The 54,663-nt window shown below is 70.1% G+C and carries 53 protein-coding genes (2 of these 53 running past the window's edge); 24 read left to right on the top strand and 29 right to left on the bottom strand.

All coding sequences use genetic code 11. From position 1 onward, the window contains the following. A protein-coding gene (locus MTBUT4_RS14995) for a ribulose-bisphosphate carboxylase (protein ID WP_173980503.1) crosses the window boundary here: on the bottom strand, positions 1-1,299 show its 5' portion. Its footprint begins 87 nt before the window's first position; the window shows 1,299 of its 1,386 coding nt (coding positions 1-1,299); it begins with the start codon at positions 1,297-1,299; its stop codon lies off the left edge, out of view. A 240-nt stretch (positions 1,300-1,539) separates the two neighbouring features. Then, entirely contained in the window at positions 1,540-2,274 is a 735-nt protein-coding gene (locus MTBUT4_RS14990; protein WP_173980502.1) for a diguanylate cyclase domain-containing protein, read from the bottom strand. A gap of 100 nt (positions 2,275-2,374) precedes the next feature. Here MTBUT4_RS14990 and purE point away from each other — a divergent pair, with 100 nt between their 5' ends. From purE to MTBUT4_RS14975, 3 genes are all read left to right on the top strand, one after another. Then, entirely contained in the window at positions 2,375-2,890 is a 516-nt protein-coding gene (gene purE, locus MTBUT4_RS14985) for a 5-(carboxyamino)imidazole ribonucleotide mutase (protein WP_173980501.1), read from the top strand. 9 nt (positions 2,891-2,899) lie between these two features. Continuing rightward, positions 2,900-3,979 (top strand): 5-(carboxyamino)imidazole ribonucleotide synthase, encoded by a 1,080-nt coding sequence (locus tag MTBUT4_RS14980; protein WP_173980500.1) that lies wholly within the window; start codon positions 2,900-2,902, stop codon positions 3,977-3,979. Between the two features lie 110 nt (positions 3,980-4,089). Continuing rightward, a complete protein-coding gene (locus tag MTBUT4_RS14975; RefSeq protein WP_173980499.1) occupies positions 4,090-4,719 on the top strand; it encodes a DedA family protein in 630 nt (209 codons plus the stop codon). A gap of 37 nt (positions 4,720-4,756) precedes the next feature. Here MTBUT4_RS14975 and MTBUT4_RS14970 read toward each other — a convergent pair whose 3' ends face one another. From MTBUT4_RS14970 to MTBUT4_RS14955, 4 genes are all read right to left on the bottom strand, one after another. Continuing rightward, positions 4,757-5,632 (bottom strand): radical SAM protein, encoded by an 876-nt coding sequence (locus tag MTBUT4_RS14970; RefSeq protein ID WP_173980498.1) that lies wholly within the window; start codon positions 5,630-5,632, stop codon positions 4,757-4,759. Continuing rightward, positions 5,632-5,871 (bottom strand): hypothetical protein, encoded by a 240-nt coding sequence (locus tag MTBUT4_RS14965; RefSeq protein ID WP_173980497.1) that lies wholly within the window; start codon positions 5,869-5,871, stop codon positions 5,632-5,634. Before MTBUT4_RS14965 ends, MTBUT4_RS14970 begins: the two co-directional genes overlap by 1 nt. Next, positions 5,868-7,244 carry a glutathione-disulfide reductase gene (gene gor / locus MTBUT4_RS14960; RefSeq protein WP_173980496.1) on the bottom strand — a complete coding sequence of 459 codons (1,377 nt, stop codon included), beginning with the start codon at positions 7,242-7,244 and terminating at the stop codon, positions 5,868-5,870. The genes MTBUT4_RS14965 and gor overlap by 4 nt, the downstream gene beginning before the upstream one ends. 181 nt (positions 7,245-7,425) lie before the next feature. Next, a complete protein-coding gene (locus tag MTBUT4_RS14955; RefSeq protein WP_173980495.1) occupies positions 7,426-8,358 on the bottom strand; it encodes a histone deacetylase family protein in 933 nt (310 codons plus the stop codon). A 97-nt stretch (positions 8,359-8,455) separates the two neighbouring features. Between MTBUT4_RS14955 and MTBUT4_RS14950 the strand changes: the two genes are divergently transcribed. Genes MTBUT4_RS14950 through MTBUT4_RS14940 form a run of 3 tightly spaced genes read left to right on the top strand, consistent with a single transcriptional unit; the run spans position 8,456 to position 10,071 of the window. Next, positions 8,456-9,199 (top strand): TlyA family RNA methyltransferase, encoded by a 744-nt coding sequence (locus tag MTBUT4_RS14950; RefSeq protein ID WP_173980494.1) that lies wholly within the window; start codon positions 8,456-8,458, stop codon positions 9,197-9,199. A gap of 4 nt (positions 9,200-9,203) precedes the next feature. Continuing rightward, a complete protein-coding gene (locus MTBUT4_RS14945) occupies positions 9,204-9,791 on the top strand; it encodes an SOS response-associated peptidase (protein ID WP_173980493.1) in 588 nt (195 codons plus the stop codon). A 58-nt stretch (positions 9,792-9,849) separates the two neighbouring features. Further along, positions 9,850-10,071, top strand: coding sequence for an antitoxin MazE family protein (locus MTBUT4_RS14940; RefSeq protein WP_173980492.1), 222 nt, complete (start codon positions 9,850-9,852; stop codon positions 10,069-10,071). Positions 10,072-10,135: 64 nt separating this feature from the next. On the opposite strand, the gene MTBUT4_RS14935 is transcribed toward MTBUT4_RS14940, so the two are convergent. Next, entirely contained in the window at positions 10,136-11,233 is a 1,098-nt protein-coding gene (locus tag MTBUT4_RS14935) for a ParA family protein (protein ID WP_173980491.1), read from the bottom strand. Between the two features lie 148 nt (positions 11,234-11,381). On the opposite strand from MTBUT4_RS14935, the gene MTBUT4_RS14930 reads away from it, so the two are divergent. Beyond that, positions 11,382-11,846, top strand: a complete 465-nt coding sequence (locus tag MTBUT4_RS14930) for a MarR family winged helix-turn-helix transcriptional regulator (RefSeq protein ID WP_173980490.1) — start codon at positions 11,382-11,384, stop codon at positions 11,844-11,846. 32 nt (positions 11,847-11,878) lie between these two features. After that, the gene (gene purB / locus MTBUT4_RS14925; RefSeq protein ID WP_173980489.1) at positions 11,879-13,216 is read left to right on the top strand and encodes an adenylosuccinate lyase; all 1,338 of its coding nucleotides are present in this window, start codon (positions 11,879-11,881) and stop codon (positions 13,214-13,216) included. On the opposite strand, the gene MTBUT4_RS14920 is transcribed toward purB, so the two are convergent. The 3 genes from MTBUT4_RS14920 to MTBUT4_RS14910 form a co-directional block, all read right to left on the bottom strand. Further along, complete coding sequence (locus tag MTBUT4_RS14920) at positions 13,213-14,109, bottom strand: nucleotidyl transferase AbiEii/AbiGii toxin family protein (protein ID WP_173980488.1); 897 nt, start codon at positions 14,107-14,109, stop codon at positions 13,213-13,215. The genes purB and MTBUT4_RS14920 overlap by 4 nt on opposite strands. After that, positions 14,102-15,022: a hypothetical protein gene (locus MTBUT4_RS14915; RefSeq protein WP_173980487.1), complete on the bottom strand. Its 921-nt coding sequence runs from the start codon at positions 15,020-15,022 to the stop codon at positions 14,102-14,104. The genes MTBUT4_RS14920 and MTBUT4_RS14915 overlap by 8 nt, the downstream gene beginning before the upstream one ends. 203 nt (positions 15,023-15,225) lie before the next feature. Further along, positions 15,226-15,552: a DUF1476 domain-containing protein gene (locus tag MTBUT4_RS14910; RefSeq protein WP_173980486.1), complete on the bottom strand. Its 327-nt coding sequence runs from the start codon at positions 15,550-15,552 to the stop codon at positions 15,226-15,228. 116 nt (positions 15,553-15,668) lie between these two features. Here MTBUT4_RS14910 and MTBUT4_RS14905 point away from each other — a divergent pair, with 116 nt between their 5' ends. The 4 genes from MTBUT4_RS14905 (at position 15,669) to purS (ending at position 19,690) form a co-directional block, all read left to right on the top strand. After that, positions 15,669-16,424 carry an NRDE family protein gene (locus MTBUT4_RS14905; protein WP_173980485.1) on the top strand — a complete coding sequence of 252 codons (756 nt, stop codon included), beginning with the start codon at positions 15,669-15,671 and terminating at the stop codon, positions 16,422-16,424. Between the two features lie 78 nt (positions 16,425-16,502). Further along, positions 16,503-18,521 carry a methyl-accepting chemotaxis protein gene (locus tag MTBUT4_RS14900; protein ID WP_173980484.1) on the top strand — a complete coding sequence of 673 codons (2,019 nt, stop codon included), beginning with the start codon at positions 16,503-16,505 and terminating at the stop codon, positions 18,519-18,521. Positions 18,522-18,671: 150 nt separating this feature from the next. Next, positions 18,672-19,436 (top strand): phosphoribosylaminoimidazolesuccinocarboxamide synthase, encoded by a 765-nt coding sequence (purC, locus tag MTBUT4_RS14895; protein ID WP_173980483.1) that lies wholly within the window; start codon positions 18,672-18,674, stop codon positions 19,434-19,436. 14 nt (positions 19,437-19,450) lie between these two features. After that, positions 19,451-19,690: a phosphoribosylformylglycinamidine synthase subunit PurS gene (gene purS / locus MTBUT4_RS14890; protein WP_173980482.1), complete on the top strand. Its 240-nt coding sequence runs from the start codon at positions 19,451-19,453 to the stop codon at positions 19,688-19,690. Between the two features lie 72 nt (positions 19,691-19,762). Here the strand turns inward: purS and MTBUT4_RS14885 are convergent, their stop codons facing one another. Next, positions 19,763-20,131: a flagellar biosynthesis regulator FlaF gene (locus tag MTBUT4_RS14885; protein WP_173980481.1), complete on the bottom strand. Its 369-nt coding sequence runs from the start codon at positions 20,129-20,131 to the stop codon at positions 19,763-19,765. Between the two features lies 1 nt (position 20,132). After that, complete coding sequence (locus MTBUT4_RS14880) at positions 20,133-20,978, bottom strand: flagellin (RefSeq protein ID WP_173980480.1); 846 nt, start codon at positions 20,976-20,978, stop codon at positions 20,133-20,135. Positions 20,979-21,107: 129 nt separating this feature from the next. Here MTBUT4_RS14880 and MTBUT4_RS14875 point away from each other — a divergent pair, with 129 nt between their 5' ends. Then, the gene (locus MTBUT4_RS14875) at positions 21,108-21,581 is read left to right on the top strand and encodes a hypothetical protein (protein ID WP_173980479.1); all 474 of its coding nucleotides are present in this window, start codon (positions 21,108-21,110) and stop codon (positions 21,579-21,581) included. Positions 21,582-21,771: 190 nt separating this feature from the next. On the opposite strand, the gene aroC is transcribed toward MTBUT4_RS14875, so the two are convergent. Together aroC and fabI are read right to left on the bottom strand one after the other, a co-directional pair. Further along, positions 21,772-22,857, bottom strand: coding sequence for a chorismate synthase (gene aroC / locus MTBUT4_RS14870; protein ID WP_173980478.1), 1,086 nt, complete (start codon positions 22,855-22,857; stop codon positions 21,772-21,774). Between the two features lie 5 nt (positions 22,858-22,862). Next, on the bottom strand, positions 22,863-23,681 hold the full coding sequence (gene fabI, locus MTBUT4_RS14865) for an enoyl-ACP reductase FabI (RefSeq protein ID WP_173980477.1): 819 nt from the start codon (positions 23,679-23,681) through the stop codon (positions 22,863-22,865). Between the two features lie 114 nt (positions 23,682-23,795). On the opposite strand from fabI, the gene MTBUT4_RS14860 reads away from it, so the two are divergent. Next, the gene (locus MTBUT4_RS14860) at positions 23,796-25,070 is read left to right on the top strand and encodes a YihY family inner membrane protein (protein WP_173980476.1); all 1,275 of its coding nucleotides are present in this window, start codon (positions 23,796-23,798) and stop codon (positions 25,068-25,070) included. 153 nt (positions 25,071-25,223) lie between these two features. Here MTBUT4_RS14860 and MTBUT4_RS14855 read toward each other — a convergent pair whose 3' ends face one another. Further along, the gene (locus MTBUT4_RS14855) at positions 25,224-27,083 is read right to left on the bottom strand and encodes a YgiQ family radical SAM protein (RefSeq protein ID WP_173980537.1); all 1,860 of its coding nucleotides are present in this window, start codon (positions 27,081-27,083) and stop codon (positions 25,224-25,226) included. A 32-nt stretch (positions 27,084-27,115) separates the two neighbouring features. Further along, entirely contained in the window at positions 27,116-29,752 is a 2,637-nt protein-coding gene (locus MTBUT4_RS14850) for a response regulator (RefSeq protein WP_173980475.1), read from the bottom strand. Between the two features lie 71 nt (positions 29,753-29,823). Between MTBUT4_RS14850 and MTBUT4_RS14845 the strand changes: the two genes are divergently transcribed. Then, complete coding sequence (locus MTBUT4_RS14845; RefSeq protein WP_173980474.1) at positions 29,824-30,591, top strand: ABC transporter substrate-binding protein; 768 nt, start codon at positions 29,824-29,826, stop codon at positions 30,589-30,591. On the opposite strand, the gene MTBUT4_RS14840 is transcribed toward MTBUT4_RS14845, so the two are convergent. From MTBUT4_RS14840 to MTBUT4_RS14820, 5 genes are all read right to left on the bottom strand, one after another. Then, a complete protein-coding gene (locus tag MTBUT4_RS14840; protein WP_173980473.1) occupies positions 30,588-31,661 on the bottom strand; it encodes an HD-GYP domain-containing protein in 1,074 nt (357 codons plus the stop codon). The two genes, MTBUT4_RS14845 and MTBUT4_RS14840, sit on opposite strands and share 4 nt — an antisense overlap. Positions 31,662-31,669: 8 nt before the next feature. After that, on the bottom strand, positions 31,670-34,474 hold the full coding sequence (locus MTBUT4_RS14835) for a response regulator (protein WP_173980472.1): 2,805 nt from the start codon (positions 34,472-34,474) through the stop codon (positions 31,670-31,672). Position 34,475: 1 nt separating this feature from the next. Continuing rightward, the gene (locus MTBUT4_RS14830) at positions 34,476-35,627 is read right to left on the bottom strand and encodes an FIST signal transduction protein (protein ID WP_173980471.1); all 1,152 of its coding nucleotides are present in this window, start codon (positions 35,625-35,627) and stop codon (positions 34,476-34,478) included. Between the two features lie 116 nt (positions 35,628-35,743). Continuing rightward, positions 35,744-36,076, bottom strand: a complete 333-nt coding sequence (locus MTBUT4_RS14825; protein ID WP_173980470.1) for a DUF2934 domain-containing protein — start codon at positions 36,074-36,076, stop codon at positions 35,744-35,746. 14 nt (positions 36,077-36,090) lie between these two features. Continuing rightward, positions 36,091-36,273, bottom strand: coding sequence for a hypothetical protein (locus MTBUT4_RS14820; protein WP_173980469.1), 183 nt, complete (start codon positions 36,271-36,273; stop codon positions 36,091-36,093). Positions 36,274-36,486: 213 nt separating this feature from the next. Here MTBUT4_RS14820 and MTBUT4_RS14815 point away from each other — a divergent pair, with 213 nt between their 5' ends. After that, positions 36,487-37,110, top strand: coding sequence for a response regulator transcription factor (locus MTBUT4_RS14815; protein WP_173980468.1), 624 nt, complete (start codon positions 36,487-36,489; stop codon positions 37,108-37,110). Positions 37,111-37,114: 4 nt separating this feature from the next. Here MTBUT4_RS14815 and MTBUT4_RS14810 read toward each other — a convergent pair whose 3' ends face one another. Further along, positions 37,115-37,744 (bottom strand): response regulator transcription factor, encoded by a 630-nt coding sequence (locus tag MTBUT4_RS14810; protein ID WP_173980467.1) that lies wholly within the window; start codon positions 37,742-37,744, stop codon positions 37,115-37,117. Between the two features lie 169 nt (positions 37,745-37,913). Here MTBUT4_RS14810 and MTBUT4_RS14805 point away from each other — a divergent pair, with 169 nt between their 5' ends. Then, the gene (locus tag MTBUT4_RS14805) at positions 37,914-38,300 is read left to right on the top strand and encodes a NifB/NifX family molybdenum-iron cluster-binding protein (RefSeq protein ID WP_173980466.1); all 387 of its coding nucleotides are present in this window, start codon (positions 37,914-37,916) and stop codon (positions 38,298-38,300) included. A 554-nt stretch (positions 38,301-38,854) separates the two neighbouring features. On the opposite strand, the gene MTBUT4_RS19930 is transcribed toward MTBUT4_RS14805, so the two are convergent. Continuing rightward, complete coding sequence (locus tag MTBUT4_RS19930; RefSeq protein ID WP_371737978.1) at positions 38,855-39,391, bottom strand: ArsR/SmtB family transcription factor; 537 nt, start codon at positions 39,389-39,391, stop codon at positions 38,855-38,857. Positions 39,392-39,445: 54 nt separating this feature from the next. After that, a complete protein-coding gene (locus tag MTBUT4_RS14795) occupies positions 39,446-40,360 on the bottom strand; it encodes a hydrogen peroxide-inducible genes activator (RefSeq protein ID WP_173980465.1) in 915 nt (304 codons plus the stop codon). 111 nt (positions 40,361-40,471) lie between these two features. On the opposite strand from MTBUT4_RS14795, the gene MTBUT4_RS14790 reads away from it, so the two are divergent. The 3 genes from MTBUT4_RS14790 to MTBUT4_RS14780 all read left to right on the top strand — a co-directional run bounded on the left by MTBUT4_RS14790 (position 40,472) and on the right by MTBUT4_RS14780 (position 42,894). Next, positions 40,472-40,888: a rubrerythrin family protein gene (locus MTBUT4_RS14790; protein WP_173980464.1), complete on the top strand. Its 417-nt coding sequence runs from the start codon at positions 40,472-40,474 to the stop codon at positions 40,886-40,888. Positions 40,889-40,954: 66 nt separating this feature from the next. Further along, complete coding sequence (locus tag MTBUT4_RS14785; RefSeq protein ID WP_173980463.1) at positions 40,955-42,295, top strand: heterodisulfide reductase-related iron-sulfur binding cluster; 1,341 nt, start codon at positions 40,955-40,957, stop codon at positions 42,293-42,295. 11 nt (positions 42,296-42,306) lie between these two features. Then, entirely contained in the window at positions 42,307-42,894 is a 588-nt protein-coding gene (locus MTBUT4_RS14780; RefSeq protein WP_173980462.1) for a DUF3501 family protein, read from the top strand. A gap of 271 nt (positions 42,895-43,165) precedes the next feature. Here the strand turns inward: MTBUT4_RS14780 and MTBUT4_RS14775 are convergent, their stop codons facing one another. After that, positions 43,166-44,392, bottom strand: coding sequence for a GAF domain-containing sensor histidine kinase (locus MTBUT4_RS14775; RefSeq protein ID WP_173980461.1), 1,227 nt, complete (start codon positions 44,390-44,392; stop codon positions 43,166-43,168). Positions 44,393-44,640: 248 nt separating this feature from the next. On the opposite strand from MTBUT4_RS14775, the gene MTBUT4_RS14770 reads away from it, so the two are divergent. The 3 genes from MTBUT4_RS14770 to MTBUT4_RS14765 are packed head-to-tail and all read left to right on the top strand — an operon-like array spanning position 44,641 to position 46,929. Beyond that, on the top strand, positions 44,641-45,216 hold the full coding sequence (locus MTBUT4_RS14770; RefSeq protein WP_173980460.1) for an iron transporter: 576 nt from the start codon (positions 44,641-44,643) through the stop codon (positions 45,214-45,216). Position 45,217: 1 nt separating this feature from the next. Further along, on the top strand, positions 45,218-45,607 hold the full coding sequence (locus MTBUT4_RS19605) for a hypothetical protein (protein WP_254434877.1): 390 nt from the start codon (positions 45,218-45,220) through the stop codon (positions 45,605-45,607). Further along, entirely contained in the window at positions 45,562-46,929 is a 1,368-nt protein-coding gene (locus MTBUT4_RS14765) for a 4Fe-4S binding protein (RefSeq protein WP_254434876.1), read from the top strand. The genes MTBUT4_RS19605 and MTBUT4_RS14765 overlap by 46 nt, the downstream gene beginning before the upstream one ends. Positions 46,930-47,027: 98 nt before the next feature. Here MTBUT4_RS14765 and MTBUT4_RS14760 read toward each other — a convergent pair whose 3' ends face one another. Next, on the bottom strand, positions 47,028-48,959 hold the full coding sequence (locus MTBUT4_RS14760) for a glycosyltransferase (RefSeq protein ID WP_173980458.1): 1,932 nt from the start codon (positions 48,957-48,959) through the stop codon (positions 47,028-47,030). After that, positions 48,949-50,202 (bottom strand): HlyD family efflux transporter periplasmic adaptor subunit, encoded by a 1,254-nt coding sequence (locus MTBUT4_RS19840; RefSeq protein WP_173980457.1) that lies wholly within the window; start codon positions 50,200-50,202, stop codon positions 48,949-48,951. The genes MTBUT4_RS14760 and MTBUT4_RS19840 overlap by 11 nt, the downstream gene beginning before the upstream one ends. Positions 50,203-50,356: 154 nt before the next feature. Here MTBUT4_RS19840 and MTBUT4_RS14750 point away from each other — a divergent pair, with 154 nt between their 5' ends. After that, complete coding sequence (locus tag MTBUT4_RS14750; protein ID WP_173980456.1) at positions 50,357-52,159, top strand: ATP-binding protein; 1,803 nt, start codon at positions 50,357-50,359, stop codon at positions 52,157-52,159. Here MTBUT4_RS14750 and MTBUT4_RS14745 read toward each other — a convergent pair. After that, positions 52,143-54,047 carry an ATP-binding protein gene (locus MTBUT4_RS14745; RefSeq protein ID WP_173980455.1) on the bottom strand — a complete coding sequence of 635 codons (1,905 nt, stop codon included), beginning with the start codon at positions 54,045-54,047 and terminating at the stop codon, positions 52,143-52,145. The genes MTBUT4_RS14750 and MTBUT4_RS14745 overlap by 17 nt on opposite strands. Positions 54,048-54,064: 17 nt before the next feature. Continuing rightward, a protein-coding gene (locus MTBUT4_RS14740) for a substrate-binding domain-containing protein (RefSeq protein WP_173980454.1) crosses the window boundary here: on the bottom strand, positions 54,065-54,663 show its 3' portion. The gene runs 364 nt beyond the window's last position; the window shows 599 of its 963 coding nt (coding positions 365-963); its start codon lies off the right edge, out of view — the gene reads right to left on this strand; it ends in the stop codon at positions 54,065-54,067.

The following is a 54,663-nucleotide window of genomic DNA, read 5'->3' as shown; positions in this document are numbered from 1 at the left end:
ATGCTCCTGGGCGAAGTCGATCAGGTTGATGCCGCGCTGCCAGGCCTCGTGCGCCAGGCGGAGCGACTTCGCACCGACGGTGCCGCCGTCCTTGTGGCCGAAGGCGCCGCCGCCCGAGGTCTGGATCACGTTGGAATGGCCCAGATTGTCGAAGAAGCCGGGCAGGCGCAGCGCATTCATGCCGCCCGAGATGATCGGGGTGGTGGACTTCATGCCGTGCCATTCCTGGCGGAAGTAGTGGCCGTCGGCGACGTCGCGCTCCAGCATGTAGGCGACGATCTTCTCGTCCTTGTCGCCTTCCATCTTGCCGTAGCCCATGGTGCCGGTGTGGATGCCCGAGGCGCCCTGCAGGCGGGACATCTTCATGTGGGTCATCACCGAGTAGCCGCGCTTGGACTGCTTGGAGGTGACCGCACCGTGGCCGGCACGGTGGTAGTGCAGGAACTGGTTGGGGAAGTAGCGGCGGCAGGTGGTGATGGCGGTCGGGCCGCCGACGTAGCCGTCGACCAGGAAGGCGACATGGCTGGCGTTCTTGCCGAAGATCTCGAGGATCAGCTCGCCGCGGCGGATCATCTCGAAGGGATCGTCGGCGGTGATGTTGGCCGAGAAGATCTTGGCCTCGCCGGTCTCCTGCTGGGCCTTCTCCATGGCCTCGGCGACCAGGGTGATGGTCTCCTTCAGCGGGGCGAACACCTGGTTGCCCTGGGGCTCGTCGTTCTTGATGAAGTCGCCGCCCAGCCAGAACTGCAGGCAGGCATCGGCGAAGGGCTTGGGACGCAGGCCCAGCTTCGGCTTGATGATGGTGCCGACCACCATGCCGCCGTTGACCTGCGGGCGGCCGAGCACGCGCCACATGTCCTCGATGTTCATGGCCGGGCCGTCGAACAGCGTCAGCAGCTCGCGCGGGACGTAGAAGTCCCACATCTTGGCGTACTCGACGTCGCCCATGCCCTGGTTGTTGCCGATGGTCAGCGTCAGGAACGACACGATCATGGCGCGGCCGTCGATGACGTTGCGATCGAACAGCTCGTTCGGATAGGCGATCTTCATCAGATATTCGCCGTTGCCGATGTCCTTGACCTCGTAGACCAGCGCGTCGACGCCGCGGGTGAAGTCGTCGGTGGTGCAGACCTCGACATTGGTGCCGGTCGAAGACTCGGCGGCGAAGTGGGCGGCGGTGGAGACCGCCTCGTAGCCCGCCTTCGGCTTCATCACGTAGGCGCACAGGATGTGCTTGCCGCCCGCGATGAGGTCTTCTTCCTTGAGGTTCAGATTGGCATAGCGACTGGACTGGTCCATGGGATCGTTCCCCTATCTCGTCGGTGTTGGTTGGGCCTGTTGCCGCCGAACCATCGACCTCCCCACGGAAGCGCCCGGTTCGAATGCGGCGAGAATGCCCGAACCCGCCCCCACCCGAAACACCCGGGTGGGGTGGAGGGGAAAATTACATGGGTGGCAGTTGAACCACCCGTTGGGGGTGGCAATGGGCAGTGTGCAGATGCGATAATTGCGAGCGGGTGAGTCCGGACCTACCCACCCCTACTCCAGCCCCCGGCGCCTGCGATCGGCGGCGGCCAGCGCCTGTTCGGCGCCTTCGCCGCGGCGCAGCTGGTAAAGACCGGTCCCGGGCGTGAGCGGGATGCGCTGGCCCAGCCAGGTATAGGGTGGGTCGGCCAGGCGGGCGGTGATCTCGCCCAGCTTGGCCCCGGCCTGGGCGAGGTCGGTGCCGGGCAGCAGCACCGCGAAGTCGCTGCCGCCCAGGCAGCCGACCAGATCGGAGGCCCTGAGCGCGCCCAGGATGTTGGCGCAGACGTGGCGCAGCGCGCCGTCGCCGGCGGCCAGGCCGTAGATCTGGCGCACCGCCTCGATCCCGGCCACCTGCACCAGGGCCAGCGTGCCGTGGGCGTCGCCGCCGGCCAGCAGGAAGGATTCGAGTTCGCGCATGAAGGCGCGCCGGGTCAGGCAGGGGACCACCGAATGGCGGTCGGACTGGCGCTCCAGCCAGGCGAAGCGGCGCTCGGCCTGCTCGGACAGCAGGCGCAGGCGGTCCAGTTCGACCAGCACCGGCACCAGGGCCTCCAGCAGCTCGGCCGTCACCAGCTCGGCGGGCAGGCCCAGCACCGAGGCGATGTCGGCGGCGGAGCGGTGCTGCGGCCGGGCCGGCGCCTGATAGGCGTGGGGCGGCAGGTGGCGCCGCGCATTGTCGTGCTCGAGCGCGAATTCGTTGATCATCTGACTGCGCTGAACGCGCTCGGTGCGATACTCGTCGCCCATGGCCCCGGACCCGGTGGACAGCGCACAGTCTAGCATGACGCTTGCACGCGCGCCCGCGATTCCTATAATCCGCCCTTTCCCGTTCCAGGGACCGACGACGATGACGAAGAAGATTCCGCTGGTCGGCATCATCATGGGCAGCCAGTCCGATTGGGAGACCATGCGCCACGCCGCGTCGGTGCTGGCCGAACTGGGCGTCGCCTACGAGACCCGGGTGGTCTCGGCCCACCGCACGCCGAAGCGACTTTACGACTATGCCACCGGCGCCCGGGCGCGCGGGCTCAAGGTCATCGTCGCCGGGGCCGGCGGCGCCGCCCACCTGCCGGGCATGGCGGCGGCCATGACCACCCTGCCGGTGCTGGGCGTGCCGGTGGAAAGCCGCACCATGAAGGGCATCGATTCCCTGTATTCCATCGTCCAGATGCCGGGCGGCGTGCCGGTGGGCACCCTGGCCATCGGCAAGGCCGGGGCCACCAATGCCGGCCTGCTGGCGGCCTCGATCCTGGCTTTGGGCGACGAGGCCCTGGCCGGGCGGCTGGAAGCCTGGCGCGAGACGCAGACCGCCTCGGTGGCGGAGAAGCCGGTCGATCCCGACCATCCCGACCTGATCGTCTAGGCCCCGGACATGACCGCGCCCCTCGCTCCCGGCGGGACCATCGGCATCATCGGCGGCGGCCAGCTCGGGCGCATGGCGGCCCTGGCGGCGGCGCGGCTGGGCTACCGCGTCCACGTCTTCTGCCCCGAGGCCGACAGCCCGGCGCAGCAGGTCTCGGCCGCCGCCACCGTCGCCGACTACACCGATCTCGCCGCGCTGGAGGCCTTCGCCCGCTCGGTCGACGTGGTCACCTTCGAGTTCGAGAACATCCCCGCCGATTCGGTGCGGCTGCTGTCGTCGCTGGTGCCGGTGCGCCCCTCGTGGCGGGTGCTCGAGGTGGCGCAGGACCGCATCCACGAGAAGCGCTTCTTCAATTCCATCGGCATCGCCACCGCCCCCTGGGCCGAAATCGCCGGGCCGGAGCAGCTGCGCGAGGCGGTGGCCCGCATCGGCCGTCCGTCGATCCTGAAGACCACCCGGCTGGGCTATGACGGCAAGGGCCAGGTCAAGATCACCGAGTCCACCGACCTCGACCAGGCGTGGTCCTATATGGGCAATGCGGTCGGAGTCCTTGAGGGCTTCATCGACTTCGCCGGCGAGATTTCGGTAATCGTGGCGCGCGGCCTGGACGGCGCCATGGCCGCCTTCGACCCGGCGTGGAACGTGCACGCCAACCACATCCTCGACACCACCACCATCCCCGCCCCCATCTCCGACGCCACCGCCCGGGCGGCGCTGGAGGTGGCGCGCCGCGCGGCGGAGGCGCTGGATCTGGTCGGCCTGCTGGCGGTCGAGCTGTTCGTCACCAAGGACGGCGCCATCCTGGCCAACGAAATGGCGCCGCGGCCGCACAATTCCGGACACTGGACCATCGATGCCTGCGTCACCGACCAGTTCGAGCAATTCGTGCGCGCCGTCTGCGGCCTGCCCCTGGGCAGCCCGGCGCGCCATTCCGACGCGGTGATGAGGAATCTGATCGGCGACGACGTCAACGACTGGGCCGCGATTCTGGCCGATCCGGACGCCAAGCTGCACCTCTATGGCAAGGCCGAGGCGCGCTCGGGGCGCAAGATGGGCCACGTCACCCGCATCCGTCCGCGCAACTCGTAGGCAGGTCCGCCGGTCGCGGTCGACGGCGGCGCGGAGCCGTGCTATCCATCGCCTGACGCCCGCCCATACTTCGCCCGCCCACTTGGCCCACCGCGACCGGACAGGTTCCCTTGGACGATCTGCTTCAGACCATCCTTACGGATTACGGGTTCCTGCTCTACCCGCTGATCCTCGCCTGGACCTTCGTCGAAGGCGAGACGGTGGTGATCGTCACCGGCGCCATCGCCTCGGAGGGCAAGTACAACATCTCGGTGGAGATGCTGGCGCTGTTCGCCTTCTGCGGCAGCTTCCTCGGCGACCAGCTCTACTACTATATCGGACGCCGCTACGGCACGCCGCTGCTGGCGCGCTGGCCGACCCTGGGCAAGAAGATCGACTGGGCCTTCCACCTGGTGAAGACCCACCCCACCCTGTTCATCCTGTCGTTCCGCTTCATCTACGGCATCCGCAACGTCGCCCCCTTCGTCATCGGCATATCGGGCGTGCCGCGGCTGCGCTATGCCGCGCTGAACTTCATCGCCGCCATGGTCTGGGCCCACACCTTCGCCTGGGGCGGCTACTGGCTGGGCCGCGCGCTCGAGGAATGGCTGGGCGAGAACAAGTGGTACATGCTGGTCGGCTTCGTCCTGCTGGCCGGCCTGGTCGGCGCCTACGGTTATTTCGGGCAGAAGAAGCGGATGCGCGAGATCGAGGCCAAGGAAGCCGAGGCCGGCATCTGCGAGACGCGGCCGGACGTGTGAGCCGCCCCCCTCCCCTTCCATGGGGAGGGAGCCCATCTCACAACCCCCGCGCCCACTGGGGCCGCAGCCCCCGGTCCCCGGCCAGCGCCGCATCGATCTGGGCCAGAACCTTGTCCTTGTCCTTGGGCAGGGTGCCGGCCAGCGGCAGGGCGTTGCTGGCATGGTTGGAGCGGAAGATCACCGGGGCGGGCGGATCGAGGCGTTCCACCAGCCGTTTCAGCTCCAGCAACACACCGTGATCGTCCTGGCGCTCGAAGGTGCCCTCGAAGCGCTCGACGAAGCCCTGGGCCACGTCCTCGTCCAGGCCCAGCTGCAGGGTCGAGAGATATGTCGGCGGCACCCGGTTGACCATGTCGGCGGTGGCGTCGATGTGCTCCTGCCAGAAGCGCTTGCCGCCCAGGCCGGTGATCACCGTGGCCGAGACCTTGAGCCCGGCCTCGGCGGCGCGGGCCAGCCCGTTCTCCATGATTTTGGCGCTGCCCTTGCCGATGCGCTTCAGCAGCATGTCCGAGCCGGTCTCGATCCCGAGATAGACCAGCGACAGCTTCAGCGTCCTGAGGTGCCGGATCTCCTCGGCCGGCTTGGCCAGCAGGTTGAACGGCGTGGCATAGGCCGAGACCCGCTGCAGGTCGGGCAGGCGCTCGGCCAGGCGCCGGCAGATGGCGTCCAGGGTCTCGGTGGGCAGGGTGTAGGCGTCGCCGTCGGCCAGGAACACCCGGTGGGCGTCGGGCCACCGCGCCGCCGCCAGGTCGATGTCGGCGAACACCTCGTCCAGGCCGCGGGCGCGGTAGCGCTTGCCCTTGTACATGGAACAGAAGGTGCAGCCGTTGAAGCGGCAGCCGATGGTGGCCTGGATGATCAGGTTGTCGCCTTCGCTGGGCGGCCGCCACAGCGGGAAATCGTAGTCGAGCATCACGCCGCCTCGAATTCGGCATGGGCCAGCGCGACGATGGCCGCCGCCGCACTCTCGAAATCGGGCCAGTCGCGGCCGCCGCGGGCCGGCGCGCCGCAGCCGCATCCCTCTTCCCGCCGCCACCAGAAATCCATCCACTGGCCGGGGCCGACTTCCACCAGGCGGAAGGTGCCGGTGCGGTCCTCGGCGGTCCAGCCGTCGCCGTCCTCGCGCCAGTCCAGCCCTGCCGCCACCCTCATTGCTCGTCCTCCGGACAGGGATCGGGGCGCCGGTCGCGCAGGGTGACCAGTTCCTCGGCGGCGGTGGGGTGGATGCCGATGGTGGCGTCGAACTGGGCCTTGGTGGCGCCGCACTTCATCGCCACGGCGAAGCCCTGGACCATTTCGGGAGCGTCGGGGCCGACCACGTGCAGCCCGACCACACGATCGGAGGCCGCGTCCACCACCAGCTTCATCAGGGTGCGTTCATCCCGCCCGGCCAGGGTGTTGCGCATGGGCTTGAAGCGCGAGAGGTAGACGTGGATGTCGCCGCAGCGCCGCCGCGCCGCCGCCTCGGACAGGCCCACCGTGCCCACCGGCGGGTTGGAGAACACGGCGGTGGGGATGTTGTCGTAATCCACGCTGGTCGGGCGGTCCTCGAACAGGGTGGCGACCAGGGCGTTGGCCTCGGCCAGCGCCACCGGCGTCAGGTTCAGGCGGTCGGTGACGTCGCCGATGGCGTAGACCGAGTCCAAGGCGGTGCGCGACCATTGGTCCACCTTCACCGCGCCGTGGTCGTCGAGGCCGATGCCGGCCTCCTCCAGCCCCAGGCCCTCGGTGTTGGGGCGCCGCCCGGTGGCGTAGAGGACCAGGTCGGTCTCGATGGTCTCGTCGCCCGACAGGCGCAGGGAATAGGCCTTGCCGGCCCTCTCAATGGAGCGCACCACCGTCTCGCAGCGCACCTCGACGCCCTTGCCCGCCATCTCGGTGGTCAGCGCCGCCCGAACGTCCTGGTCGAAGCCGCGCAGCAGGGTGTCGCCGCGCAGGATCTGGGTCACCTTGACCCCCAGGGCGGCGAAGATGCCGGCGAATTCCACCGCGATGTAGCCGCCGCCGACGATGACCATACGGGCCGGCAGCTGCATCAGGTCGAGGGCCTCGTTGGAGGTGATGGCGTGCTCGATGCCCGGCACCTGCGGCAGCCACGGCCGGCCGCCGGTGGCGATCAGGACGCGTTCGGCCGAGAGGGTGCGCCCCGCCACCGCCACCGCATGCGGCCCGGCCAGACCCCCCCGCCCCTCGACCAGATCGACGCCGCTGTCGCGCAGCATGCGCAGATACACCGATTCCAGGCGGTTCAGTTCGGCGTTCTTGGCCGCCACCAGGCGTGCCCAGTCGAACGACACGGCGCCGATGTCCCAGCCGAAGCCGGCGGCGTCGGCGATGTCCTCGGCGAAGCGCGAGCCCATCACCAGCAGCTTCTTGGGCACGCAGCCGCGCATGACGCAGGTGCCGCCGACCCGCGACGATTCCACCACCGCCACCCGCGCCCCGGCCTTGGCCGCCAGACGCGACGCCCGCACCCCGCCGGAACCGGCGCCCAGCACCACCAGATCGTAGTCGAAGGCAGTCATCGGACTCTCCCGTCCTCACAACGTGGCAATCGCCGCGGCGCGAAACCACCCCCACCGGATGATGAGACGCTGACATCCACCACCCCGTCGTCCCCGCGCAGGCGGGGACCCAGGGGGTGCACCGCCAGCCCGTCCGCGACTCCTGGGTTCCCGCCTGCGCGGGAACGACGGGTTTAGTTGGTCAATGCCCCAACAGGGCGCGCACGTGCTCGCGCACCGAGGCGGCCAGGGCGGGCAGGTCGTAGCCGCCCTCCAGCACCGACACCACCCGGTTGCCGGCGCTCGCCGCGGCGACGTCGAGGAGCCTTTCGGTGGCCCACTTGAAGTCCGAGGTCTTGAGCCGCAGATGGGCAAGGGGATCGGCGGCATGGGCGTCGAACCCGGCCGAGATGATGATGAAATCGGGGGCGAACTCCTTGAGCCGGTGCACGATGATGTCGTCGAACACCTGGCGGAACTCGTCCGAGCCGGAGCCCGCCGGCAGCGGCACGTTGACCATGCGGCCCTTGCCGCCGGTCTCCTCGGCCAGGCCGGTGTTGGGGTAGGCATGCTCCTGGTGGGTCGATCCGTAGAAGGTGCCGGGTTCGTCCCACAGGATGTGCTGCGAGCCGTTGCCGTGATGGACGTCGAAGTCGATCACCGCCACCCGCTGGAAGCCGTGCGCGTCGCGGGCGTGCAGGGCGCCGATGGCGGCGTTGTTGAACAGGCAGAAGCCCATGGCGGCGTCGCGCTCGGCATGGTGGCCGGGCGGACGGACGGCACAGAAAGCGTTGCGGGCCTGGCCGGCGGCCACCGCATCGACGGCGGCCACCACCGCCCCGGCGGCCCGCAGCGCCGCTTCGCCCGATTGCGCCGACATCACCGTGTCGGGGTCGATGTGATGGTGCTCGCCCGACGGGGGCACGGCATCGAGGACATGGTCCAGGTGGTGGGCGGTGTGGGCGCGCAGCAGCTGCTCGCGCGATGCCAGCGGCGCCTCCTCGCGCAGCAGGGCCATGAATTCCTCGCCCTCCAGCGCCGCCAGGATCGTGCTCAGGCGTTCGGCGCATTCGGGGTGGTATTCGCCGGTGTCGTGCTGCAGGCAGGCCGGGTGCGTGTAGAGCAGGGTGGCCATTTTCTTTCTTCTGACGGTCGTCGGATGATGTTTCATTTATTCTCAATGAACGCCGAGGCAATTTCCATAGCCGTTTTTCGCAGGGAGCCGTAGACCGATGGGAACCCGCATGCGCATCGACCAGCTGCTGGTGGATCGCGGCCTGGCCGAAAGCCGCGCCCGCGCCCAGGCGCTGGTCATGGCCGGCCTGGTCCTGGCCGGCGGCCGGCGGGTCGACAAGCCCGGCGCCCAGGTGGCGGCCGATGCCGCGGTCGAGCTGAAGGGCCAGACCCATCCCTGGGTATCGCGCGGCGGCCTGAAGCTGGTCGAGGCGCTGGACCGCTTCGCCATCGACCCGGCCGGCATGGTGGCCATCGACGTCGGCGCCTCGACCGGCGGCTTCACCGACGTGCTGCTGAGCCGGGGCGCGGCCAGGGTCTACGCCGTCGATGTCGGCCACGGCCAGCTGGCGTGGAAGCTGCGCACCGATCCGCGGGTGGTGGTGCTGGAACGCACCAACGCCCGCCACCTGACGCCCGAGCAGATCCCCGAGCCGGCCGCCATGGTGGTGTGCGACGCCAGCTTCATCGGGCTGGAGACGGTGCTGCCGGCGGCGCTGGCGCTGACCCGCCCGGGGGCGCTGCTGGTGGCGCTGATCAAGCCGCAATTCGAGGTCGGCAAGGGCCGGGTCGGCAAGGGCGGGGTGGTGCGCGAGCCCGAGCTGCACGCCGAGGTGTGCGACCGCATCGCCGCCTGGCTGGCCGACCTGCCGGGCTGGTCGGTTCTCGGCCTGTGCGAAAGCCCGATCACCGGGCCCGAGGGCAACAAGGAATTCCTAATCGTCGGGCGGCGGGAGGGCTGATCCCATGTGTTCGCGGTTCGAGCTGAATCATTCCGCCCGCGAGGTCGCCGCCCGCTTCGGGCTGGTCGAGCCGCCGCCGCTGCCCAATCAGGCCGAGGTGCGCCCCACCGACCGCGCCCTGGTCATCGCCGCCGGCGGGCGGACCTGGCTGCTGGCCTGGGGCCTGGCGGTGGAGTGGGACAAGCGCCCGCTGATCAACGCCCGCGCCGAGACCCTGGCCGAGCGCCCGACCTTCCGCCGCCTGCTCGGGCACCGGGTGCTGGTGCCGGCCTCGTGCTGGTTCGAGTGGATGCCGCGACCCGGCGCCAAGGCCAAGACCCGCATGCGCATCCGCCCCGCCGACCATGGCCCCTTCGCCCTGGCCGGGCTGGTGGACAACGGCCGTTTCACCATCGTCACCTGCGCCGCCCGCCCCGACCTCGCCCACATCCACAGCCGAATGCCGGTGGCGCTGCCCCCGGACAAGGAAGCGCTCTGGCTCGACCCGGCGACCCCAATCGCCGACCTCGGCGCGGTCCTGGCGCCCACCGACGCGCCGCTCGAGGCGACCGCCGACGACACCTCGCCGACGGCGCAGGGGCTGTTTGACTAGACCGGCGTCGGTGCCGTCTGGTATGGTTACATGTAACCGATCCCTGGCGAGGTGACCCATGCCGGCACTGAACGGCGACCGCTCCCGCTCGAAGATGCGCGCATACCGCGAACGCATGCGCGCCAAGGGGTTGCGCCCGGTCCAGGTCTGGGTGCCCGACACCCGCTCGGCGGCCTTCCGCCAGGAGGCCCACCGCCAGTCGGCGGCGGTGGCGGCCAGCGCCTTGGCCGCCGAGGATCAGGCGTTCATCGACGCGGTTTCGGACCTCGGCGCCCCATGAAGCGGGGCGACGTCTGGACGGTGTCGACCGGGCGATGCTGACCTTCCTCGGCCTCGCCTGACGGTCAGACCGGCATCGGCGCCATCGGCCAGACGTTGATGGCCAGGGCCAGGACGTAGCCCAGCACGCCGCCCAGCAGGATCAGCATCATGCCCACCGCCGCCTTCCAGCCCAGGCCGGGGCCCGCCACTTCGTCGAAACCGGCATGCAGATCGGACCAGCCGGGCAGCGGCGGGTCGCCGGGCGGCGGGGCGGCCGGCATCTCGTTGTCGCGGTGGCGATCGCCGCTCTCGGCCCGCCATACGTCGAGCAGGGCCGAGGCCGCCACCCGGTGGCTCCGTTCGGCCTCGTCGTCCTCGCCGGCGGCGGCGACGTGGGCGGCGCGGTTGAGCAGCAGTTCGGCCAGACGGACATAGGCCCGGGCCGGCGGCGAATGCGGTGCGAACACCGTCACCGGGGTGTCGCGGGCGGCGGCGTCGATGACCACGTGGTCGCGCGGCACCATCACCGGCATCACCCGGGCGCCGAATTCGGCGACGATGTCCTCGGCCAGGCGGCGGGTCAGGTCGCCCTCCTCGGTCATGGTCAGCAGGATGTTGATGGTGTGCAGGTCGTGGTTGAAGCGGGTGCGCACCCGGTTGACGTTGAACCAGGCCTTGTGCAGGCCGTCCAGGGAATGGGGGTTGGGGCTGACCGGCATCACCACCATGTCGGCGGCGACCAGGGCGTTGACCGAGACGATGCCGGGGGCCGGCGGACAATCGACGACGATCACCTCGACGCCGTCGGGGACCTTGGCGAAGGCCCGCACCATGGCCGCCTGGCAGTCGTCGTGGGTGGCCAGCTCGATATCGGCCCAGGCCAGCTCGTCCGAGCCGGGAACCATGCGCAGATTGTCGTAGGGCGTCGGCTTCAGGCACTCGTCGAAGGGGGCGCGGGCGGTGATCAGGTGGTAGGCGCCGGTGGGCTGCTGCGGCGCCACGCCGACATTGGTGGTGGCGTTGCTCTGGCTGTCCAGATCGACCAGCACGACGTTGCGTCCCATGGCCGCCATCGCCACCGCCAGATTGACGCTGGTGGTGGTCTTGGCGACGCCGCCCTTCTGGTTGAAGACGGTGATGACAAGGGCGCGGCGGGCCGGCACCTGATCTTCCTCGGACATCCGTACTCCCGCCTGCTGGCGTTGGCGTTATTCTGGCACAATACAGTCCCCGCCCCGGTCCAGACAATCCCGGCAATGCCGACCGGCTTGGAATACCAATGAAATTCCTTGTTGTTGCGCACCGACCCGGGTCATATAATCGCCGCCCATGACCCAGCCCTACTTCGACATCATCCGACTGGTGGAGCGTCTTCACCGCCACTTCCTCGATGTGCTGCGGACCGAGCTGCGCAAGCTCGGCATCGAGGACATCAACGCGGTCCAGGCCCTGCTGCTCTACAATATCGGCGAGAACGAGGTGGTGATCCGCGACCTCAAGGACCGCGGCTACTACCAGGGCTCCAACGTGTCCTACAACATCAAGGCGCTGACCGAGTACGGCTACCTGACGCAGGAGCGCTCGCCCCACGACCGCCGCTCGGTGCGCCTGCGGCTGACCGACAAGGGCCTCGCCCTGTGCACCGACGTGCGCCGCCTGCAGAACGATCTGGCCGCCGCCCTGGGCGCCGGCGACGAGGTGGCCCAGGCCCTGGCGGCGACGGTCGGCACCATGCAGCGCATCGAGCGCACCTGGACCGACTTCATCCATTACGGCCGCACCCGGCCGCTCTGATCCCCGCCCCTCACCCGCCCGAAGGCCGAGCCATGTCCATCGCCCGCTATTCCCGTCCCCAGATGACCGCCATCTGGGACGCCGCCAACAAGTTCCGCGTCTGGTTCGAGATCGAGGCCCATGCCTGCGACGCGCTGGCGGAGCTGGGGGTGATCCCGAAGGACGCGGCGGCGGCGGTGTGGGCCAAGGGCGACCTGCCCTACACGCCCGAGCGCATCGCCCGCATCGACGCCATCGAGGCCGAGACCCGGCACGACGTCATCGCCTTCCTGACCGAGCTGGCCGAGCATGTGGGCGAGCCGGCCCGCTTCATCCACCAGGGCATGACCTCGTCGGACGTGCTCGACACCTGCCTCGCCGTGCAGATGACCCAGGCCGCCGACATCCTGCTGGCCGACATCGACGGCCTGCTGGCGGCGCTGGAAACCCGCGCCTTCGAGTTCAAGGACCTGGTCTGCATGGGCCGCAGCCACGGCATCCATGCCGAGCCGGTGACCATCGGCCTGAAATTCGCCGGCTTCCACGCCGAGTTCCAGCGCGCCAGGATGCGCCTGCTGGCGGCCCGCGCCGACATCGCCACCTGCGCCATCTCGGGCGCCGTCGGCACCTTCGCCAACATCGACCCCCGGGTCGAGGAGCACGTCGCCGCCAAGCTGGGCCTGACCCCCGAGCCGGTCTCGACCCAGGTCATCCCGCGCGACCGCCACGCCCAGTTCTTCGCCACGCTGGGCACCATCGCCAGCTCCATCGAGCGGGTGGCGGTGGAGATCCGCCACATGCAGCGGACCGAGGTGCGCGAGGCCGAGGAATACTTCTCGCCCGGGCAGAAGGGCAGCTCGGCCATGCCGCACAAGCGCAACCCGGTGCTGACCGAGAACCTGACCGGCCTCGCCCGCATGGTGCGCGGCTACGCCGTGCCGGCCTACGAGAACGTGGCGCTGTGGCACGAGCGCGACATCTCGCATTCCTCGGTGGAGCGCTATATCGGCCCCGACGCCACCATCACCCTGGACTTCGCCCTCGCCCGCCTGACCAACGTGGTGGCCAGGCTGGTGGTCTATCCCGACGTGGTCGAGCGCAACCTCAACCAGCTGGGCGGCCTGATCTTCTCGCAGCGCATCCTGCTGGCGCTGACCCAGGCCGGCACCAGCCGCGAGGACGCCTACCGCCTGGTCCAGCGCAACGCCATGCAGGTGTGGGACGCCGCCGGCCAGGGCCGCGAGACCAAGGGCATGTTCCTCGCTTTGCTGAAGGCCGATCCCGAAGTGTCGAAGGCCCTGTCCGCCGCCCAGATCGACGAGATGTTCGACCTCGGCTACCACACCAAGCACGTCGATACCATCTTCAAGCGGGTGTTCGGGCGGGCCTAGGATTCCTTCCACGGAAGCGACCGGTAGAAGGCCTCGACGATTCGGAAGCGGTCGTCGAAATCGGGAAGCTCGCCGATTTCCAGGGCGAGCGAGGCCCATTCCCGCCGCGCTCGCTCCTTCACCTCCTGGGCCGACATCGAGGCGGGCGTCGGTTCGATGGACCGCGCCCGGCATTTCCGGCGCAGCGCTTCGAGGATGCCGGCGCGCAGGGATGCATCCTCGGGCAGCGCCTCGACCAGCAGGGCAATGTCGTAGACGTCCTGGCGCCGCCCCCGGTCGCGGCGCCCGCCGTTGCGCACTTCCTGCTGCAAAAGGGCGCGCATCTTCTCGGCGATCATGTCGATCAGCGAGTAGGCCATGACGGTGGTACCATCAGGGACCAGCCTGAGCACCTGCGCGGAAAAGACCGGCTCGTTGAAGCTGATATCGACTTGGACCGCATCCGCGCACTGCCCCCGCTGCAGATGCGCCTCCTGCGGCGATCCCCGGCGGGCGTAGCCGATCCTCATCTGCAGGGCCGGCGCCTGCATGGCGGCGAAGCCGTCCTTGCGCGGCCTGTATTTCACCGACTGGACCTTCAGCACCAGGTCGGCATAGCCCAGGCGCGCGGCGGCACGCGGCAGGGTTCGGTCGAAGCTGTTCCGCAGCCGGCCGGCGACGTCGTCCGCGGCTGCGAAGGTCACGCTGAAATCCATGTCGGCGGTCTGCCGCGGGCTGTCGAAGGCCATCCCCATGAGGGTTCCCCCCTTCAGCAGCATGGACTCCTGAAGCTCCGGCGCCAAGGCGATGGCGTTCAGAATGATCTCCGCCGCCTGTCGTTCCAGGAACAGGACGGGATCAGGCTCCGCCCTCCCGACCCAGCCGGCGATGTCGATGTCCCGGGTCTCAGACATTGGTCGAAATCATCCAGCGGGCGGAGTAGCTGGGCGCGTAGGGCTTCGAGGGATCGAGCAGGCGCGAGCCGCCGCGCTGGGCTAGTTTCGCCCAGGTGTCCACCCTCGGGTCGGCAATGCCCAGGAGGTCCTCGATCACGTAGCCGGCCCTGACCTTGACGATCGCCAGCGGATGGCGGTCGACGGCCGAGATGATCTCGTCGAGATAGATGGCGGCATGCTGCCCCCAAATCTCCAGCACATGGGCCATGCCGCCGCACAGATCGGGCTCCGCCAGGGTATCGGCGAAGGTCTGGCCGATGGTGGTGATGCGGGCATGACAACCGCGCAGAGCGACCGATTCCACCGGATGGGACGGCTGCGACAGGTGCAGCTTGCGGCGGCGCACCACCTTGGGGTGGCTGACCAGCGGCAGCGGCATGGCGAAGGCCTGCGGCGGCAGGGGCTCCGAAGCATCCAGACGCATACGCTCGGCCAGCAACGGCCGCGCGATGGCCGCCGCCGGCCGTGACAGCAGCAGCGCCTGCGGCCGGCGGTCAGTCAGGCCATAGCGCTGCAAGGCCGAGAGATGCGAGACGCAAACCAACGGATCGACAAGGCAGCAGACCTCATCGGCCGGTGGGTCAGCCAGATCCAGCAGCCGATAGGCGCGATGCCCGTAATTGACGTCGGGACCAAGTACCCGCGCATCAAGAAGATTGCGGCGCAGACGGTTGTAGGAATCGGGATCGGGGGCGTCGGAGCGCAGATACAGCCGCTGCCCGGAGGCATAGACGCGGCGCATCTCGAGCAGCAGGCCATACGGCGTGACGACGGGAAGGCCGGACGCGCGCAGCCGATCCGCCAACGCCTCGCCGGCCCGCGTCAGGTGCTCCGATCGTCCATACGCCGCCGGGAAAAGCCGCTCCGCCATGCCGTTCGTGTCACCCGTGGTGTAACCGTCCTAAGGACGGTTACACCACGGGTGACATTGATGTCAAGCACGCCACTCAATGGCCTTCAGCGGCTGCCTTCGCCTGCGTCTCAATGTTAAACGTCCTTAGGACGTTTAACATTGAGACGCAGTTTGGTCAAGATGGCCATGCGCGTCACGCCGCTCGGCTGTGCCCGCCCCGCCTATTTCCGGTATTCGGCGACGATCTGCTCGCGCGCCACTTCGTGAAGGAGCTGCAATTCGCGCTGGACGGTCTTTTCGTCCACCGCCACGCCCTGGGCGGCGAAGTCGCGCACAACCTTGTGGCTGGCGTCGTGGTCGGGCTCGGTGAATTCGGCGTCCACAACCGACAGCGCATAGGCCTTGGCAGCGTCGCCCTCGAGACCCAGTTTCTCGGCAGCCCACAGGCCCAGCAGCTTGTCGCGCCGCACGTTGATCTTGAACTGGGTTTCCTGGTCCATCCGGTACTTCGCCTCGAACGCTTTCTCGCGGTCGTCGAAGATCGTCATGGCACCCTTCCTCACCTTTAGTTCCACTGATGCAAAGTGGTTGTCGTTGAACCGGCCCGCCAATGCGGCGATGGTGTTATAGCCGCCCGGAGCCATCGCCGAAACGGATTTCTTGCATGTGCACCTTCCTCATCCTGCGTCGCCCCGGCCATGCCTGGCCGGTGCTGATCGCCGCCAACCGCGACGAGATGGCCGGGCGCCCGTGGCTGCCCCCCGGACGCCACTGGCCGGACCGCGCCGAGGTGGTGGCCGGGCGCGATGTGCTGGCCGGCGGGTCGTGGCTGGGGCTGAACGATCATGGCATGGCGGCCGCCATCCTCAACCGCGTCGGCACGCTGGGTCCGGCCGCCGGCAAGCGCTCGCGCGGGGAACTGGTGCTCGAGGCGCTCGACCACGCCGACGCCGCCGATGCCGCGGCGGCGCTGTCCGGGCTGGACGGGCGCGCGTACCGGCCGTTCAACCTGGTGATCGCCGACAACCGCGACGCCTTCTGGATCCGCGCCGATGGCGGCGCCCGGGTGACCGCGGCTCCGGTCCCCGCGGGCCTGCACATGCTGACCGCGCTGGATCTGGACGATCCGGCCAGCGCCCGGGTGGCGGCCTACCTGCCGCGCTTCGCCGCCGCGCGGGTGCCCGATCCGGCGGCGGCGGACTGGGCCGAATGGGCGGCGCTGATGGCCGATGGCGGGCCGGCCGCAAGCGATGGCGGCGAGGAGAAGGCGGCCATGTGCTTCACCCGTGCCGACGGCTTCGGAACGGTGTCGTCGTCGCTGATCGCCCTGCCCGCCCCCGGCCCCGATTCCGCCCCAACATGGCTGTTCGCGGCCGCCCGGCCGGACCGGGCCAGCCATGCCCCCGTTGCATTGCAATAGGGCCACCGAACGGGATTGGCAGCTTCCCCCTTTGCCCCTACGATGCGCCGGTCAATTCGGTTTCGGAGGGAGAGACCCATGTCGCTGCGCGGTCTCATTCTTGGCGGGTTTGCAGGAAGCATCGCTGTCATCCTGGCCCTGGCGGCACTGACCGTCCTGTCCATCCAGCGCCAGGCGGAGCCGCTTGCCGACGTCTCCAGCCGGGCCGACCACGTGGCCAATTACAGCATCCCGCTGCTGATCGCCCTGCGCGACGTCCGCGACGACATCATCCAGGTCCAACAGTTCCTGTCCGACGCCGCCGCCACCGGCGACGCCGATGCGGTGGCCGAGGCCGAGGAACGGGCCAAGAGCTTCGTCAACCACATCGACACCGCCAAGAGCCTGGCCGAGCAGATGAAGCTGGAGGAGGCCTTCAACCTGCTGGAACGCATCGAGGGCGTGTTCCCGCCCTATCTGCGCGCCGGCAAGGCCATGGTCGAGGCCTACAATGCCGGCGGCCGCGCCGCCGGCAATCCCCGCATGGTGAATTTCGACGAGCTGGCGACCATCCTCTACGACCGCCTCGAGGAACTGAACGTCCAGATCAACGACCTGACCTGGGCCGAGATGGGCGAATTGCTGGGCCGGGTCTCCGACGTGCGCTCGGCCAACGACGCCCTGCGCACCACCATGATCCTCGCCACCACCCTTGCCGCCCTGAGCGCCCTGGCCATCGCCGGCGCCATCGGCTGGCATGTCAGCCGCAGCCTGACCGCCCTGCGCAGGGACGTCGACGACACCATGGCCGAGCGCCACCACGTGCCGCTTCGGGTATCGCCCGAACGCAAAGACGAGCTTGGCCCCATCGCCAGCGCGCTGGTGGTGTTCCGCCGCCACGCCGCCGAGGTCGTCACCATGGCGGCCGAGCGCGAGCGCATGGCCGCCGAGGCCGAGAAGCACCGCCTGGCGGCCCTGCTGGCCATGGCCGATTCGGTCGAGATCGAGACCGCCGCGGCGGTCGAGAAGGTGGGCGCCGAGGGCCAGCGCATCGCCGCCACCGCCGCCGCCATGGCCACCTCGGCGGTCAGTGTCGGCGAGTATTCGCGCACCGTCGCCGGCGCCGCCGAGCAGGCGCTGGCCAATGCCCAGACGGTAGCCGGCGCCGCCGAGGAACTGTCGGCCTCGATCCGCGAGATCGCCTCGCGGGTGGATTCGTCCACCCACATGGTCGAGACGGTGGTCGGCATGGGCAGCCGCACCGGCGCCACCGTCGACGAACTGACCCAGGCCATGTCCCGCATCGGCGATGTCGCCGAGTTGATCGCCGACATCGCGCGGCGCACCCACATGCTGGCGCTCAACGCCACCATCGAGGCGCAGCGCGCCGGCGTGGCCGGCCGCGGCTTCGCCGTGGTTGCCGAGGAGGTCAAGCACCTGGCCGAGCAGACCGGGAAGTCCACCGAGGAGATCACCCGCCAGATCCAGCAGCTGCGCCACGTCGGCAACCAGGTGGCGGCCGAGATCGACGAGATGCTGCGCTCGTTCACCGAGGTATCGGCGGTGTCCAGCTCCATCGCCGCGGCGGTGCAGGAGCAGGAGGCGGCGACCCAGGAGATCGTGCGCAACGTGGTCGAGACCAGCGACGCCGCCCGCGAGGTCTCGGAGCGCATCGCCTCGGTGGCCGAGGAAGCCGCATCGACCGGCCAGCGCGCCACCGAGGTCAACAGCCTGCTCGAATCCATGGCGCACGAGGTCGCCGGCCTGCGCCGGGTGCTCAACGCCGCCGTGCGCACTGCCACGCCCGAGGTCAACCGCCGCCGCAACCCGCGCATCCCGCTCGATGCCGGGGCCAGCATCAATGCCGGCAACGACACCATCGCCGCCCGCATGGTCGACATCTCGCTGTGCGGCGGCCAGCTCGAGCTGTCCGACGACGAGGAGGTGGCACCCAACGGCCGGCTGCACGTGGATGGCCTGGCGGTCGCCGTGCCCTTCCACGTGGTGGAGATGGCCGACAACCGCGCCCGCCTGCGGTTCGACGAATCGGCGGTGGACGCCGCCGCCCTGGCGCGCTTCATCGCCGACCGCGAGCGCGGCCGCCGCGCCGCGGCGTGATGCTCTTCCCCACAATCGGGGCGGGCGAATAGGACGGGGGATATGCCTTCCCCCGTCACCCCAATTGTATGGCCGGCCCGTCCCTGCTATATGAACCGACACTTCTCTCCCGGCGCGCGGGATGCGCGCGCCCCATCCGGATGTTTCCCCATGGCCAGACGCAGACAGATTTACGAGGGCAAGGCCAAGGTCCTGTTCGAGGGCCCAGAGCCCGGCACCCTTGTCCAGTACTTCAAGGACGACGCCACGGCCTTCAACAACAAGAAGAAGGGCACCATCACCGGCAAGGGCGTGCTGAACAACCGGATCAGCGAATACCTGATGCTGAAGCTGGGCGAGATCGGCATCCCGACCCATTTCGTGCGCCGCCTCAACATGCGCGAGCAGCTGGTGCGCGAGGTCGAGATCATCCCGCTGGAAGTGGTGGTGCGCAACATCTCGGCCGGCTCGCTGGCCCAGCGCTTCGGCCTGTCGGAAGGCACGCCGCTGCCGCGCTCCATCGTCGAGTACTACTTCAAGTCCGACGCCCTGGGCGACCCCATGGTGTCGGAAGAGCACATCACCGCCTTCGGCTGGGCCACCACCCAGGACCTGGACGAGATCATGAGCCTGTCGCTGCGGGTCAACGACTTCCTGTCCGGCCTGTTCCTCGGCATCGGCATCCGGGTGGTCGATTTCAAGCTGGAATTCGGCCGCCTCTACAACGGCGACGACATGCAGATCGTGCTGGCCGACGAGATCAGCCCCGACAATTGCCGCCTGTGGGACCTCAAGACCGGCGAGAAGATGGACAAGGACCGCTTCCGCCGCGATCTCGGCAATGTCGAGGAAGCCTACCAGGAAGTGGCCCGCCGCCTCGGCATCCTGCCCGAGGGCGGCCCGCGGGACCTGAAGGGTCCCGCCACCATGCAGTAGACGGGAGAGACGACGTGAAGGCCAAGGTTCATATCACCCTCAAGACCGGCGTCCTCGACCCCCAGGGCAAGGCGGTGCAGCACGCTTTGGGTTCGCTCGGCTTCGACGGCGTGCGCGACGTGCGCCAGGGCAAGTTCATCGAGCTGGACATCGCCGAGCCCGACAAGGCGAAGGCCCGCGAGGTTGTCGAGCAGATGTGCCGCCAGCTGCTGGCCAACACGGTGATCGAGAACTATTCCATCGAACTGGAATAGCGCCTCCCCCACCGCCACGACGAAAGGGCCGGCCCATGCCGGCCCTTTTTTCGTTGGGCCGCCCGAGTTGCCCTATTCCATCAGCCCCGCCGCCACCTGGCGGTCGATGTCGATGAGCGGGCGGAGGTCGGCCGGGGCGCCGCTGGCCATGGCGCGCAGGGTCAGGTGCTCGACGCTGCGGGCCAGCCTGGCCAGGTTGGCCTTCAGCGCCTCGGGCAGGCGGTTGTCGGTCAGCGCGATTTCGCCCTCCACCACCGTCCACAGGGTCTGGTTGCGCCTGAGCACCGCTTCCAGGCGGCGGCGATCCACCGGTTCGCGGCAGCATTCCTCCAACGCGTTGGCGACCCGGGTGAAGGCCAGCGCCTCGGCCTGGCGCGGCGGCAACGCCGAACGCTGGCTGCGGTCATAGGCGAGGTAGGGCGAGACCGGCCGGCGGGGCACGTCAGAACAGCGCCAGCACCGAGCCTTCACCGCGTTGCGAGATGGCGTGCGCGGTGGTGGCGAGTTGCTGGCGGGTCTGCAGGGCGATCAGCCCCACCGCCTCCTGGTTGACGTCGGCGGTGCTGATGGTGGCGGCGCCCTCGAGGGCGACGGACGACAGGTCCTCGTTGTACTCCGCCCGCGCCGTCAGGATCGAGATGTTGCTCCCCAACGACGCCTGCACCGACGCCACCTGCGCCTTAGCCGAATCGACCTCGGCGATCAGGGTGTTCAGCGCGTTGGCGGCCACCGCCTCGTTGGCGTCGGTAATTCCGGTGCCGTTGGTCGCCGCCGCTGCCACCCCCAGCCCGGTGGAGCCGAGATCCTGGGGCGCCACCGTCAGCCCGGCGGTGCCGCTGCCCTGGTACGGCACCGAAAGGGTCGAGCCGTTGGCCGACAGCAGGTTGACGCCGTTGTAGCTGGTGTCGGCGGCCAGCAGGTCGATCTGCTGGCGCAGGGCGTTGATCTGCGCCGCCGCCTCGCCGCGGGCGGTGGGGTCGGAATTGGCCAGCGCCGACACCGCCACGCCCTTGATCCGGTCCAGCAGCTTGTCGATGCCGGCCGCGCCGGCCACGGCGGCATTGATGGCCGAGACGCCCTGGTTGACCTGGTCGCGCGCCGAGGCCAGATCGCTGGCCTTGGCGACCAGCGAGGTGCTGGAGAAATAGGCCACCGGCCCGTCCAGCGCCTGGTTCACCCGCTTGCCGGTGGCGAGCGCGCGCTGCCGCGCCGCCACCGAGGTGGCGGTCTGCTGCAGCGCCGTCAGGTTGGTCCGGGCCAGCGCCGAAAGGGTGATCTCATCCGCCATGGCGAACGACCTGCGTTCGGATGTTCCGGCCAATCATAGCATGATCGGCCGGCCACGCACAATTTGCCGGGAGTTGACGCCCGCCCGCCCGCTGCCTATGCTCCGCCGCCTCGCGCTACCGGTGGGACCATGCCTCCACTTGCCCGACTTCTGGCCGCCCTGCTGTTGTCCATCGCCCTTCCGGCGGCGGCCGCCGACGCGCCGCGCCAGATCGCCCAACTGCCGCTGCTGCCGCTGCCGCCGGGAACCCACAACGACATCCTGGCGCTGGTGCGGGTGCACTGGCGGCCCTATTTCGAGACCGCCGACGCCAATGCCTTCGACCGCTCGGCGCTGCGGGTCGGGCGCCTCGACCTCAACGGCGACGGCCGCGCCGAGCTGGCGGTGATGATCGCCAAGCCGGAATGGGAGGCCGAGCAGGGCCAGCCCTTCGTGCTCGCCACCTGGACCGCCAGGGGCTGGCTGGCGGTCGGCTGGGGCTGGGGCGACGAGGACACGGTGTTCGCCACCGAGGAAAGCGCGAGGGGCTGGCTCACCGTCGATACCGGCACCCAGCTGCTGCGCTGGGACGGCAAGGAATACCGGCGCTACGGCAAGGAGTGAATGACTCCCCCCCCCCTTGCGGGCGAAGCCCGCCCTCTAACAATGCGTGCTTCGCACGCGGGGGAGGGTCGGGGTGGGGGGCGAACCGCGTCGGCATTGTCGCGGAACTCACCCCACCCCCAACCCCTCCCCATCAAGGGGAGGGGAGAAAAGCTGGACGCCCTCCCCCCTCGCGGGGGAGGGGCTAAAGTCAGCCGCACTGCCCGCGGTGGCGCAGCAGGTGGTCGGCCAGGGTCACCGCCATCATCGCCTCGGCCACCGGGACGGCGCGGATGGCGACGCAGGGGTCGTGGCGGCCCTTGGTCGCCACCTCGACGTCGTTGCCGGCGCGATCGACGCTCTTGCGCGGGATCAGAATCGAGCTGGTGGGCTTGACCGCCAGGCGCACCACGATGTCCTGCCCGGTGGACAGCCCACCCAGGATGCCGCCGGCATTGTTGGACAGGAACCGCACATGCCCGCCCTCGCCCATGCGCATCTCGTCGGCGTTGTCCTCGCCCGAGAGCTGGGCGGCGAGGAAGCCGGCGCCGATCTCGACGCCCTTGACCGCGTTGATGCCCATCATCGCCTTGGCCAGATCGGCGTCCAGCTTGTCGTAGACCGGCGCCCCCAGCCCCGGCGGCACGCCGGCGGCCACCACCTCGACGATGCCCCCCGTCGACGAGCCGGCCTTGCGCACGCCGTCGAGGAACGCCTCCCACCGCGGCACCGAGCCGGCATCGGGGCACCAGAACGGATTGGCGAGGGTCTGGTCCCAGTCCCACATGGCCGGGTCGATGGCGTTGGGACCCATCTGCACCATGGCGCCGCGGATCACCACGCCGCCGGGGACAAGGTGATTGAGCACCACCCGGGCGACGGCACCGGCCGCCACCCGCATGGCGGTCTCGCGCGCCGAGGACCGCCCGCCGCCGCGATGGTCGCGGATGCCGTATTTCTGCTCGTAGACCCAGTCGGCGTGGCCGGGCCGGTAGGTGTTTTGGATGTCGCCGTAATCCTTCGAGCGCTGGTCGGCGTTCTCGATCAGCAGGCCGATGGGCGTGCCGGTGGTGCGGCCCTCGAACACCCCCGACAGGATGCGCACCTCGTCGGCCTCGCGGCGCTGGGTGACGAAGCGGTTCTGCCCGGGCTTGCGCCGGTCGAGGAAGGGCTGGATGTCGGCTTCCGACAGCGGCAGCCGCGGCGGCACCCCGTCGATGACGCAGCCGATGGCCGGCCCGTGGCTCTCGCCGAAGGTGGTGAAGCGGAACAGCTGCCCGAAGCCGTTGCCGGACACCGGCGTCAGTCCTTGGCGACGGTGATGTCGGGGGCGTCCACCGCCTTCATGCCGACCACATGGTAGCCGGAATCCACATGGTGGCACTCGCCGGTGACGCCCGAGGAGAGATCCGACAGCAGATAGAGGCCGGAGCCGCCGACGTCGTCCAGGCTGGTGTTGCGCTTCAGCGGGCTGTTGTACTCGTTCCACTTGAGGATGTAGCGGAAGTCGCCGATGCCCGAGGCCGCCAGGGTCTTCATCGGCCCCGCCGACATGGCGTTGACGCGGATGCCCTGGCCGCCCAGGTCCACCGCCAGATAGCGCACGCTGGCCTCCAGCGCCGCCTTGGCGACGCCCATGACGTTGTAGTGGGGCATCACCCGCTCGGCGCCCAGATAGGTGAGGGTCAGCAGCGAGCCGCCGTCGGGCATCATGGCCGAGGCCAGCTTCGCCACCTGGGTGAAGGAGAAGACCGAGATGTGCATGGTCTTCAGGAAATTGTCCAGGGTGGTGTCGGCGTAGCGGCCGCGCAGCTGTTCCTTGTCGGAATAGCCGATGGCGTGGACCACGAAGTCCAACTTGCCCCAGGTCTCGCGCAGCACGTCGAACACCTTTTCGGTCGAGGCCTCGTCCGAGACGTCGCAGGGCAGCACGATGCTGGAGCCGGCCTCGGCGGCCAGCGGCCGCACCCGCTTCTCCAGCGCCTCGCCCTGGTAGGTGAAGGCCAGCTCGGCGCCCTGGGCGCGCACCGCCTTGGCGATGCCCCAGGCGATGGAGCGGTCGTTGGCGACGCCCATGATCAGGCCCTTCTTGCCGGCCATCAGGGGGGTGGGGGCTGTCATGCGTTGCTCTCCGGAAGTATGAACACTCTTGGCCGCATCGCGGGCGGGCGGCATCCTACACGATGTGGCGCACGGGGCAAAGGCGGTGACGCCGGATTGTTACAGGAGGGGGCGATGAATCACGGGGCGGTGTTGCGGGCCAGGGCGCGGCGGCTGGGCGGCCTGATGCGCTACGTGGCGCGGCGGTACAAGTCCGACGGCGCCTCGCGCATGGCGGCCTCGCTGTCCTATACCTCGCTGCTGTCGCTGGTGCCCCTGATGGCCATCGCGCTGGCCATGCTGGCCGCCTTCCCGGTCTTCGACGGCATCCGCGGCCAGCTGACCAGTTGGGTGTTCGCCAATTTCGTGCCGGCGGTGGGCGAGGCGGTGCAGACCCAGGTGGCCCGCTTCATCGCCAATGCCGGCAAGCTGACGGCGGCCGGCATCGTCGGCCTGGCCTTCACCGCCATCATGCTGCTGGTCACCATCGAGGGCGCCTTCAACGCCGTCTTCCGGGTGGCGCGGGCGCGGTCGGTGATGTCCAAGCTGCTGGTCTACTGGACGGTGCTGACCCTGGGGCCGCTGCTGATCGGCGCCTCGCTGTCGCTGCATGGCTATTTCACCGCCATGGCCAAGCTGCAGATTGGAAGCTCCACCTCCGCCCTGCTGGCGACGCCGCTGCCCACCGTGCTGGCCATCGCCGCCTTCACCGTGCTGTTCGCCGCGATCCCCAACCGCCAGGTGCGCATCAAGGACGCGCTGGCCGGCGCGGTGGTGGCGGGGGTGCTGTTCGCGGTGCTGCGCTGGGGCTTCACCGTCTACGTCACCAGTTCGGGCGCCTATGCCAGCCTGTACGGCGCCGTCGCGGTGGTGCCGATCTTCCTGTTGTGGATGTTCCTGTCCTGGGCGGTGGTGCTGATGGGGGCCGAGGTCACCGCCGCCCTGCCGGAATGGCGGGCGGGCTATCACGAGGCCGGGACCCGGGCGTCGGGGGCGCGGCGGCTGACCCTGGCGCTGGAGGTGCTGGCGCTGCTGCTGGCGGCGGCCAGGGACGGGCGCCCGGGCCTGGGCCGGCGCGACCTGCTGGCCGCCTGCGCGGTGCCCGAGCGCGACCTCCAGGCGGTGCTGCGCCGCCTCACCACCACCGGATTCGTCGCCCCCACCTCGGGCAAGAGCCACCTGCTGGCCCGGGACCTGGACTCGGTCACCCTGCACGATCTGGCGGCGGCGCTGGACCTGGACCTGGCCCTCGACGACGCCGTCGCCACCACCGCCCGCTGGCGGCCCAAGGCCGAGACCCTGATCGGCGATGCCCGCAGGGCCGCCACCGAGGCGCTGGCGATGCCGCTGAAGGAGGTGCTGGCGGTGGACGAATTGAACGGATCGGCTCCATCGGTAACCTCATCCTGAGGAGAGCGCGCGGCACTCGTCTCGAAGGATGGGGCGGGCCAAGGATTTGCGACGGCGGGGGTGCGACGGACCTCGCCCTTCGAGACGGCCGCTGGCGCGGCCTCCTCAGGGTGAGGCCCGAATGATGCCGGGCGACCGTGGGTGTTGCGGGTTTCAGCCGCGCCGCATTCCTCCCGCCGGGACCAACTGGTGCTTGCCCGGGCCGATCAGGTCGGCGCGCCCCATGCGTTTCAGCGCCTCGCGCAGGATGGGCCAGTTCTCGGGGTCGTGCCAGCGCAGGAAGGCCTTGTGCAGGCGGCGCCGGCGCTCGCCCTTGGGCACCTCCACCCGGGGTCCGGCGCGGCGCACCGGGCGGACCGGGTCGAGGCCGGAATGATACATGGCGGTGGCCAGCGACATGGGCGACGGCAGGAAGGTCTGCACCTGGTCCGGCTTGAAGCCGTTGCGCTTCAGCCACAGCGCCAGGTTCAGCATGTCCTGATCGCTGGTGCCGGGATGGGCGGCGATGAAATAGGGGATCAGGTAGAGCTGCTTGCCGGCCGCCGCCGCCGCCGCGTCGAACATGGCGCGGAAGCGCTCGAAGCTGGCGATGCCGGGCTTGAGCATGTGCGACAGCGGCCCCGGTTCGGTATGCTCGGGGGCGATTTTCAGATAGCCGCCGACATGGTGGCTGACCAGCTCGCGCACGTAGTCGGGCGAGCGCACCGCCAGGTCGTAGCGCACCCCCGAGCCGATGGCCACCCGCTTGACCCCCGGCACCGCCCGGGCCTTGCGGTAGAGGGCGACCAGCGGGCCGTGGTCGGTCTCCAGGGTCTTGCAGATGTCGGGATAGACGCAGGAGGGGCGGCGGCACACCCGCTGCACCTCGGGCTCGCGGCAGTTCAGCCGCCACATGTTGGCGGTGGGACCGCCGAGGTCGGAGATGGTGCCGGTGAAGCCCTTGGTGCGGTCGCGCACCGCCTCGATCTCGCGCAGGATCGAGGCCTCCGAGCGGCTCTGGATCACCCGCCCCTCGTGCTCGGTGATGGAGCAGAAGGAACAGCCGCCGAAGCAGCCGCGCATGATCGAGATGGAGAAGCGGATCATCTCCCAGGCCGGGATGCGGGCCTCGCCATAGCTGGGATGCGGGGCGCGGGCATAGGGCAGCTCGTAGACGGCGTCCAGTTCGGGGGTGGTCAGCGGCTCGGGCGGCGGGTTCAGCCACAGCTCGCGGTCGCCGTGGCGCTGCACCAGCGGGCGGGCGTTGCCGGGATTGCTCTCCTGGTGCAGCACCCGGCTGGCCTGGGCGTAGAGCACCGGATCGGCCGCCACCTGCTCGTAGGACGGCAGCCGCACCACCTGGCGGGCGGCACGCGGGCGGTGGCCCGGCGAGGACTCGTCCACGGCGGACAGATCGACCTCGTCCCAGTGCTCGGGCAGGCGCGGCAGCATCAGGGCGGTGCCGCGGATGTCGGCCATGGCCTTCGGGGCCTGGCCGGCGGCGGCGCGCCGCGCGATCTCCACCACCGCCCGCTCGGCGTTGCCGTAGACCAGCAGATCGGCCTTGGCATCGGGCAGCACCGAGCGGCGCACCTTGTCCGACCAGTAATCGTAATGGGCGATGCGGCGCAAGGATGCCTCGATGCCGCCGAGGACCACCGGAACGTCCTTGAACGCCTCGCGGCAGCGCTGGGCGTAGACCAGCAGCGCCCGGTCCGGCCGCCGTCCGCCCTCGCCGCCGGGGGTGTAGGAATCGTCCGAGCGGATGCGCCGCTCCGAGGTGTAGCGGTTGACCATGGAATCCATGTTGCCGCCGGTGACCCCGAAGAACAGGCGCGGGCGGCCCAGGGCGGCGAAGGCGGCGGCGGAGGTCCAGTCGGGCTGGGCGATGATGCCGACGCGGAAACCCTCGGCCTCCAGCACCCGGCCGATGACCGCCATGCCGAAGCTGGGATGGTCCACATAGGCGTCGCCGGTGACCAGCACCACGTCGCAGGCGTCCCACCCCAGCGCCGCCATCTCGGCCGGCGACATGGGCAGAAACGGGGCCGCCGTCCCTCCGGCGCTCACGCCTCGGCCTCGGCCGGAGCCCAGCGGGCCAGGGCGGCGGCCAGGGTCTGGCGGCGCACCGGCTTGGCCAGGTAATCGTCCATGCCTGCCGACAGGCAGCGCTCGCGGTCGCCCTCCATGGCGTTGGCGGTCATGGCGATGATCGGCACCTTCGCCACCGCGCCCGGCAGCGAGCGGATCAGCGAGGTCGCCTCGTAGCCGTCCATGTCCGGCAGCTGAACGTCCATCAGCACGATGTCGTAGCCGCCGCGGCAGGCCATGGCGACGCCGTCGGCGGCGTCGCCGGCGACGTCGGTGCGATGCCCCAGCGCGGTCAGGATGCCCACCGCCACCTCCTGGTTCACCGGATTGTCCTCGACCAGCAGGATGGTCAGCGGGCGCACCGGTGCAATCTCCTCGTCGGCCTTGGCCGGGCGCGCCGACGCGCCCTCCATGCGGCCGGCGAGGCGGCGGGCGAGCTCGCGCGGGTGCACCGGCTTGGGCACCGTATCCACCCCCGGCAGGCGGGCCAGCGCCTCCTTGGCCCAGGCCTCCGAGGTCCCTTCCAGCAGCACCGCGCGGACGTCGCGCAAGGTCGGGTCGGCCTTGGCCATCACCACCAGATCGAGGCCGCTGACCAGCTGCAACCCCTGATCGGCGACCAGGGCGGTGAACACCCCCTCGCCCTTGGCGGCGCCGCGCAGCGCCTCCAGCGCCGTGGTGGCGGAAAGGGCGGTGGCGGTGGCGGCGCCGAAGCGGGCCAGACCGTCGGCCAGCCACTCGGCCACCCGGGGATCGTCATGGACCACCAGCACGCGGCGGCCGGTCAGGAGGGCGGGCGGCGGCGGCACCACGTCGTCGGTGGCGGCCAGCTTCAGGCGGAACCAGAACGCGCTGCCTTCGCCCTCGCGGCTGGAGAAGCCGATCTCGCCGCCCATGGCCTCGACCAGGTGGCGCGAGATGGCCAGGCCCAGGCCGGTGCCGCCGAAGCGGCGCGAGGTCGAGGAATCGGCCTGGCTGAACTTCTGGAACAGGCGGGCCTGGGCGTCGGGCGAGATGCCGATGCCGGTGTCCTCGACCGTCACCACCAGTTGGCCGTCCTCCATCCCGGCGGTCAGCGTCACGGCGCCCAGCTCGGTGAACTTCACCGCGTTGCCCAGCAGGTTGAGCAGGATCTGGCGGATGCGCACGGAATCGCCGACGAACACCCGGTCGGCCTCGGGAGCCACCCGGTAGATGAGATCGACGTCCTTGCCGCGCAGGCGCGGCCCGACGATGTCCACCGCGCCCTCGACCAGGGATTCGAGGCCGAACGGAGCGGGGTGGATGTCCAGGTGGCCCGCCTCCATCTTCGAATAGTCGAGGATGTCGTTGATGATGGTGAGCAGCGAATCGGCCGAGGCGCGGATGGTGTCGCACATGCGCCGCTGCTCGCCGTCCAGATGGGTGTCGAGCAGCAGGTCGGTCATGCCGACGATGCCGTTCATGGGCGTGCGGATCTCGTGGCTCATGGTGGCCAGGAATTCCGACTTCATGCGGGTGGCCGATTCCGCCTCGTCCTTGGCGGCCACCAGCATTTCCTGGGCGCGGTGGCGCTCGGTGACGTCGCTGATGCCGACCAGCAGCACGTCCTGGCGATCGAGTGACACCGCCGAGGCCGACACCATGCCCCAGAAGGTGGTGCCGTCGCCGCGGCGGAACAGCATCTCGTGGTCGCGGACATGGCCCGCCGCCGCCGCCGCCAGGAAGGCGCCGGCATCGGCCTCGTTTTCGGCCACCAGCGCGGTGAAGGCGCAGCCCACCGGGTCGGCGAAGACGGTCTCGCGCAGCAGCAGGTTGGCATAGGCCAGAGCGTTGTCGGGCCGGTGCACGATGGCGATCATCACCGGCATGGCCTCGATGATGGCGCGCAGGCGCTCCTCGCTGTCGCGCACCGCCCGCTCGGCGGCCTTCTCCGTCTCCAGCCGGCGGACCTGCTCGGCGTTGTCGTGGAAAACCGACAGGGCACGGGCCATGTCGCCGATCTCGTCGCGACGGTGAAGCCCCGGGATTTCCGCGATGGCCTCGCCGCGGGCCAGGCGCAGCATGGTGCCGGTGATGGCCGACAGCGGCCGGGTCAGGCTGCGGAAGGTGATGGCGATGACCACCGTCAGCAGGCTGAAGACGACGGCCAGGAGCACGGAGCCGGCGATGATGCTGCGGCGGGTCTCCGCCTCGACCTTGGTGGACACCGCCGCCACCATGATGCGCCCGACCTGGACCTCGTCGCCGCCACCGCGATGGATGATGGTGCGCTCGGCGATGATGCTCGGGTCCGCCAGGGCGGTCCGATCGGCCTGGAAGCCGGCCACCCGCACGTCCTCGGAATCGACCACCAGCACCGCCGAGATGTCTGGGTCGGCCTCCAGCGCCCCGATCTGGCTGGCGACAAGTTCGAAATCGTAGTCGAACAGCGGCCGCGCCAGCCCGGCCGCCATCAGGTCGGCAATGCGCTCGACCCGGCTCTGCAATTCGTCCAGGCGTTTTGCCCGGGCATCGACCAGAAGGGCTCCGCCCAGCGCCAGCGCGGCGATGAAGATGAACCCCAGCAGGGCCAGCAGGACCCGGCTGGCCAAGGGCAGCAGGCGGTCGGGACGGATGGAGGCGTCGGTCATGTCGCACCCTTGCCTTGAACGGCCCCTGCCGGATGATAGTATGGCAATCCCCCCCTGTGCACGAGGACCGCATGCGACGCCTGCTCATGATCCTCGGCCTGATGGCGACGCTGGCGGTCCCGGCGCGGGCCGAAACCACCCTGGTGCTGGCCGCCGACCCCTGGTGCCCGCACACCTGCGAGCCGGATTCGCCGCAGCCCGGCTACATGATCGAGCTTGCCCGCAAGGCCTTCGCGCTGCGCGGCGTGCGCGTCGTCTACAAATCGATGCCGTGGTCGCGGGCCATGGCCGACGTGCGCGCCGGGCGCATCGACGGCGCCGTCGGCGCCCTGGCCGGCGAAGCCGATGGGCTGATCCTGCATCGCCACGCGTTGGGCAAGCAGGTCAACGCCTTCGCCACCCGTCCCGACGAGTCCTGGAGCTTCGCCGGCCTGGACAGCTTGCGCGGCCGCGTGGTCGGCATCACCCAGGATTACAGCTATTCGCCCGAGATCGATTCCTGGCTGGCGGGCGGCCATACCCAGGTCCAGCCCCTGGCCGGCGAGAACGCGCTGGGCCGCAACCTGCGCAAGCTGGCAGCCCGGCGCGTCGACGTGGTGGTCGAGGACGAGGCGGTGCTGCGCCACACCCAGCGCCACTCCAACGGCGGCGTCCAGGTGCGCATCGCCGGGCGCATGGCCGGCGGCGACCTGTTCGTCGCCTTCACGCCCAAGCCCGAGCGCCGTGGCGCCGACTATGCCGAAATGCTGGATCAAGGACTCAAAGACCTCCGCACCTCCGGGGAGTTCCAGCGCGTTCTGGCCGAATACGGCCTGCCCGACTGGAACGGCCAGCGCTAAACCATTCCGGCAAGACCCGCATCCTCGGGCAACTCGGGATCGGCGAACCGCTCCCTGATCGCCAGCACCTCGCTCCAGGCGCCGAAGAAGGCGTCGATGCAGGCCGGCTCGAAATGGGTTCCGGAATTCTCGGCCAGCAGATCGCGGGCGCGCTCCACCGCCCACGACCGCTTGTAGGGGCGGTCGCTGGTCAGCGCGTCGAAGACGTCGGCGACGGCGACGATGCGGCCGGGCAGCGCGATGGCCTCGCCTTTGAGGCCGTGGGGATAGCCCAGCCCGTCCCAGCGCTCGTGGTGCGACAGGGCGATCTCGGCGCCCAGTTGGATCAGCTGCGAGGTCGAGCCGGACAGGATGGCATGGCCGATGACCGGATGGCGCTTCATCACCACCAGCTCCTCCTCGTCGAGCCGGCCGGGCTTCAGCAGGATGCCGTCGGGCGTGCCCAGCTTGCCGATGTCGTGCATGGGCGCCGCCTTCAGGATCAGCTCGCAGGTGTCCTTGGGCAGATTCAAGTTGCGGGCGATCAGCAGCGAATAATGGGCCATGCGGTGGATGTGGCCGCCGGTCTCGGGATCGCGGAATTCGGCCGCCCGGGCCAGGCGGACGATCAGCTCCTCCTCGCGCTCCAGGAGGGCACCGGTGGCCTTGGCCACCTCGTCGGCCAGCCAGCGGTTCTGGTTCTTGAGCTTGAGGTGGGACTTCCGCAGCGCCAGCAGGTTGTTGAGGCGCACCCGCACCTCGCTGGGATCGACCGGCTTGGCCAGGAAGTCGGTGACCCCCAGTTCCAGGGCCTTCTGGCGCACCGAACGCTCGGCGGCGGCGGTGACCATGACGATGGGAACGTCGCGGCCGCCCGGCATGGCGCGCACGCGGGCGACGTATTCATGCCCGTCCATGTTCGGCATCATGTAGTCGACCAGGACCAGATCCGGCATCTCCGCCTCGCAGGCGGCGATTCCGGCCAGCGGATCGGCGTGGCATGCGACCTCGACCTCGGGTCCCAGCCGCCGCGCAATCTGCTCGAACAGCATCAAGTTGGTTTCGTTGTCATCGACGATCTGCAGCAGCATCGCGGCACCTAGGGACAGGCGATCTCGGGGAAGGACAGGCGGGTGGCCGACACCACGGCCGGATAATACTTCTCGAGGTCGGCCTCGCCGGCCTTGGCGGCGGCCTCCATGGCCCCGGTGGCTCGGGCCAGGCGCAGATAGCCGAGATTGGCCGCCGCCCCCTTCAGCGAATGGGCAGCGGCGGCGACGGCGGCGGCATTTCCGGCGTCGAGGGCGACCCGGATGTCGCGCAGGCGGTTGGGCAGCGAGGTCTGGAACGACGCCACCAGCGCGGCGAAGGACTCCTCGCCCAGGGTGTCGGCCAGGTCCGCCTGGGCCTCGGCATCCACCAGGGGGCCGTCGGCCTCGCCGCCATCGGCGACGGCATCGTGATCGATGCAAGGAGCTGCGGCGGCAGGTCCCGTTTCCTCGGCGATTGTGGACGGCGCGACATCCCGGTCCTGGCGGCCGGCCAGCAGGGATTCGGCCCAGCGGTCGAGGACCGAGCGCAGGCGGTGGCGGTCGATGGGCTTGGCGATGTAGTCGTCCATGCCCGCCTCGAGGCAGATCTCGCGGTCGCCGGTCATGGCGTTGGCGGTCATGGCGATGATCACCACCTTGGCCTTGTCGCCCGGCAGCGCGCGGATCATGCGGGTGGCGGCCAGGCCGTCCATGTGGGGCATCTGCATGTCCATCAGGACCAAGTCGTAATCGCCCTGCTCGACCAGCGACACCGCCTCGCCGCCATCGTCGGCGACGTCGGCGCGATGGCCCAGCTTGGCCAGCAGGCCGACCGCCACCTGCTGGTTGATGGCGTTGTCCTCGGCCACCAGCACCTTGAGTGACAACAGCGGCCCCTTCATCTCGTCGTCCTCGGGCCGGGTATGGACGGTGCGCTCGATGCCGCGCCCCAGCAGCAGCATCAGGTGGTCGAGCAAGGCGCTCTGGCGGATCGGCTTGACCAGGATCTGGTCGATGCGCAGCGCGGTGGTGAGCTCGCGCACCTGCGACAGGTCCTCGGAGGTGGCGAGCAGCAGGCGCAGCGCCGCCAGGTTGGGGTCGGCGCGCAGCACCGCGGCAAGGTCGAGGCCGCTCATGCCCGGCATCAGGTGGTCGAGCAGCACCACCTCGAAGGGCAGGCCGCGCATGGCCGCGCCGCGCACCGCCATCAGGCCGGCGGCGGCGGAATCGGCCAGTTCCACCGTCGCCCCCCAGCTTTCCAGCTGGTGCTGGAAGATTTCGCGGTTGGTGACGTTGTCGTCCACCACCAGGATGCGGGTGCCCAGCAGCGGGTTCTCCGGCAGATCGTCGGTGGGGGCCTCGGACGAACGGATCAGCGGCACCTCGAACCAGAAGGTGCTGCCCAGTCCCTCGCGGCTTTCGAAGCCGATGGTGCCGCCCAGCATGTCGACGATGCGCTTCGAGATGGCCAGGCCGAGCCCGCTGCCGCCGAAGCGCCGCGCCGTCGAGGCGTCGGCCTGCGAGAACATGCTGAACAGGCGTTCCCGGGCGGCATCGGGGATGCCGACGCCGGTGTCGGTGACCTTGACCCGGAGCGTCGCCCGATCGCCATCGACCGCCTTCAGCGAGACGATGATCGAAACCGCCCCCTTCTCGGTGAACTTCACCGCATTGCCGGCCAGGTTCAGCAGCACCTGGCGCAGCCGTCCGGGATCGCCGCGGAACACGCCGCGGGCCTCCTGCGGGATCAGATAGGACAGGTCGATGCTGCGGCCCTTGAGGCGCGGCCCCAGGATATCGACCACCCCTTCCACCAGCGGCCGGATCTCGAAGGCGGTTTCCTCGAACTCCAGCTTGCCCGCCTCCATCTTCGAGAAATCGAGGATGTCGTTGATGATGGACAGCAGCGCCTCGGCCGAGGTGCGCACGGTGGTGGCGAAATGGCGCTGGTCGCGGGACAGCTCGGTGTCCAGCAGCAGGCTGGTCATGCCGATGATGCCGTTCATGGGCGTGCGGATCTCGTGGCTCATGGTGGCCAGGAAATCGCTTTTGGCGCGGCTGGCCGCCTCGGCCTTGCTCACCGCCTCCTTCAGCAGGTCCTCGATGCGGCGGCGGTCGGTGATGTCGGTGCGGATGCCGATATACTGGCGGCAGCGGCCCTGGTCGTCGCGGATCGGCACGATGGTCGCCGCCACCCAGTAGAGGCCGCCGCCCTTCTTGCGGTTGCAGATTTCGCCGTGCCAGACCCGGCCCGACGAAATGGTGTTCCACATGTCCTCGAAGAATTCCTTGGGATGGAGCCCGGAATTGACGATGCGGTGGTTGTGCCCGATCAGCTCATCGGCGCGGTACTCGCTGATTTCGCAGAACTTGTCGTTGGCGTAGACGATGTTGCCGGCCTGATCGGTGATGCTGACGATGGCGTGCTGGTCGAGGGCGAATTTCTGCTGCTCCAGCTCGCGCTGGAAGGTGCCGCGATCGCGCACCAGGGCGGCCATCAGGCCCGACAGCGCCTCGAGCCCGACATCCTCGCCGCCGATCGCCTGCTGGCCCATGGAGGTGAGGATTTCCGAGGCGGTGCGGCGCAGCGAATCGATGGCCCGCGCCTGCGCCTCGGCCTCGGCCCGCAGCTTGGCATTGGCCCGCCCCAGCTCATCCGAGCTGAGCTCGAGGCTGCGCTGGCGCAAGGTGAGGTCGCGCTCGTGCTGTTCGTAGGTGTCGCCGACGCGCTTCAGCAGGTCCGGCAGCGCCGCCACCACCGTCGGCAGGGCGGCGGGGTCGCCGCCCTGGAGGCCGGCCAGGACTCTCTCGACCTCATCCTCGGACTCGACTCCGAGGGCCCTTCGCAGCTGCCGCAGCAGCAGACGATGCATGTCAGGTCTCGCCGATGAAGGTGACGGTCATGGTCTGGTTGTGCAGCTTGCAGTCGGTGGTGGTCGAGAACGGGGCGATCTCGCCATACGAATAGAATCCGGTCAGGGTCGCCGACTTGCCCAGCACCGCCGCCACCGCCTCGATCTCCTCGTCGACGGCGTCGCCCATCACCAGCTTGCGGCCGACGCACGACACCAGCACGCCCAGCCCGTCGCCGACCGTCCCGCCCAGGGTGTCGGCGATGCGCCGCGCCGCGGTCTCGGCGCCGTCCACCAGCTTGTCGGTGCTGGCATGCATCAGACGCAGATGGCCGTCGGGATCGATGTCGCCGGCCAGCACCAGGCTGCCGGTCTGCTCGTCGATGCCCAGGATGGTGCGGATCAGGCCCACCGAGGCGTGGCTCTCGTCCAGCATCTCGAACGGGAACAGCAGGCCCGAGGCCGGCAGGTCCTTGGCGTATTCGCCCAGGTATTCGCGGTAGATGTTGAGCGCCGGCAGCCCGTCCAGCTCGTGCAGGATATTGCCGCTGCAGCGGGTGACCTTGCGCGCCGGCCCGAACGGAACCCAGCCGCCGAAGCTGCCGTGGCCGATGCGCAGCCCGGCCCCGTACAGGCCGATGCCCACCACCGCGTCGGCCTGGATGCCGGAGGGGGTCACCGTCAGCGTCCGCTTGAACGCCCCGCCGTCGCCGGCCAGGCCGCCGGAGACCGGCACGGCGGCGCCGACCTCGGCGATCACGCCCTCGATCAGGCTGCTGCCGTTGACGTCGAGGCCCTTGCCGAACAGCAGGATGGCGGCCAGCCGTTCTCCGCCCGGCCCGTCGCCCTTCAGCGCGGCGCCGATGGCGCGACCGGCCGCCTCGGAGCGGTCCATGGCCGGCACCGCCGCCTCGGCCACCCGGTGGCGCACCCCGTCGAAGCGGATGGCGGTCAGCACCAGGGTATCGTCGGATACGCCCCGCGCGGTGATTTCGCCGGCGGTGCTGCAGCCGGCCAGATCGGCGCCGGGAAACGCCCCGGTCAGCCGCGTGAACATTCCCTCGGCGCCGAGCATGCCGACCGACCCGAAGGCCAGCACCAGCTGCGGCTGCAGCGCCGCCAGCGGCGCGATGTCGGCCGCGTCGCCCTTCCATGAAGCCTGCGCGATTTTCATCCTGCGGTCCCCTTCCCGGCCACTGTCCGTGTCACGGACAGAATGCCCTCACCCCTTCGCCGTTTCTACGACAAAAGGGGTAAACAGGGTTTCCGCTACATATGAACAGGATGTGACTAAAGTTTGCGTTCCGCCCGCCGCGCCGTTCGCCGGCGGCGCGGGTATTGCTGTTCCTCGTCCTGGTCGGCCAGGCCGGGGAAGGCGCCCTGGTTCTCCACCGCCTCGATGGGTTCCACCGGCTGGTCGCGGGGGGCTTCCTCGCGCTCGGCGGCCGGGTTGGGCTCGGTGGCGGCCGGCACCCCGGCCTCCATGGCCAACTCGGAGCGGGCCATCTGCCAATGGTCGAGGGCGCGGCCCTCGGGGCAGCCTTCACGTTCCCAGATGTGACGGGCGCGGGCGCGGATGGCGTCCTCGGAAAATTCGTCCGTGGCGGCAGGCTTGCGCGGCATCGAAGGGCTCCCCGTCAAAGGTTGCACAATGCGTCGAGTTCGGCCATGGCGCGGCGGCGGCCCTCCTCGTCCATGCGGCGCGGCTGCTCGGAATTGGGGTCGAAGAACAGCGGCTCGCCCGGTTGCGGCGGCCGGCCGAAGCGGCGTTCGAACAAGTCGCGGCGCAATTCCAGGACGCCGATGAGTTCAAGGCACATGGGTGGCGCCCTGCGCCGCCGCTTTTCTGCCGCCATGACAAATCCTCCCGTATTTTTTCCCGCACCATAACGAAAGGATGTTTTTGCGGCGACCGGCCGGAGGTTGGATTTCCTTTGGATAGAGGGCCTTATACGGAAGCGGAAGACACGCCCCTCCGCCTTGCGCACCCATTCCGAATCAAGTAGGTCTTCAGCCCGGGGGAGGGAACGTTCATGCGCATCGTGATAGCCGACGACCACGCCATGGTCAGGGAGGGGTTGAGGCCGTTCGTGGAGAACGTCGCACCCGAGACCACCGTGTTCGAGGCGGCAAGCTTCGAGGATGCGCTGGCGGCGGTCCATGCCCACCGGCCGGTGAACATGGTCATCCTGGATTTGCGCATGCCGGGAATGAACGGCTTCGAGGGCCTGACCGACATGCGCCGCGTCCACCCTCATACCCGCTGCGTCATTCTCTCCGCCTTCGCCGATCCCGAGCACGTCTTCGAAGCCATGAACCGCGGCGCCGACGGCTTCATCCCCAAGCACCTGTCCGGGGCGGCCATGACGTCGGCCCTGCGGCTGGTGGCGTCGGGCGAACGCTTCATGCCGTCCTCGGCGCTGAACGGCACCGCCCCGCGGCGGAGCGCCGGCGACATCACCACGCGCCTGACCCGGCGCGAACAGGACATCGTCCGCCTGCTGCGCGAAGGCCTGCCCAACAAGGTCATCGCCGCCCGCCTGGACGTCAGCGAGGTGACGGTGAAATCCCACCTGGGCAACGTCTTCCGCAAGCTGGGCGTGCATAACCGCCTGCAGGCCATGCGCATGCTGATGGACAACGGCTGGACGACGTGAGGACCTACTCGATCAGCCCGCGGCGGATGGCGTAGGCGGCCAGTTCCGCCGAATTGTGCAGATCCAGCTTCTGCATGATCTTGGTCCGGTGGGTCTCCACCGTCTTGATGGCGATGGACAGCAGCTCGGCGATCTCGCGGTTCTTCTGGCCTTGCGCGATCAGCCGCAGCACCTCGCGCTCGCGCGCGGTCAGCGACGGGCTGGGCGGCTCGGCGGTTTCGAGGAATTCGCGCACCTGCGCCTCGTCCAGGCCCGGGCCGAGATAGGTGCGTCCCGCCCGCACCGCATGGATGGCCGCCATCAGCTGCTCGTGCCCCAGCTTCTTCAGGGCGTAGCCGTCGGCGCCGGCGCGCAGCGCCTCGGCGACGCGGCGCTCGCAATTGGCGACGGTGAGGATGAGCACGCGGACCTGCGGCACCGCGCGCTTGATCCGCCGCGTCGCCTCGACGCCGTCGAGGGCCGGCATGGACAGGTCCATCAGCACGATGTCCGGCCTCAGCGCGCGCGCGGCGGCGACCGCGGCCTCGCCGTCCTCGGCCTCGCCCACGATCTCCACGTCTTCGGCCTTGAGCAAGGCGGCGAGCCCTTGGCGAACGAGCTGCTGATCCTCAGCGATCAGGATCCGGATGGGCAAGAATCGACCTCCCTCGAACCTTAGCGGTTGAGACGTTGATTGGGGGGCCGGGGGTACCATGCACCAAATCCGGTAAAGAATCGAGAGGGTAAGCGGCGCCCGCCCCTTGCCGCCGGAGGGAACTGCACAGATAATCGGCGAAGCTCGAGACGTGCGGAGATTTTCATCAATGCGGGTGGCGGTCGCCAGTTCCGATTTCGCTTCGGTCACCGGCCATGCCGGTCGGGCGCGGCGCTTCCTGGTCTACACCATCGACACGGCGGGCACGCTGTCCGCCCCCGAACGGGTGGAACTGCCCCCCGAGATGGTGTTCCACCATTTCCAGGACGACCGCCCGCATCCGCTGGACGGCATCGCCGCGCTGATCACCCTGTCGGCCGGCGAGGGCTTCGTCAAGCACATGGCGGCGCGTGGCGTGGAGGCGGTGCAGACCGCCGAGACCGACCCCGCCAAGGCGGTGCGCGACCATCTCGGCCACCACCTCGCCCCGCCCCGCCCGCGCCCCATCGGCGCCCTGCTGTGCAAGGTCTTCGACCTGTTCAGCAAGCACAAGTGAGGGGAAGCGAAATTCTCGCTATTGATCCGTGTCGCCATGGAGGACTGCCAATGAGTCAACCGGACGCCAGTGGGTCAAATCCACGGCTGGCCAGTGTGGACAACCGCAGATCAGGCCCACGGCTGTCCGGTTTAAATTTCGGCTGGCAATTGCCCCCCTCGCCCGCTTGCGGGAGAGGGGGGGCGAGCGCCAGCGAGCCGGGGTGAGGGCGGCGCGTGTCCACGCGTCCAAGACCTGGAGAAACCAGCGCTTTCGCTGTCGCGAAGCGCACCTGGCGGCGCGCACCCTCTCCCTCCCGTCGCTGTCGCGACGGGCCCCTCCCTCTCCCGCAAGCGGGCGAGGGTAATCCTGTCTACTTCGGCCAGCGTCACCCTGGACGCAGCCGTCACCAAGGGCTCCAGAAGGCAATCCGAAATTTAAACCGGACAGCCGTGGATCAGGCCCGGCCATGACGACAGGACTTGGGAATGGCGAGGCAATTTTTGTTTAAGCTGGCGCCTCGCGGACAGGCTCGATCAGCTTAGGGGCTACGTCGCGCGGGGCCGAGCCGACCCTCACCCCTTGGCCAGCACCTCGTCGCAGGCGTCGCACAGCGACGCCACCAATCCGGCCACCGCCGGCCCGGCCAGGGAATAGAAGACGCGCTGGCGCTGGCGCCGGGTGCGGACCAGGCCGAGATCGCGCAGGCGCGCCAGATGCTGCGACAGCGCCGACTGGGTGATGCCGACCCGGGCGACCAGGGTACCGACCGAGCTTTCGCCGTTGGCGAGGTGGCACAGGATGGTGTAGCGCCACGGATTGCCCAGCGCCTTCAGGATGGCGGCAACGCCGGACAGGCGGCCGGGATCGGCGGCGGGCACCGGGGGGCGGTCCGGCGCGGCGGTGGCGCCGAACCGGGCCAGGATGTCGGCCAGGGTCTGGCGCGACAGGCCGAGGCCTTCCTCGTAGACGGTGTCCATCAGGTCGTCCACCGCCGGCACCGGGCCGCGGTCGAGCAGCAGCCTCGCCACCAGGATGTGCTCCCGCGTCGGCGGCAGCCCGGCACGGCGGACGCTGTCGACGGCTCGTCCGTAATTGTCCTGGGCACCCATGCGAACCTCCATTGCTGCGCTGTCGCTGCAATTAAGAGTGATTCGCATATTATGTCAAGGGGAGAGTGCCCCCCCTTTATTCCCCAGCGCCTTTTCGCACAGCTCCGCCAAGTCCCGGAACAGCCCCTTTCGCCCCGAGCTGGGCCGCCACACCAGGCCGATACGCCGCGCCGGGACCTCGGGCGGCAGTGGCCGGTAGACCACGTCGAGGCCGGCCAGCATGGGGCTGTCGCGGGCCATGTCGGGAACCACCGTCACCCCCAGCCCGTCGGCGACCATTTGCAGCAGGGTGTAGAGGCTGGTGCCCTGGATGCCCTCGGCCGGCTCGCCCAAGGCGCAGGCATCGAGCACGTGCTCGCGCAGGCAATGGCCGTCCTCCAGCAGCAGCAGCCGCTCGGCGGCGATGTCGGCGGGAGTGACGGAATCCTTCGCCGCCAACGGATGGCCGGGCGGCAGCGCGACCCAGAACGGATCGGCCACGAATAGCCGGGTCTCGGTGCCGGGGCAGTCGTAGGGAAAGGCCAGCACCACCGCATCCAGGTCGCCGGCCGCCAGCCGCTCCAGCAGCCGCGCGCTGTGGTCCTCGCGCAGCACCAGCTTGAGCCGCGGATGGGCCGGACGGATGGCGGCCAGCAATTGCGGCAGCAGGAACGGCCCGATGGTGGGAATCAGCCCCAGCCGGACGGGGGCGAAGGATTCATCCGCATGGGCGGCGGCGGCTTCGACGAAGCCCTCGGTCTCGGCCAGGATGCGCCGCGCCCGCTCGGCCAGATCCAGCGCCGCCGGGGTGGCGATGACCCGGCGGTGGCCGCGCTCGAACAGCTGGAACCCCACCAATCCCTCGAGATCCTGGATGCCGCCGCTCAGCGTCGACTGGGTGACGTGGCATTGCTCGGCGGCGCGGCTGAAGTTCCGGGTCTCGCACAGGGTGACCAGGTAGCGCAGCTGGCGCAGGGTGGGCACGGCCATGTATCGGCTCCGCCGTTGAAAACCATCGAAACATCCCGTTGGAAACGATAGCCGAGAGCCGTCTACGATCCTAGGGCCTTGCATTGGGGCAGCTTCAAGAGGAGGACCGTCATGGCCGGATTGAAGGGTTCCAGAACCGAAGAGAATCTCAAGGCGGCGTTCGCCGGCGAATCGCAGGCCAACCGCCGCTATCTGTATTTCGCCCAGAAGGCCGACGTCGAAGGCCTTCCCGACGTGGCGGCAGTATTCCGCTCCACCGCCGAAGGGGAGACCGGACACGCCCACGGCCACCTCGAATACCTCGAGGAATGCGGCGACCCCGCCAGCGGCCTGCCCATCGGCGCCACCAAGGAGAACCTTGCGGCGTCCATCGCCGGCGAGACCCACGAATACACCGACATGTATCCCGGCATGGCCAAGACCGCCCGCGACGAAGGCTTCGACGAGATCGCCGACTGGTTCGAAACCCTGGCGCGGGCCGAGAAGTCCCATGCCGGCCGGTTCCAGCGGGCGCTGGGCGAGCTCTAGGTTCCCTTCCTCGTCATCCCCCGGGGCGATCCCGGGGGGGACGAGGACCAGCAGGGGTCTTTGGCCATGCGTGAAGGAAGCCTCGACGCCCCGACCCGCCATCCGGTGGACTGGCGCAATCCCGATTTCCTCGACCCCGTGAAGCTCGATGCCGAGATGCGCCGGGTGTTCGAGATCTGCCACGGCTGCCGCCGCTGCTTCAACCTGTGCGAAAGCTTTCCCCGCCTGTTCGACATGATCGACGCGGCGGGCGACGCCGAGCTGGCCGGCGTCAAGTCCGAGCGCTTCGCCGAGGTCACCGACGCCTGCACCCTGTGCGACATGTGCTTCATGACCAAGTGCCCCTATGTGCCGCCGCACCAGTTCAACCTGGATGTGCCGCACCTGATCCTGCGCTACCGGGCCTACCAGGCGAAGCGGGGCGAGGTCGGGCTGGTCGATCGCCAGCTCACCGAGACCGACCGCAACGGCCGGCTGGGCTGCGGCGTGGCCTCGGGCGTCGCCAATTGGGCGACGCGGCGGGGCAATTCCCTGACCCGGCCGCTGATGCAGGCGGTAGCCGGCATCCACAAGGAGGCCGCGCTGCCCGAATACGCCCGCCGCACCCTGGTCGAGCAGGCGGCGGCCGAGCCGCCCGAGGTGAACAAGGCGGCCCCGGCGCACGGGCGCAAGGCGGTGCTCTACGCCACCTGCTTCGCCAATTACAACAATCCGGCCATCGGCATGGCGGCGCGCGCCGTGCTCGCCCGCAACGGCGTCGAGACCGAGCTGGTCTATCCCGAATGCTGCGGCATGCCGCAACTGGAGCACGGCGACTTCGCCCGCGTCGCCGACAAGGCCAAGGCGGTGGCGGCGGCGCTGGTTCCGTGGATCGACAAGGGCTACGACGTGGTCGCCCTGGTGCCGTCCTGCGCCCTGATGCTGAAATTCGAATGGCCGCTGATCGTGCCCGGCGACGAGGTTGTGGCGAAGCTGGCCCGGGCCACCTTCGACATTCCGGAATACGTCATGGACATGGCGGCGCGCGAGGGCCTGGCCGAGGGATTGAAACCGCTGGAGGGGCCGGTCACCATCCACCTCGCCTGCCACGCCCGGGCCCAGAACATGGGGCGCAAGGCGGCGCAGATGCTGGGGCTGATCCCCGACACCAAGGTCGAGGTGATCGAGCGCTGCTCCGGCCATGGCGGCTCGTGGGGGATCAAGCGCGAGTGGTTCGACATCGGCCTCAAGGTCGGCAAGCCGGTGGCCCGCCAGGCGGCCAAGCTGGGCTCGCCCTACGTGGTCTCGGAATGCCCGCTGGCCCGCGAGCACATCCTCCAGGGCATGGCGGGGGAGCAGGCGGACACCTCGGCCATCCGGGCCTTCCAGCACCCGATCCAGCTTCTCGCCCACGCCTACGGTCTGTAAGGGAGGCGGACATGACCAGCAAACGCAGCATCGACCGCGCCGACATCCTCGACGTCGCCGCCTACCGCTCCCAGCGCAAGCAGCGCCGGGCCGAGATGATGGCGGTGAAGGAGCGCCGGCGCATGGCGGTGGGGCCCAACGCCACCCTGTACTTCGAGAGCTACGCCACCATGCTCTACCAGATCCAGGAAATGCTGAACGCCGAGGGCGGCGGCCCGGCGCAGCTGGAGGACGAGATCGCCGCCTACGACCCGCTGGTGCCCAAGGGCGACGAGCTGGTCGCCACCTTCATGCTGGAATATCCCGATCCGGTCATGCGGGCGCGCGCCCTGGCCCGGCTGGGCGGCATCGAGGAGACGGTGAGCCTGGTGGTGGAGGGCGAAACGGTGCCGGCCGCGTGGGAGACCGAGGTCGATCGCACCACGGCCGAGGGCAAGACCTCGGCGCTGCACTTCCTGCATTTCCGCCTCGGCCCGGCCCTGGCCGACCGCTTCCGCCGCCCCGGCGCCCGGGTGATGGTGTCGGTCGCCCATCCCGCCTACGGCCACATGGCGGTGATGCCCGAGGCGACCCGGGCCGAACTGGCGGGGGATTTGTAGGGGCGGCATCGCTGCCGCCCGGCCCGGGTCCTGGCCGCTCAGATCAGTTGAAGGGTTGCGGCTCCGGGGTGGCGTCGGTCGATGGCGGCAGGGGCGGCACCTTGAAGAAGAAGCAATCGGCCTCGTCCTTGGTGGCGGGCCGGAGCGGGCTCGCTCCGAGGCTCGGAACTCCGCTCGCGCCGTGTCGAGACGACGCCTGACGGGGGCTTCCTTTCAATGATTCAAGCCTACAAAAGTCCGAATATACCCTTGAAGAATAACAAGAATATTCCTAGAGAGGCGCCAAAACGGATTGTGAATCGGTGGGCAGGGCCAACCGCACCCGGGTGCCCTCGCCCGGCGTGCTGACGATGGAGAAGGTGCCGCCCTGGGCCTCGGTCATGGCCTTGGCCAGGGGCAGGCCGAGGCCGGTTCCCCGCTGCGCCACGCCCGGGCGCGCCTGGCCGTAGGGCTCCAGCACGCGCGGCAGGTCGGCGGGCGCGATGCCGATTCCGGTATCGGCCACCTCGACCACCACCACCGCGCCGTCGCGGGAAGCCGAAACCGTCACCCGCCCGCCGGCCGGCGTGAACTTCACCGCGTTGTCGAGCAGGTTGGCCAGCACCTGGGTGAGCCGGCGCCCATCGGCCAGGACCGGCGCCAAGCCCTCGGCAAGGCGCGTTTCGAAGGTGATGCCGGCCTGTTCGACGCGCTGAACAACCAGACGCGACGCCGCCTCGACCGACGCCGCCAGCGGCACCGGACCCAGTTCGACGCTGAAGTGCCCGGCCTCCACCGCCGCCATGTCGAGCAGGTCGTCCACCTGCCACAACATCTGGCGGCCGACCGCGTCGATGGCCTCGGCCCATTGCCGGCGCTGGTCGGCATCGCCGGCCGGCTGCAGCAGCAGTTCCGAGTATCCCAGCACGGCATGCAGGGGCGAGCGCAGGTCATGGCTGACCGCCGCCAGCAATTGCGAGCGCAGAACGTTGACCCGCTCGGCCTCGGCCAGCGCGGCGGCGAGCTCGTGGGCGGTGCGCCGCAGCTCCAGCTCGTTCATCACGGTGGCGGCGAGCAGGACGAGATGGCGCCGCTGCGCCTCGCTCAGGCGGCGTGGCTTGAGGTCGTAGGCGCACAGCGTGCCCAGCGCATAGCCGTCGGGCGTGAGCAGCGGCGCGCCGACGTAATAGCGCACCCTTGGGCCGTCCACCACCAGCGGGCTGCACGCGAAGCGGGGATCGGCGGCGGCGTCCTCGATCTCCATCACCTCCTCGCCCATGATGGCATGGGCACAGAAGGCGATGGAGCGCGGCGTCTCGGTGGTTTCGGTGCCCAGGCGGGCCTTGAACCACTGGCGCTCGCGGTCGACCAGCGAAACGGTGACGATGGGGGTATCGAGCAGGTCGCGCAGCAGCGCGACGATGCCGTCGAACACCGCCTCGGGCGGCGTGTCGAGGATGGCGTAGCGCCGCAGCGCCGCCAGCCGGTTCTCGTCATCGGCCGGGATCGGGACCAACATCTCCGACGCCAAAGCCACCCCTCCACAGCCTGTCACATCCCGCTTCCAGCCTACACGAGCGTCGCCGGGGATCAACCCGGAGATGGGCGCCGGCCTGCATGGGTCCAATACCAATATGATAACGATTTGCATTTGCATATTCGGTTTGGGGCTGGTATCGCTTTCCTGGAACGACGTTCCGCAAGGCACGACCGGAAATACAACATGCGAACGCCTCTCGTTCGCATCCTCACCGAAGGGGACCACGAATGAAGAGCATCCTGTCCGCCGCGGCCATGGCCGCCCTGATCGCGATTCCGGCCCTGATCGCGATTCCGGCCCTGATCGCGATTCCGGCCCTGATCGCGATTCCGGCCCTGGCCGCCGAGCTGCCCATCGGCGAGCCGGTGGAAAAGAACGGCATGGAAATCGCCGGCGTCTACCTGCAGGCGGTGACCATGGAGCCGCACATGGCCCACCATGACCACGCCGACATCCACATCGAGGCCGACATCAAGGGCATCAAGGGCAACAACAACGGCTTCGGCGAAGGCGAGTGGATCCCCTACCTCGACGTCACCTACGTGCTGACCAAGCCGGGGACGTCGTGGAAGAAGGAAGGCAGGCTGGTGCCCATGGTGGCCTCGGACGGGCCGCATTACGGCGACAACGTCAAGATGGACGGCGCCGGCAAGTACCACGTCGCCTACCGCATCGCGCCGGCCGCCCACGGCTTCCTGCGCCACACCGACAAGGAGACCGGCGTCGGCAAGTGGTGGGCTCCCTTCACCGTCGAATGGGACTTCGCCTATGTCGGCAGCGCCGGCAAGAAGGGCGGGTATTAGGATGGTGCGCGCCGGCCAGGCCGACAAGGTCCGGGTGGTGTGGTACGGCGTCGCCTGGGCGCTGGCCTTCAGCGGGGCATCGGCCATGGCGGTGCTTTATTCCGCCATGCGCGTGCTGTCGTTCCGCCTGCCGCTGGGGCTGGTCTTCCCGGGCACCGCGGCGCTGCTGTTCTTCCTCGCCGTCAGCTTCGCCGGCAAGGGCATGCTGGAGCTGCAGGAGGGCCGCCTGGTTTCCATCACACCTCTTGACTGGATGCCGAGGGTCGAATGGCTGGGGTTGTTTCCCACGCTGGAGAGCGTGGCCGCACAGATGGTGCTGCTGCTGCCGATGGCTGCCGCGCTGGCGTGGCTGGCGCTGCGCCGCCGCAAGGCCGCCGCGTCGCGGTCCTGAGGCTCGAGGCCTTCTTCGTCCGCCATCGCCATCGGCTGGTCTGGCTGCAGGCCGCCATGGCGGTGGTGTTCCTGGCGGTCATCGCGCTGCCGGTCTTCCTGCCCGACCCGCCCGGCGACGCCACCCCGCTGAGCCATTGGACCAGCTTCGCCACTTACGCCCTGTGGGGGCTGTGGTTCCCGCTGGTGTTCCTGTCGGTGATCTTCACCGGGCGGTCGTGGTGCGGCCTGCTGTGCCCCATGGGGGCGGCGGCCGAATGGGCCAACAGATGGGGGCCGCGGCGGCCCATTCCCGGCTGGCTGCGCTGGGAGGGCACTCCCGTCGTCAGCTTCCTGGTGGTCACCGTCCTGGGCCAGACGGTCGGCGTGCGCGACCACCCCGAGGCGGCGCTGGAGGTGTTCGGCGGCACCATGCTGGCGGCGGTCGTGCTCGGGTTCCTCTATGGCCGGCGCAAGCGGGCGTGGTGCCGCCACGCCTGCCCCATCGGCCTGTTGCTGGGGGTGTTCTCGCGCATCGGCGCGGTGCAGTTCGCCCCCAAGCTGGCGCGCGCCGGCGGCGATTCCTGGACCGAGAAGGGAATCTGCCCGACCATGATCGACCTGCCGAGGAAGCAGGAAAGCCGCCACTGCATCCAGTGCTTCCGCTGCGTCAATCCCGAGGCCAGGGGTTCGGTCGAGCTGCGCCTGCGCCGCCCCGGCACCGAGATCGAGGACATCCGCGCCCACCATCCCAACCCGGTGGAGGTGTGGTTCCTGTTCCTGGGCACCGGCATCGCCCTGGGCGGCTTCCTGTGGCTGGTGCTGCCGCACTACCAGGACCTGCGCCAGGCCCTCGGCCTGTTCGCCATCGAGCACGACTGGGCCTGGCTGGGCCGGGCCGGCCCGTGGTGGCTGATGAGCGTGCATCCCGAGCGGCGCGAGGTCTTCCTGTGGCTCGACTTCACCCTCATCGTCGGCGTCATGGGGACGGTGATGGCGGCCCTGACCGCCGTGCTGGCGTCCCTGACCGCCGCCGCCGCCTTCATCGCCGGCCCCGGCTTGCGCACCCGCTTCGTCGAGCTGGGGTATCAGTACGCCCCGGTCGCCATGGTGTCGCTGGTGGTCGGCCTGGGCGGCATGCTGTTCCAGCCGCTGGGCGCCCATGCCGGCGCCGCCAAGGGCGCCCTCTTCGCCCTCGGGGTGGCGTGGAGCCTGTGGCTGGGCTGGCGCATCCTCGGCCGCCAGGCGGTGGCCCCGGCGCGGCGCCTGCTCGCCCTGCTCCCCGGCCTGGCCGGCACCCTGGCGGTGGCGGCGGCCTGGTGGCCGGCCATCTTCGGGCTGTAGCAGGCTGCGGAATTCCCATTCGGATCAGTAGCCTCATCCTGAGGAGCCGCCGCAGGCGGCGTCTCGAAGGGTGAGGCCCGAATGATTCGGATTCCGTATCACACCTCCGACAGCAGCCACCGCCGCGCCGCCCCGGTCAGGGCCCGAAGCGGCGCCAGCCGGGCCGGGGGCAGCGCCGCCGGGCCGGTGTAGAGCTTGCGGATCAGCGCGTCGCGGGCCTCGCCCAGGTCGCCGAAGGCCAGCATGACGCGGTCGTCGCTGCGGCGCACCACCCGCGCCGGCACCTCGCCCACCCCGGCCAGCGCCAGCGTCGCCGTGTCGCCGCCGCGCCAGCGCACATCGACGCAGGCGCCGCCGGGCGACAGGTCGACCAGCCGGCCGGGGATTCCGTCCAGCCCCACCGCCTCGGCCACCGGCATGCGCTCCTCGCGCCGGCGGCGGGGGATCTCGACGCAGACCAGCATGGCCAGGCACAGCAGCACCAGGGCATAGGCGCTCCAGCCCAGGTTGACCGCGTTGGCCCGCCCGGCCGCCAGCGGCGCGAGGTCGGGCAGCCGGGTGGCGGCCATGCCCAGGGCGATGGCGGCGACGCAGCCGCCCAGCCAGGCCAGCAGCCGCCCGTGCACCACACGCGGCCGCCGGCCGCCGCCCTTGGGCGTCACCGCGAAGCGCTGGCCGCGCGGCCGCAGCAGCCCCCTGGCCGCCGCCGCCACCGCCGCCGGCGCCACCACCAGCGGCGCCAGGCCCGAGAACACCGGCACCACCTTGCCCCGGCTGAGCCAGCCCAGCACCACCGCCTCGACGGCGAAGCGCGGCCCGAAATGGGCGATGAAGGCGCCCGGCTCGGCCAGGAAGGCCGGCACCCCGGTCCACCAGAACACCGCCGGGGCCAGCACCGCCAGCAGCATCAGCGGCACCCCGGCCAGCCAGAACAGCTGGGCGTTGAGGAAGCACAGACGGTGCGCCCAGCCGGCCCGGGCGCGCAGCGGCGACAGCGGCGAGCGCAGCGCCTGGACGGTGCCCAGGCACCAGCGCGCCCGCTGGGTGACGAAGGCGCCCAGGCCCTCGGGGGCCAGCCCGGCCGACAGCGGCTCGTCAAGATAGACCGTGCGGCCGCCTCGCGCCGCCAGGGCGTAGGTGGTCATCATGTCCTCGGTGACGGTGCAGGTGGGGATGCCGCCCGCCGCCACCAGGGCGTCGCGCCGCACCACGAACGAGGTGCCGCAGCAGAACGCCGCCCCCCAGGCGTCCAGGCTGGGCTGGAAGTCGTGGTAGAAGAAGCGCTGCTCGTCGGCCAGGGCGCCGCCGGCCAGCAGGTTGAGCTGGATCGGGTCGGGGTTGAAGAAGCTTTGCGGCGTCTGCACCAGCGCCACGCCGGCTTCGTCGAAGAACCCCATCACCCGCCGCAGCAGGCGCGGCTGCGCCACGAAATCGGCGTCGAGCACCAGGATGAACGGCGCCTCCGTGGCCCCGCTGGCCGCCAGCCAGGCGTTGAGGTTGCCGGCCTTGCCGTGGGCGTTGCCGTCGCGCGTCGCCCGGCGCACGCCCCTGGCGGTGCAGTATTCGGCCAGCCACGGGCGGTTTCCGTCGTCCAGCACCCACACCCGCACCTGCGGCCAGTCCAGCGCCAGCGCCCCCAGGATCGAGCGTTCCAGCACCTCGAAGGGCTCGTTGTAGCTGGCGATGACCACGTCCACCGGCGGCAGCACCGCCCGCGATGCCAGCCGCCGCTCGCCGGCATCGGCCTCGGCCCGGCGCGACGAGCGGCGCATCAGGAAGACGCAGGTGGCCATGGCGTTGAGCGTCGCCAGCGCCTCGACCACCGCCAGCAGCCACATCCACAGCGCCGCCGGGTCGAGGGACAGGTCGGGCAGCGTGGTGCCCAGCCGCCAGACCAGGTAGCGCGCCGTCGCCGCCACCGCCACCGCCAGCGCCGCCACCCGCACCGCGCCGCCGTCGCGGCGGGCATGGGGAAGCACCAGCAGCGCCAGCCCGAGCAGCGCCAGGGTGGGCGCGAGTTCAGGAAGCACGGCCGACCAGTCCCATGGCGGTGCCGGCGAGGGCATCGACCAGCGGCATCAGCGCCGGCAACTGGAAGGTCACCGCCGCCTGCTGCCCGACCCGGCACAGATTGTCCGGCCGCCCGGCCAGGCTGTCGTCCGCCACCGCCAGGGTCACCACCACCTCGCGCCCCTCGGCCGCCGCCGGGGTGACCGCCACCGCACCGACCGCCTGGGCGCCGCCGCCGGCCCGCACCGACTGCACCACCGCGGCAACCGGATGATCGATGCCCGACAGCCTGGCCTTGGCCCGGTCGCCCGCCTGCAGCTGGGCGAAATGCCGGCGCGGCAGCACCGCTGTGAGGAACAGGCGGCGGCAATCCACCACGCCCACCACCGGATCGCCGGGCCGCACCGTCTCGCCCTCGGCGGCGAAGCGGCTCCACACCACCCCGGCCACCGGGGCCGCCAGCTCGGCCAGGGCGAGCCGTTCGGCCTGGGCCTGCTCGGCGGCGAGCTGGCGTTCCAGCCCGGCCATCCGCACCTCGGCCTGGGCGGTATCGACGCGGCGGGCGGCGCGCTTGATCCGGACTTCGTCGCGCCGCTGATCGGCATACGGGGAATCGTCGCCGCCGCCGACGACGATGACGCCGCTTTGCACCGACCGCATCTCGCCGTCGAGACGCGCCAACTCGGCCCGCGCCTCCGCCACCGCCGCCGCGGCCTCGCGCGCCGCCGCCTGCGCCGCTTCGACCGCCGCCGGGGCGACCAGACCCTTGTCCGCCAGCGCCTGCTTGCGGCCCTGCTCGCCCGTCGCCCGCTCGCCCGCCGCCAGCGCCGCCGCCAGCCGCGCCCCGGCCTCGGCACGGCCGAGGCGCAGCCCGTCGCGGGCGGCGACGCGATAGGCGGTTCCCCGGGCCGCCAGTTCGGCGTCCAGGCGGGCCAGTTCGGCTTCCTCCTCGCGCAGCGCCTGGGCCAGCCGGCGGGCCGCCGCCAGCTCCAGCGCGAGGCCGTCGCGACGGGCGGTCTCGGGGCGCACCGCCTTGATGCGCGCCAGCACCCGGCCCTGCGCCACCCGCTCGCCCACCTCGGGATTGCCATCGGCCAGCAACTGGCCCTCGGCCGGTGCGCGCAGGGTGATGATCTCGGCGTTGACCACCGCGTCGGTGTCGATGGGATGGATCAGCCCCGGCACCAGCGCCCAGCCGGCCAGCACCAGCAATCCCGCCCCCAGCGCCATCCGCCCATATCGCCCCATGCCGATCACTCCCATTTGCCACAGCCGGGCCACCCTTGGCGGTCGCCGGTTAACGGGATGGTAACGCCATCCCCATGCGTGCGGCGCCGGGCCGGATGCGCCGAACGGCCATGGACATCGGGCGACGGAGGTATACACTTGCCGAGCCCCCCGAACCGTGACCCGTCCCATGCGTTTCCCGCCGATCCGCCGCTATCTTGCCCTGATCGTCCTGGCGGCGTTCCTGCCTGGGGTGCTGGCGGCCGCCTACCTGTTGGTCCACGACATCCGGCAGAGCGAGGAATCCGCGTGGGTCCGGGCCGAGCACCGGGCTCAGTTCCTGCTCGACGCCCTCGACGCCCAGTTGGACGTCATGGCCTCGACCCTGGAACTGCTGTCGCGCCATCCGGCGCTGGAGGGCGGCGATCTGGCGGCCTTCCACCGCTTCGCCGGCACCGCCATCGAGGGCACCCCCATCGAGTTCGTCGCCCTGCTGCGACCGACCACCGCCGAAATGCTGCTCAACACCCGCCGTCCCTTCGGGGCGCAGCTTCCCCAGTCGCTGGTGCCGGGCCTCGAGGCCTATGCCGCGCGGCCGGAAATCTCGATTTCGCCGGTGGTCAAGGGGGCGGTCTCGGGGCAGTTCGTCTTCCTGATGGTGAAGCCGGTGGAGATCGGCGGCGAGCGGCTGCTGCTCACCCTGGGGGCGTCGGTGACCCAGCTGGCGCGGCTCATCGACCACACGCCCGAGGCCTGGGTGACCGCCATCTTCGACCGCGACGGCCGCATCGCCGTCCGCCGGCCGCACATGCCCGAGCTGGTCGGCGGGTTCGCGCTGCAGTCGATCAGGGACGCCATCGGGCAGAACGACCAGGGACGGACGCGGATCAAGGGGCGCGGCGGCGAGGCGGTGATCGCCTACCGCCGCTCGGCGCGCTGGGGCTGGGTGGTCACCGCCGGCCTGCAGGCCGATAATTTCGAGCGCGACATCCGCAGGGACGCCCTGTTGCTGGCGGTCATCGCGCTGCTGCTGCTGGTGCCCGGCCTGGCCCTGGCGGTGTGGCTGGGCGCCCGCCTGGCGGCCGGGGCGCGATCCCTGTCGCGGGCGGCCCAGTTCATGGGCGAGACCGGAGGCGCCCCGCCGGCGCTGCCGCCCATGCCCTGCGCCGAGTTGGCCGAACTGGGCGAGCGGCTGGAACTCTCGGCGCGCGAGATCGCCGCCCGCGACGCCGCCCTGCGCCAGGAACGCGACAACGTCCGCGCCCAGCGCGACGAGTTGCGGATCAAGACGCTGGAGCTGGAGCGTTCCAACGCCGACCTCGAGCAGTTCGCCCACATCTCCTCGCACGACCTGCGCGAGCCCATGCGGACCATCGCCTGCTTCGTCGGCATCCTGGAGCGCAAGCTGGCGGGACGGCTGGACGAGGAAACCGCCCAGCAGTTCGAGTTCGTCCGCAGCGGGGCGATGCGCATGGACCGCATGATCCTGGACCTCCTGGACTATTCCAGCATCGGCCGCCCGCATCCACCGGAAGCGGCGGCGGCGTCGGGGCACGTGCTGGAACAGGTGGTCGGCCTGCTCAACCTGGATGAACGGACGGTGGTGATCGAGCGGCCCGGGACCTTCCCCGCGCTCAGGGTCCATGCCGGCGACCTCGACCAGCTGTTCACCAACCTGCTCGGCAACGCGGTCAAGTATCGCGCACCGGATCGGCCGCTGCGGATTCACGTGCGCTGCGACGTCGCGGAGCGCTTCGCCACCTTCTCCGTCGCCGACAACGGCATCGGCATCGATCCGGCCTACCACGCCCGCATCTTCGACATCTTCCAGCGCCTGCACGGGCGCGAGGTCGAAGGCACCGGCATCGGCCTGGCCATCTGCCGCCGCGTGGTCGAGCATTACGGCGGCACCATCCGCGTCGACAGCGTGCCGGGGCAGGGCTCCACCTTCACCTTCACGCTGCCCCTGGAGCCGGTCACGCCGGCAGGGTGAAGCGGATGGTGGTGCCCTGGCCTTCCACCGATTCCGCTTCGATGCGCCCGCCGTGGCGCTCCACCACCCGCTTGGCGATGGCCAGACCGAGACCGTTGCCGGGATATTCCCGGCGGGTATGCAGGCGGCGGAACAGGGTGAACAGCTGCGGCAGGTAGTCCGGCGGGATGCCGATGCCGTTGTCGGCGACGGCGAAGTCCCAGGACTCGCCCCGGCGCTCGGCCCATATGCGAATCTCGGGCACGCCGTCGCGGAACTTGAGGGCGTTGGAGACCAGGTTCTGGAATACCTGGCCCAGTTGGCGGGCATTGCCGCGAACGGTTGGAAGCGGCTCGACGGTGATGCGGGCGCCGCTGTCGCGCACCACCTCGTCCAGCAGGGCCAGCACTCCGGTCACCAGAGCGGCGCAGTCGACCGCCTCGTTCATGGCGGGAATGGTATCGACCCGGGCATAGTCGAGCAGATCGCGGATCAGCCCCTGCATGCGCTCGGCCCCTTCGACGGCGAAGCCGATGATCTCGTCGGCCTCGGCGTCGAGGCGGCCATGGTAGCGGCGCTTCAGCAGCTGGCTGTAGCTGGCCACCAGCCGCAGCGGCTCCTGCAGATCGTGGGCGGCGATGACGGCATAGCGTTCCAGCTCGGCATTGGCCTCGGCCAGCTTGTCGATGGTGGCCTTCAGCGAATCCTCGCGCTCGGCGATGCTGGCGGCCATGGCGTCGAAGCCGCGCGCCAGGGTGCCGAACTCGTCGTCGCGGAACTCGCCGGCCAAGGTCTCGGTGCGGCCGTGGCGCAGCGCCTCGACGCCGTCCAGCAGGCGCGTCAGCGGGCGCACCAGCAGGCGGTCGAGCACCAGCAGGCCGGCCGGCAGCACCAGCAGGAACACCGCCAGCACGGCGACGATGGCGGCCTGGCTGTAGTATTCGAGGATGGGATCGACCGCGGCGACGGACAGGCCGGCGAGGAAGACCACGCGGCTGGCGTCGTCGAGCTCGAACGAGGTCGCCCCGACCTCCAGCCCGGCGGCCTTGAACCAGGCGCAGGGGCAGATCGACGGGCCGGTCATGTCGGGCAGGTCGAGACCCTGGGGAACCTCCAGCGGCGGCAGCGTCCCCACCTGGCGCCCGGACGCCAGGAGCGCGACGCCAGTGCCGGCCCGGTGCGCCACCGTGTCCATGGCGGCGCCATCGACGGCCCGGGCCAGGTGGACGTAGCCCACATTCGCCACCTGCCCCCCGGGCAGGGTGCGGATCACCGGCACCACGATGTCCAGCGTCACCAGCCCGGCGACCATGCGGTAGGTGACGTCGCCCTCGGTGACCTGTCTGAGCCAGTCGCCGCGGTGCAGATGCGGCGGCGGCGGCACCGGAATCCAGCCGCCGTCGTCCAGGGACAGCATCGCCTCGGTGCCGTCCAGAACCGTGTGGTACCCCGGAACCGGAGTACCGTCGGCCCCCAGCCCGGCCCAGGCGGCGGCGCGGCCGTCGCCGTCATGGATGGCGGCGAAATGCAGCCCGGCGGTGCGCAGCCGGGTCGCCAGGGTGCGCGCCAGATCCTGCTTTTCGCCGTCGAAGACCAGGGGCTCGTAGGCCGACAGGTCCTGGTAGCGGTGGATCATGGCGATGGTGGTGACCACCTGCGCGTCGGCCGCCAGCAGGTCGGCCTGGCGCAGCAGGCCGGCGGCGATGTGGATCAGCTCCTGGCGCAGCATGGTCACCGCGTCGGTGACGGAATGACGGGTCTCGCGCTCGCGGACGTCGCGGATCAGCATGGCCAGCACCACGCCGACCAGCAGCAGCACGCCCAGGATCGAGCCCACCCACATGGCCAGCAGCCGCAGGCGCAGCCGGCGGCCGATGGGATCGCGGATCTGGGGCGGGCGAGCGGTCACCGCAGGCTCTTGCGGGCTCAGAAGATGGGCTCCACCTGTTCGACGTTGTCACGGGTCACCGCCACCGAATCGACCGTGATCTCCTTCCGCACCCGTTCGCCGCGCAGCAGCCGCACCGCCACCTCGGCCCCTTCCTTGCCGAAGGTGGGATAGGTGAAGCTGGCGTCCTGCTCGCCGGCCCGGATCGCCTCGCGCGCCTCGGCGATGTAGTCGATGCCGATGGTGGGGATGCTGCCGGGCGCGATGCCGGCGGCGCGCAGCGCGATGCGGGCGCCGGCGGCCATGCTGTCGCTCTGGGCGTAGATGGCGTCGAAGGCCAGCTTCTCGGCCAGCGCCTCCTCGACCTTCTGGATCGCCAGGGCGCGCAGCGAATCGGCCCGCTTGATGGCCGCCACCGTCAGCCCGGGATGCTTCGCCAGTTCCTCGATGAACGCCTCGGTGCGGTCGCGGCCCGGGGTGGTGGTGGGGATGTGCTGCAGGATCAGGACCCGGCCCTTGCCGTTCAGCCGCTTGGCCAGGTGCGCCGCCGCCTTGCGCCCGATGTCGCGGTTGCTGGCGCCGATGAAGGCGGTGTAGCCGTCGCCCTCGACCTGGCGCGACAGCAGCACCACCGGGA

Source organism: Magnetospirillum sp. UT-4 (assembly GCF_902729435.1).
Lineage (GTDB): Bacteria > Pseudomonadota > Alphaproteobacteria > Rhodospirillales > Magnetospirillaceae > Magnetospirillum.
The sequence above is the reverse complement of the archived record's forward strand: the minus strand, read 5'-3'. Positions and strand labels throughout refer to the sequence as shown.

What these genes read in the sequence shown, in the direction of transcription:
- MTBUT4_RS14990 (WP_173980502.1), bottom strand. Translation starts at nt 2,274, where the DNA reads ATGGGCGACGAGTATCGCACCGAGCGCGTTCAGCGCAGTCAGATGATC.
- purE (WP_173980501.1), top strand. Translation starts at nt 2,375, where the DNA reads ATGACGAAGAAGATTCCGCTGGTCGGCATCATCATGGGCAGCCAGTCC.
- MTBUT4_RS14980 (WP_173980500.1), top strand. Translation starts at nt 2,900, where the DNA reads ATGACCGCGCCCCTCGCTCCCGGCGGGACCATCGGCATCATCGGCGGC.
- MTBUT4_RS14970 (WP_173980498.1), bottom strand. Translation starts at nt 5,632, where the DNA reads ATGCTCGACTACGATTTCCCGCTGTGGCGGCCGCCCAGCGAAGGCGAC.
- MTBUT4_RS14965 (WP_173980497.1), bottom strand. Translation starts at nt 5,871, where the DNA reads ATGAGGGTGGCGGCAGGGCTGGACTGGCGCGAGGACGGCGACGGCTGG.
- gor (WP_173980496.1), bottom strand. Translation starts at nt 7,244, where the DNA reads ATGACTGCCTTCGACTACGATCTGGTGGTGCTGGGCGCCGGTTCCGGC.
- MTBUT4_RS14955 (WP_173980495.1), bottom strand. Translation starts at nt 8,358, where the DNA reads ATGGCCACCCTGCTCTACACGCACCCGGCCTGCCTGCAGCACGACACC.
- MTBUT4_RS14950 (WP_173980494.1), top strand. Translation starts at nt 8,456, where the DNA reads ATGGGAACCCGCATGCGCATCGACCAGCTGCTGGTGGATCGCGGCCTG.
- MTBUT4_RS14945 (WP_173980493.1), top strand. Translation starts at nt 9,204, where the DNA reads ATGTGTTCGCGGTTCGAGCTGAATCATTCCGCCCGCGAGGTCGCCGCC.
- MTBUT4_RS14940 (WP_173980492.1), top strand. Translation starts at nt 9,850, where the DNA reads ATGCCGGCACTGAACGGCGACCGCTCCCGCTCGAAGATGCGCGCATAC.
- MTBUT4_RS14935 (WP_173980491.1), bottom strand. Translation starts at nt 11,233, where the DNA reads ATGTCCGAGGAAGATCAGGTGCCGGCCCGCCGCGCCCTTGTCATCACC.
- MTBUT4_RS14930 (WP_173980490.1), top strand. Translation starts at nt 11,382, where the DNA reads ATGACCCAGCCCTACTTCGACATCATCCGACTGGTGGAGCGTCTTCAC.
- purB (WP_173980489.1), top strand. Translation starts at nt 11,879, where the DNA reads ATGTCCATCGCCCGCTATTCCCGTCCCCAGATGACCGCCATCTGGGAC.
- MTBUT4_RS14920 (WP_173980488.1), bottom strand. Translation starts at nt 14,109, where the DNA reads ATGTCTGAGACCCGGGACATCGACATCGCCGGCTGGGTCGGGAGGGCG.
- MTBUT4_RS14915 (WP_173980487.1), bottom strand. Translation starts at nt 15,022, where the DNA reads ATGGCGGAGCGGCTTTTCCCGGCGGCGTATGGACGATCGGAGCACCTG.
- MTBUT4_RS14910 (WP_173980486.1), bottom strand. Translation starts at nt 15,552, where the DNA reads ATGACGATCTTCGACGACCGCGAGAAAGCGTTCGAGGCGAAGTACCGG.
- MTBUT4_RS14905 (WP_173980485.1), top strand. Translation starts at nt 15,669, where the DNA reads ATGTGCACCTTCCTCATCCTGCGTCGCCCCGGCCATGCCTGGCCGGTG.
- MTBUT4_RS14900 (WP_173980484.1), top strand. Translation starts at nt 16,503, where the DNA reads ATGTCGCTGCGCGGTCTCATTCTTGGCGGGTTTGCAGGAAGCATCGCT.
- purC (WP_173980483.1), top strand. Translation starts at nt 18,672, where the DNA reads ATGGCCAGACGCAGACAGATTTACGAGGGCAAGGCCAAGGTCCTGTTC.
- MTBUT4_RS14880 (WP_173980480.1), bottom strand. Translation starts at nt 20,978, where the DNA reads ATGGCGGATGAGATCACCCTTTCGGCGCTGGCCCGGACCAACCTGACG.
- MTBUT4_RS14875 (WP_173980479.1), top strand. Translation starts at nt 21,108, where the DNA reads ATGCCTCCACTTGCCCGACTTCTGGCCGCCCTGCTGTTGTCCATCGCC.
- fabI (WP_173980477.1), bottom strand. Translation starts at nt 23,681, where the DNA reads ATGACAGCCCCCACCCCCCTGATGGCCGGCAAGAAGGGCCTGATCATG.
- MTBUT4_RS14860 (WP_173980476.1), top strand. Translation starts at nt 23,796, where the DNA reads ATGAATCACGGGGCGGTGTTGCGGGCCAGGGCGCGGCGGCTGGGCGGC.
- MTBUT4_RS14855 (WP_173980537.1), bottom strand. Translation starts at nt 27,083, where the DNA reads ATGTCGCCGGCCGAGATGGCGGCGCTGGGGTGGGACGCCTGCGACGTG.
- MTBUT4_RS14850 (WP_173980475.1), bottom strand. Translation starts at nt 29,752, where the DNA reads ATGACCGACGCCTCCATCCGTCCCGACCGCCTGCTGCCCTTGGCCAGC.
- MTBUT4_RS14845 (WP_173980474.1), top strand. Translation starts at nt 29,824, where the DNA reads ATGCGACGCCTGCTCATGATCCTCGGCCTGATGGCGACGCTGGCGGTC.
- MTBUT4_RS14840 (WP_173980473.1), bottom strand. Translation starts at nt 31,661, where the DNA reads ATGCTGCTGCAGATCGTCGATGACAACGAAACCAACTTGATGCTGTTC.
- MTBUT4_RS14835 (WP_173980472.1), bottom strand. Translation starts at nt 34,474, where the DNA reads ATGCATCGTCTGCTGCTGCGGCAGCTGCGAAGGGCCCTCGGAGTCGAG.
- MTBUT4_RS14830 (WP_173980471.1), bottom strand. Translation starts at nt 35,627, where the DNA reads ATGAAAATCGCGCAGGCTTCATGGAAGGGCGACGCGGCCGACATCGCG.
- MTBUT4_RS14825 (WP_173980470.1), bottom strand. Translation starts at nt 36,076, where the DNA reads ATGCCGCGCAAGCCTGCCGCCACGGACGAATTTTCCGAGGACGCCATC.
- MTBUT4_RS14820 (WP_173980469.1), bottom strand. Translation starts at nt 36,273, where the DNA reads ATGTGCCTTGAACTCATCGGCGTCCTGGAATTGCGCCGCGACTTGTTC.
- MTBUT4_RS14815 (WP_173980468.1), top strand. Translation starts at nt 36,487, where the DNA reads ATGCGCATCGTGATAGCCGACGACCACGCCATGGTCAGGGAGGGGTTG.
- MTBUT4_RS14805 (WP_173980466.1), top strand. Translation starts at nt 37,914, where the DNA reads ATGCGGGTGGCGGTCGCCAGTTCCGATTTCGCTTCGGTCACCGGCCAT.
- MTBUT4_RS19930 (WP_371737978.1), bottom strand. Translation starts at nt 39,391, where the DNA reads ATGGGTGCCCAGGACAATTACGGACGAGCCGTCGACAGCGTCCGCCGT.
- MTBUT4_RS14795 (WP_173980465.1), bottom strand. Translation starts at nt 40,360, where the DNA reads ATGGCCGTGCCCACCCTGCGCCAGCTGCGCTACCTGGTCACCCTGTGC.
- MTBUT4_RS14790 (WP_173980464.1), top strand. Translation starts at nt 40,472, where the DNA reads ATGGCCGGATTGAAGGGTTCCAGAACCGAAGAGAATCTCAAGGCGGCG.
- MTBUT4_RS14785 (WP_173980463.1), top strand. Translation starts at nt 40,955, where the DNA reads ATGCGTGAAGGAAGCCTCGACGCCCCGACCCGCCATCCGGTGGACTGG.
- MTBUT4_RS14780 (WP_173980462.1), top strand. Translation starts at nt 42,307, where the DNA reads ATGACCAGCAAACGCAGCATCGACCGCGCCGACATCCTCGACGTCGCC.
- MTBUT4_RS14775 (WP_173980461.1), bottom strand. Translation starts at nt 44,392, where the DNA reads ATGTTGGTCCCGATCCCGGCCGATGACGAGAACCGGCTGGCGGCGCTG.
- MTBUT4_RS14770 (WP_173980460.1), top strand. Translation starts at nt 44,641, where the DNA reads ATGAAGAGCATCCTGTCCGCCGCGGCCATGGCCGCCCTGATCGCGATT.
- MTBUT4_RS19605 (WP_254434877.1), top strand. Translation starts at nt 45,218, where the DNA reads ATGGTGCGCGCCGGCCAGGCCGACAAGGTCCGGGTGGTGTGGTACGGC.
- MTBUT4_RS19840 (WP_173980457.1), bottom strand. Translation starts at nt 50,202, where the DNA reads ATGGGAGTGATCGGCATGGGGCGATATGGGCGGATGGCGCTGGGGGCG.
- MTBUT4_RS14750 (WP_173980456.1), top strand. Translation starts at nt 50,357, where the DNA reads ATGCGTTTCCCGCCGATCCGCCGCTATCTTGCCCTGATCGTCCTGGCG.